66 protein-coding genes and 1 tRNA gene (1 of these 67 running past the window's edge) are annotated in these 56,953 nt (G+C 43.3%); 22 read left to right on the top strand and 45 right to left on the bottom strand.

Annotation, left to right across the window (positions count from 1 at the left end; translation table 11 throughout):
- The 31 genes from K358_RS0113080 to K358_RS0112930 all read right to left on the bottom strand — a co-directional run.
- On the bottom strand, window positions 1-137 hold the 5' end (the start) of the coding sequence (locus tag K358_RS0113080) for a hypothetical protein (protein WP_027697240.1). The gene continues 478 nt to the left of window position 1, outside the view; 137 of the gene's 615 nt are visible here — the first part of the coding sequence; its start codon is at window positions 135-137; its stop codon lies off the left edge, out of view.
- Window positions 138-278: 141 nt separating this feature from the next.
- Window positions 279-2,954, bottom strand: coding sequence for a M14 family metallopeptidase (locus K358_RS0113075; RefSeq protein WP_027697239.1), 2,676 nt, complete (start codon window positions 2,952-2,954; stop codon window positions 279-281).
- Window positions 2,947-4,974 carry a hypothetical protein gene (locus K358_RS0113070; RefSeq protein ID WP_027697238.1) on the bottom strand — a complete coding sequence of 676 codons (2,028 nt, stop codon included), beginning with the start codon at window positions 4,972-4,974 and terminating at the stop codon, window positions 2,947-2,949. Before K358_RS0113070 ends, K358_RS0113075 begins: the two co-directional genes overlap by 8 nt.
- A complete protein-coding gene (locus K358_RS18535; RefSeq protein WP_051241311.1) occupies window positions 4,974-5,417 on the bottom strand; it encodes a hypothetical protein in 444 nt (147 codons plus the stop codon). The genes K358_RS0113070 and K358_RS18535 overlap by 1 nt, the downstream gene beginning before the upstream one ends.
- Before the next feature lie 3 nt (window positions 5,418-5,420).
- Window positions 5,421-5,918: a hypothetical protein gene (locus K358_RS0113060; protein ID WP_027697237.1), complete on the bottom strand. Its 498-nt coding sequence runs from the start codon at window positions 5,916-5,918 to the stop codon at window positions 5,421-5,423.
- 98 nt (window positions 5,919-6,016) lie between these two features.
- Complete coding sequence (locus K358_RS0113055; RefSeq protein WP_027697236.1) at window positions 6,017-7,012, bottom strand: N4-gp56 family major capsid protein; 996 nt, start codon at window positions 7,010-7,012, stop codon at window positions 6,017-6,019.
- A gap of 25 nt (window positions 7,013-7,037) precedes the next feature.
- Window positions 7,038-7,886 (bottom strand): hypothetical protein, encoded by an 849-nt coding sequence (locus K358_RS0113050; protein WP_027697235.1) that lies wholly within the window; start codon window positions 7,884-7,886, stop codon window positions 7,038-7,040.
- Between the two features lie 124 nt (window positions 7,887-8,010).
- Window positions 8,011-8,181: a hypothetical protein gene (locus tag K358_RS19290; protein ID WP_156888734.1), complete on the bottom strand. Its 171-nt coding sequence runs from the start codon at window positions 8,179-8,181 to the stop codon at window positions 8,011-8,013.
- Window positions 8,172-8,375 (bottom strand): hypothetical protein, encoded by a 204-nt coding sequence (locus tag K358_RS0113040; RefSeq protein WP_027697234.1) that lies wholly within the window; start codon window positions 8,373-8,375, stop codon window positions 8,172-8,174. The genes K358_RS19290 and K358_RS0113040 overlap by 10 nt, the downstream gene beginning before the upstream one ends.
- Before the next feature lie 168 nt (window positions 8,376-8,543).
- Window positions 8,544-10,775, bottom strand: a complete 2,232-nt coding sequence (locus tag K358_RS0113035; RefSeq protein WP_051241310.1) for a portal protein — start codon at window positions 10,773-10,775, stop codon at window positions 8,544-8,546.
- Window position 10,776: 1 nt separating this feature from the next.
- Window positions 10,777-12,318: a hypothetical protein gene (locus K358_RS0113030; protein ID WP_027697232.1), complete on the bottom strand. Its 1,542-nt coding sequence runs from the start codon at window positions 12,316-12,318 to the stop codon at window positions 10,777-10,779.
- Window positions 12,319-12,320: 2 nt separating this feature from the next.
- Entirely contained in the window at window positions 12,321-12,488 is a 168-nt protein-coding gene (locus tag K358_RS19285) for a hypothetical protein (RefSeq protein ID WP_156888733.1), read from the bottom strand.
- The gene (locus tag K358_RS0113020) at window positions 12,472-13,164 is read right to left on the bottom strand and encodes a hypothetical protein (RefSeq protein WP_027697231.1); all 693 of its coding nucleotides are present in this window, start codon (window positions 13,162-13,164) and stop codon (window positions 12,472-12,474) included. Before K358_RS0113020 ends, K358_RS19285 begins: the two co-directional genes overlap by 17 nt.
- 30 nt (window positions 13,165-13,194) lie before the next feature.
- Window positions 13,195-13,554, bottom strand: a complete 360-nt coding sequence (locus K358_RS18845) for a hypothetical protein (RefSeq protein WP_051241309.1) — start codon at window positions 13,552-13,554, stop codon at window positions 13,195-13,197.
- Window positions 13,554-13,853: a Y16D family protein gene (locus K358_RS18525; protein WP_051241308.1), complete on the bottom strand. Its 300-nt coding sequence runs from the start codon at window positions 13,851-13,853 to the stop codon at window positions 13,554-13,556. Before K358_RS18525 ends, K358_RS18845 begins: the two co-directional genes overlap by 1 nt.
- Window positions 13,854-13,863: 10 nt before the next feature.
- Window positions 13,864-14,289 carry a M15 family metallopeptidase domain-containing protein gene (locus K358_RS0113005; RefSeq protein ID WP_027697230.1) on the bottom strand — a complete coding sequence of 142 codons (426 nt, stop codon included), beginning with the start codon at window positions 14,287-14,289 and terminating at the stop codon, window positions 13,864-13,866.
- A gap of 224 nt (window positions 14,290-14,513) precedes the next feature.
- On the bottom strand, window positions 14,514-14,816 hold the full coding sequence (locus K358_RS0113000; protein ID WP_027697229.1) for a hypothetical protein: 303 nt from the start codon (window positions 14,814-14,816) through the stop codon (window positions 14,514-14,516).
- A gap of 186 nt (window positions 14,817-15,002) precedes the next feature.
- A complete protein-coding gene (locus K358_RS19390; protein WP_051241307.1) occupies window positions 15,003-15,653 on the bottom strand; it encodes a crAss001_48 related protein in 651 nt (216 codons plus the stop codon).
- A complete protein-coding gene (locus tag K358_RS0112990; RefSeq protein ID WP_027697228.1) occupies window positions 15,650-16,453 on the bottom strand; it encodes a TIGR02642 family protein in 804 nt (267 codons plus the stop codon). Before K358_RS0112990 ends, K358_RS19390 begins: the two co-directional genes overlap by 4 nt.
- Window positions 16,446-16,862, bottom strand: a complete 417-nt coding sequence (locus K358_RS0112985; protein ID WP_244875256.1) for an endonuclease domain-containing protein — start codon at window positions 16,860-16,862, stop codon at window positions 16,446-16,448. Before K358_RS0112985 ends, K358_RS0112990 begins: the two co-directional genes overlap by 8 nt.
- A 117-nt stretch (window positions 16,863-16,979) precedes the next feature.
- Window positions 16,980-18,008 carry a DUF968 domain-containing protein gene (locus K358_RS0112980; RefSeq protein WP_027697226.1) on the bottom strand — a complete coding sequence of 343 codons (1,029 nt, stop codon included), beginning with the start codon at window positions 18,006-18,008 and terminating at the stop codon, window positions 16,980-16,982.
- Window positions 18,002-18,310: a DUF4406 domain-containing protein gene (locus K358_RS0112975; RefSeq protein ID WP_038150162.1), complete on the bottom strand. Its 309-nt coding sequence runs from the start codon at window positions 18,308-18,310 to the stop codon at window positions 18,002-18,004. The genes K358_RS0112980 and K358_RS0112975 overlap by 7 nt, the downstream gene beginning before the upstream one ends.
- Window positions 18,307-19,038 (bottom strand): Rha family transcriptional regulator, encoded by a 732-nt coding sequence (locus K358_RS18515; protein ID WP_038150160.1) that lies wholly within the window; start codon window positions 19,036-19,038, stop codon window positions 18,307-18,309. The genes K358_RS0112975 and K358_RS18515 overlap by 4 nt, the downstream gene beginning before the upstream one ends.
- The gene (locus K358_RS19355) at window positions 19,031-19,189 is read right to left on the bottom strand and encodes a hypothetical protein (protein WP_169716298.1); all 159 of its coding nucleotides are present in this window, start codon (window positions 19,187-19,189) and stop codon (window positions 19,031-19,033) included. Before K358_RS19355 ends, K358_RS18515 begins: the two co-directional genes overlap by 8 nt.
- Window position 19,190: 1 nt before the next feature.
- Window positions 19,191-19,847, bottom strand: a complete 657-nt coding sequence (locus K358_RS18835; RefSeq protein WP_027697224.1) for a replication protein P — start codon at window positions 19,845-19,847, stop codon at window positions 19,191-19,193.
- Window positions 19,844-20,710 (bottom strand): helix-turn-helix domain-containing protein, encoded by an 867-nt coding sequence (locus K358_RS19445; protein WP_244875255.1) that lies wholly within the window; start codon window positions 20,708-20,710, stop codon window positions 19,844-19,846. The genes K358_RS18835 and K358_RS19445 overlap by 4 nt, the downstream gene beginning before the upstream one ends.
- Window positions 20,711-20,712: 2 nt before the next feature.
- A complete protein-coding gene (locus K358_RS0112950; RefSeq protein WP_027697223.1) occupies window positions 20,713-21,291 on the bottom strand; it encodes an MT-A70 family methyltransferase in 579 nt (192 codons plus the stop codon).
- Window positions 21,291-21,437, bottom strand: coding sequence for a hypothetical protein (locus tag K358_RS18500; RefSeq protein ID WP_156888732.1), 147 nt, complete (start codon window positions 21,435-21,437; stop codon window positions 21,291-21,293). The genes K358_RS0112950 and K358_RS18500 overlap by 1 nt, the downstream gene beginning before the upstream one ends.
- Before the next feature lie 62 nt (window positions 21,438-21,499).
- Window positions 21,500-21,673 carry a hypothetical protein gene (locus tag K358_RS19280; RefSeq protein WP_156888731.1) on the bottom strand — a complete coding sequence of 58 codons (174 nt, stop codon included), beginning with the start codon at window positions 21,671-21,673 and terminating at the stop codon, window positions 21,500-21,502.
- Window positions 21,670-22,134, bottom strand: coding sequence for a YmfL family putative regulatory protein (locus K358_RS0112935; protein WP_027697222.1), 465 nt, complete (start codon window positions 22,132-22,134; stop codon window positions 21,670-21,672). The genes K358_RS19280 and K358_RS0112935 overlap by 4 nt, the downstream gene beginning before the upstream one ends.
- A gap of 47 nt (window positions 22,135-22,181) precedes the next feature.
- Window positions 22,182-22,406 (bottom strand): transcriptional regulator, encoded by a 225-nt coding sequence (locus tag K358_RS0112930; RefSeq protein WP_027697221.1) that lies wholly within the window; start codon window positions 22,404-22,406, stop codon window positions 22,182-22,184.
- A gap of 133 nt (window positions 22,407-22,539) precedes the next feature.
- Between K358_RS0112930 and K358_RS0112925 the strand changes: the two genes are divergently transcribed.
- The 19 genes from K358_RS0112925 (at window position 22,540) to K358_RS0112830 (ending at window position 36,231) form a co-directional block, all read left to right on the top strand.
- Window positions 22,540-23,250, top strand: a complete 711-nt coding sequence (locus tag K358_RS0112925) for an XRE family transcriptional regulator (RefSeq protein ID WP_244875254.1) — start codon at window positions 22,540-22,542, stop codon at window positions 23,248-23,250.
- A gap of 302 nt (window positions 23,251-23,552) precedes the next feature.
- Window positions 23,553-24,140, top strand: a complete 588-nt coding sequence (locus tag K358_RS18830; RefSeq protein ID WP_051241306.1) for a hypothetical protein — start codon at window positions 23,553-23,555, stop codon at window positions 24,138-24,140.
- A 261-nt stretch (window positions 24,141-24,401) separates the two neighbouring features.
- Window positions 24,402-25,547 (top strand): recombination-associated protein RdgC, encoded by a 1,146-nt coding sequence (gene rdgC, locus K358_RS19440; protein ID WP_156888730.1) that lies wholly within the window; start codon window positions 24,402-24,404, stop codon window positions 25,545-25,547.
- A 2-nt stretch (window positions 25,548-25,549) separates the two neighbouring features.
- Window positions 25,550-26,068, top strand: a complete 519-nt coding sequence (locus K358_RS0112910; protein ID WP_027697217.1) for a hypothetical protein — start codon at window positions 25,550-25,552, stop codon at window positions 26,066-26,068.
- A 29-nt stretch (window positions 26,069-26,097) separates the two neighbouring features.
- On the top strand, window positions 26,098-26,439 hold the full coding sequence (locus K358_RS0112905) for a helix-turn-helix transcriptional regulator (RefSeq protein WP_027697216.1): 342 nt from the start codon (window positions 26,098-26,100) through the stop codon (window positions 26,437-26,439).
- Window positions 26,440-26,514: 75 nt separating this feature from the next.
- Complete coding sequence (locus K358_RS0112900) at window positions 26,515-26,916, top strand: hypothetical protein (RefSeq protein ID WP_027697215.1); 402 nt, start codon at window positions 26,515-26,517, stop codon at window positions 26,914-26,916.
- Window positions 26,900-27,103, top strand: coding sequence for a hypothetical protein (locus K358_RS0112895; RefSeq protein WP_027697214.1), 204 nt, complete (start codon window positions 26,900-26,902; stop codon window positions 27,101-27,103). Before K358_RS0112900 ends, K358_RS0112895 begins: the two co-directional genes overlap by 17 nt.
- Before the next feature lie 63 nt (window positions 27,104-27,166).
- Complete coding sequence (locus K358_RS0112890; protein WP_027697213.1) at window positions 27,167-27,538, top strand: hypothetical protein; 372 nt, start codon at window positions 27,167-27,169, stop codon at window positions 27,536-27,538.
- Between the two features lie 2 nt (window positions 27,539-27,540).
- Window positions 27,541-27,993 carry a hypothetical protein gene (locus K358_RS0112885; protein ID WP_027697212.1) on the top strand — a complete coding sequence of 151 codons (453 nt, stop codon included), beginning with the start codon at window positions 27,541-27,543 and terminating at the stop codon, window positions 27,991-27,993.
- A gap of 165 nt (window positions 27,994-28,158) precedes the next feature.
- Complete coding sequence (locus tag K358_RS0112875) at window positions 28,159-28,521, top strand: DUF7694 domain-containing protein (RefSeq protein ID WP_027697210.1); 363 nt, start codon at window positions 28,159-28,161, stop codon at window positions 28,519-28,521.
- A 52-nt stretch (window positions 28,522-28,573) separates the two neighbouring features.
- Window positions 28,574-29,170 carry a hypothetical protein gene (locus K358_RS0112870; RefSeq protein ID WP_027697209.1) on the top strand — a complete coding sequence of 199 codons (597 nt, stop codon included), beginning with the start codon at window positions 28,574-28,576 and terminating at the stop codon, window positions 29,168-29,170.
- Entirely contained in the window at window positions 29,157-29,387 is a 231-nt protein-coding gene (locus tag K358_RS0112865) for a hypothetical protein (RefSeq protein ID WP_027697208.1), read from the top strand. Before K358_RS0112870 ends, K358_RS0112865 begins: the two co-directional genes overlap by 14 nt.
- A gap of 12 nt (window positions 29,388-29,399) precedes the next feature.
- Window positions 29,400-29,723: a hypothetical protein gene (locus tag K358_RS0112860; RefSeq protein ID WP_027697207.1), complete on the top strand. Its 324-nt coding sequence runs from the start codon at window positions 29,400-29,402 to the stop codon at window positions 29,721-29,723.
- Window positions 29,720-30,316, top strand: coding sequence for a 3'-5' exonuclease (locus tag K358_RS0112855; protein ID WP_027697206.1), 597 nt, complete (start codon window positions 29,720-29,722; stop codon window positions 30,314-30,316). Before K358_RS0112860 ends, K358_RS0112855 begins: the two co-directional genes overlap by 4 nt.
- Window positions 30,317-30,416: 100 nt before the next feature.
- Window positions 30,417-30,932 carry a single-stranded DNA-binding protein gene (locus K358_RS0112850; protein WP_027697205.1) on the top strand — a complete coding sequence of 172 codons (516 nt, stop codon included), beginning with the start codon at window positions 30,417-30,419 and terminating at the stop codon, window positions 30,930-30,932.
- 179 nt (window positions 30,933-31,111) lie between these two features.
- Window positions 31,112-31,366: an excisionase family protein gene (gene xisR / locus K358_RS0112845; protein ID WP_038150156.1), complete on the top strand. Its 255-nt coding sequence runs from the start codon at window positions 31,112-31,114 to the stop codon at window positions 31,364-31,366.
- Window positions 31,367-31,426: 60 nt separating this feature from the next.
- Window positions 31,427-32,569, top strand: coding sequence for a tyrosine-type recombinase/integrase (locus K358_RS18495; RefSeq protein ID WP_244875253.1), 1,143 nt, complete (start codon window positions 31,427-31,429; stop codon window positions 32,567-32,569).
- A 44-nt stretch (window positions 32,570-32,613) separates the two neighbouring features.
- The gene (locus K358_RS0112835) at window positions 32,614-34,938 is read left to right on the top strand and encodes a YgiQ family radical SAM protein (RefSeq protein WP_027697203.1); all 2,325 of its coding nucleotides are present in this window, start codon (window positions 32,614-32,616) and stop codon (window positions 34,936-34,938) included.
- Window positions 34,939-35,298: 360 nt separating this feature from the next.
- A complete protein-coding gene (locus K358_RS0112830; RefSeq protein ID WP_027697202.1) occupies window positions 35,299-36,231 on the top strand; it encodes a 1-aminocyclopropane-1-carboxylate deaminase/D-cysteine desulfhydrase in 933 nt (310 codons plus the stop codon).
- Window positions 36,232-36,350: 119 nt separating this feature from the next.
- On the opposite strand, the gene K358_RS0112825 is transcribed toward K358_RS0112830, so the two are convergent.
- From K358_RS0112825 to speA, 3 genes are all read right to left on the bottom strand, one after another.
- Window positions 36,351-37,190, bottom strand: a complete 840-nt coding sequence (locus K358_RS0112825; protein WP_027697201.1) for an isopenicillin N synthase family dioxygenase — start codon at window positions 37,188-37,190, stop codon at window positions 36,351-36,353.
- Between the two features lie 158 nt (window positions 37,191-37,348).
- Window positions 37,349-38,293, bottom strand: coding sequence for an agmatinase (gene speB / locus K358_RS0112820; protein WP_027697200.1), 945 nt, complete (start codon window positions 38,291-38,293; stop codon window positions 37,349-37,351).
- A gap of 2 nt (window positions 38,294-38,295) precedes the next feature.
- Window positions 38,296-40,245: a biosynthetic arginine decarboxylase gene (gene speA, locus K358_RS0112815; protein WP_051241305.1), complete on the bottom strand. Its 1,950-nt coding sequence runs from the start codon at window positions 40,243-40,245 to the stop codon at window positions 38,296-38,298.
- 270 nt (window positions 40,246-40,515) lie between these two features.
- Between speA and K358_RS0112810 the strand changes: the two genes are divergently transcribed.
- Entirely contained in the window at window positions 40,516-42,147 is a 1,632-nt protein-coding gene (locus K358_RS0112810; RefSeq protein WP_169716297.1) for a mechanosensitive ion channel family protein, read from the top strand.
- Window positions 42,148-42,425: 278 nt separating this feature from the next.
- Complete coding sequence (locus tag K358_RS18490) at window positions 42,426-43,919, top strand: diguanylate cyclase domain-containing protein (RefSeq protein ID WP_051241304.1); 1,494 nt, start codon at window positions 42,426-42,428, stop codon at window positions 43,917-43,919.
- 109 nt (window positions 43,920-44,028) lie between these two features.
- Here K358_RS18490 and K358_RS18485 read toward each other — a convergent pair whose 3' ends face one another.
- From K358_RS18485 to K358_RS0112750, 11 genes are all read right to left on the bottom strand, one after another.
- Window positions 44,029-44,862, bottom strand: a complete 834-nt coding sequence (locus K358_RS18485) for an alpha/beta hydrolase (RefSeq protein ID WP_051241303.1) — start codon at window positions 44,860-44,862, stop codon at window positions 44,029-44,031.
- 279 nt (window positions 44,863-45,141) lie between these two features.
- The gene (prpF, locus tag K358_RS0112795) at window positions 45,142-46,389 is read right to left on the bottom strand and encodes a 2-methylaconitate cis-trans isomerase PrpF (protein WP_051241302.1); all 1,248 of its coding nucleotides are present in this window, start codon (window positions 46,387-46,389) and stop codon (window positions 45,142-45,144) included.
- Between the two features lie 34 nt (window positions 46,390-46,423).
- On the bottom strand, window positions 46,424-49,015 hold the full coding sequence (gene acnD / locus K358_RS0112790) for a Fe/S-dependent 2-methylisocitrate dehydratase AcnD (protein ID WP_027697196.1): 2,592 nt from the start codon (window positions 49,013-49,015) through the stop codon (window positions 46,424-46,426).
- Window positions 49,016-49,039: 24 nt separating this feature from the next.
- A complete protein-coding gene (gene prpC, locus K358_RS0112785; RefSeq protein WP_027697195.1) occupies window positions 49,040-50,170 on the bottom strand; it encodes a bifunctional 2-methylcitrate synthase/citrate synthase in 1,131 nt (376 codons plus the stop codon).
- Between the two features lie 645 nt (window positions 50,171-50,815).
- On the bottom strand, window positions 50,816-51,730 hold the full coding sequence (gene prpB / locus K358_RS0112780) for a methylisocitrate lyase (protein ID WP_027697194.1): 915 nt from the start codon (window positions 51,728-51,730) through the stop codon (window positions 50,816-50,818).
- A 30-nt stretch (window positions 51,731-51,760) separates the two neighbouring features.
- A complete protein-coding gene (locus K358_RS0112775; protein WP_027697193.1) occupies window positions 51,761-52,450 on the bottom strand; it encodes a GntR family transcriptional regulator in 690 nt (229 codons plus the stop codon).
- 236 nt (window positions 52,451-52,686) lie between these two features.
- On the bottom strand, window positions 52,687-53,781 hold the full coding sequence (locus K358_RS0112770) for an HNH endonuclease (protein ID WP_027697192.1): 1,095 nt from the start codon (window positions 53,779-53,781) through the stop codon (window positions 52,687-52,689).
- Between the two features lie 7 nt (window positions 53,782-53,788).
- On the bottom strand, window positions 53,789-54,385 hold the full coding sequence (locus tag K358_RS0112765; RefSeq protein ID WP_027697191.1) for a class I SAM-dependent methyltransferase: 597 nt from the start codon (window positions 54,383-54,385) through the stop codon (window positions 53,789-53,791).
- Between the two features lie 359 nt (window positions 54,386-54,744).
- Window positions 54,745-55,059 (bottom strand): Fic family protein, encoded by a 315-nt coding sequence (locus tag K358_RS18480; protein WP_038150152.1) that lies wholly within the window; start codon window positions 55,057-55,059, stop codon window positions 54,745-54,747.
- A 36-nt stretch (window positions 55,060-55,095) separates the two neighbouring features.
- Window positions 55,096-55,183, bottom strand: a tRNA-Ser gene (locus K358_RS0112755).
- Window positions 55,184-55,324: 141 nt separating this feature from the next.
- Window positions 55,325-55,765, bottom strand: coding sequence for an L-alanine exporter AlaE (locus K358_RS0112750; RefSeq protein ID WP_027697190.1), 441 nt, complete (start codon window positions 55,763-55,765; stop codon window positions 55,325-55,327).
- 331 nt (window positions 55,766-56,096) lie between these two features.
- Between K358_RS0112750 and K358_RS0112745 the strand changes: the two genes are divergently transcribed.
- The gene (locus K358_RS0112745; RefSeq protein ID WP_027697189.1) at window positions 56,097-56,672 is read left to right on the top strand and encodes a UPF0149 family protein; all 576 of its coding nucleotides are present in this window, start codon (window positions 56,097-56,099) and stop codon (window positions 56,670-56,672) included.
- The last annotated feature ends 281 nt before the right edge of the window (window positions 56,673-56,953 follow it).

Below are 56,953 nucleotides of genomic sequence, written 5' to 3'. Positions count from 1 at the left end.
TGCGTGGGAATAGCCGACTGTAAATTAGTAGACGTTGCATTACTGGAAACCGCATTGGTTTTAGCCGCGTTCTCCGCTGTAGTGGCACCACCACTCACACCTGAAGTGGTTTTTAATCCGTTGAGTATTCCGGTCATAATGGCCTCTGAAATTTAGGTACAAAAAAACCAGCGCGAAGGCTGGTTAAGGTTATTGTTTACGCTTTGGCAGATAAGAAAAATATCAAGCAGGTTAATGAAAAGCACCCGGCCACATCGTTACCTCTGGGCATTTTTTTATTAATAGTACGGGACAACCCTTACCATTTCATCTTCCTCTGTCGCCAAATCAACTACAACTGTTTCATCGCCTAAACTGCTTGGGATAAAATCCCAGTTCATAGCATATCGCCAGATTGTAGCTTTACCGTTACTTACTCTCGCAGCTAATCCTAATGTAGCTGTTCCGGGAGAACTGCCGTCATTACCAATCTTCATAGTGGGAGAGACTGGAAATGTAGCACAGAATGGAATGGTTATTCGATCATTTAAGGTAGACACCGTAGAGAAAACCTCATTAAGATTTGTCCTGTATGTTATTCGCCAATATCCAGCATCCCCAAACGGGTCATTGTACCCAGCCTTACCTTGATAGTTTTGTCCATAAAAAGGCATAGCAATAAACTGTAAAGCTTCATCACCTGATACGGTTATAGTGCCATTTATGCGGATATAACCAGCCGTATCAATAGGGACCTTAACTGAAAATTCAGGTATTATTGTTGTGTCAGTTGCGCTAACAAATATACCATCTACAGGGTCATCTTTGGTCCAAGCTGCCATACCAGCCCTTGGCATGGACTTACCAGACTGAGTAGCATTACATGACACCTGAGAGAGGGCAAGTAGCAGATTTCCATAGTAACGGGTACAAGCTGTGTTACATTCCGGTCCGAATAATGAGCCGTAGTAGCCCGGGTCAAACTCTGGGTTAGCTGTGTACATACCGAAGTTTTTGTGACACCAAGTGTACATTGATGGGTTATACCCGCGCTTGATTCTGAGGTTGTTCCTGCCAAATTCACCATTATTCATTGCATCTATAGCTTTACCAAAGACATCCCAACCGTTCGCACCATCCCCCGGAATGTACAAAGGAAAACTCCCTCTAGTTCCTGTTGAACTAAAGTTATGGAAGTCAATATACGCGAGAGCTTCAGGGTGTGCCTCTACTAAATCTCGCATTATTCGAGCTTCTTTTTCCGACCATACAGCGTCACCTTTATAGTCAGCATGTCCCACACCTGCTTGATAGTAATCATCCCAATGGTAGTCGGCATTACGGTTAAGGTTTACAGTGTTGACATTACCACGAGAATTTGTGCTGTACCCATAGGGATTGAGGTTAGGTACAACTAACCACCTTACCGCATTTTTTGCGTAAGTAAACTGTGCTGATTCCTTCCAATTTTCTAGCATGTGACGGAAGAAGAACCAAGTGGCATACTGGCTTAACCGTTCACTGCCGTGAATATTACAAGATATAATGATTGTCTTATCATACTGCTTCGGTTTAAAGTCGTATAGATAGATAGGAAAGGTATCAGACTCGTCATTACCTAGAGATGTCTTAGTGATCCAGTCTGGCTCTTTCTCTAGTAATGAGTCCCATAATTCTGAGTAAGCAAGCATCGGGTCGTAGTTAAACCCATTAAAGATCGGGTCAGGTAAGTCAGTCCTCATGTTGTCCATTTCAGGGGTGTCCCAGTAAACATACCCGCCTGACACATATCGGAATTCAATTACTCTCTCTAGATTTATGTCATTCCCATCTACCGTAATGGTTGCATCATTATCTGTAACTTCGACAATATTTGTTACATCTCCAGTTACAGGAATTTTCGCAAAGTAAGTGTTTTGAGTGTTTACATCAAAAAAGTAACTTACTCCTGACAAAGTGCCAGTCTGTAGATAGGAAACTTCTGCGTAACCAACATTATTCGCAATAGCCACATGGTGGAGATCTGAATCATCAAATTTCAAAAACCATTCGTGCGAATCATCGGTTGGCGTAGCACCATCAATCACAAGTGGAAATGTATTGCTTGATGATGCCGCATACATGCAATCGTCAAATTCAAGTAACTGGTTAACTGAGCTGACTTCTTTCCCTACTGCCCATAAACCTAAAGACGTATCCCAACGACTGGCTGAAGCGAATGTCTCCGCAATAAGCTTAGTTTCATCACGCGCTTCCACAGTTTCTTGTTTTGCTTCTAGTGTTACATTTTTTGCATCAACCGTGGTTTGCGTATCTTGGCTAACTTGTTGTTGCTTTTGTGTGACATCATTTTGACGTTCAATGATATCTTGTTGACGCTGTTCAACATCTTGACGTGCGGTTAATGTTATCTGTGTATTTTCAGCGACATTTTGTTGCAGAGCGAGCAAGTCTAAAAGTAATGCATCTGGTACTAAACCCACATCCACCAAGATCTCATCATCTTCAACCAAGGCATCTGTAAATGTGATTATTCTTGTGTCACGGTCATAAGTAAAATCAACCGTTTGATACTTACGCAATCCGTTTTTGTGAATATATGCAATAGACTCAAACTGCGCAGGCACAATAATAGTGGTTTGTCCTTCAGTGGCTAGATAGCGAAGAGTTGCATAACGTTCGGAAAAATCCCCTACACCACCAACAAAGTTTTCCAAATTATCTAATCGGGCATCTTGCTCGTTGTTACGACCTTTTTCTACTTTTAGTTGCAAGTTCGTGGCTGGATGTTGGTCCTCGGTAGGCGTTAAAATCGTAAACGGTGAAGTAAAGCCTTTTGATTCGCCATCAAGCCTTGGCGTTGGTAACTTTTCAAATGCCGTTTGTACTGCGTCAAACTCCCCAGAAACTTCTTGTCCCCTTGCAACAGTATGAGGTGAGAATTCGTTAGTACGTTCAAAATAATCATTAGACACGGTAATGCCTCCGAGGAATGTAAGATAAGGTATAACCACTTATGTCGAAGTTCTTTTCATAAGTACTGATACCCGATAGAAATAAAGAAACGTTTTTACCATGACCATCTAAGTAGATAGCAGGCGTAACATAATCAGGACTTGACCAATAAAACTCATTCCATGCTGATTCATTCCATCGGCCACCGCCACCAGATGCAATGCCTACACTAGAACGAGACTGGGGAATATACTCACTGGAGTAATCAATAGTGTGTTGATGGCGAAGCTTTAATGAACCGTTAGATCCCAACTGTAATTCAACATCATTCCAGCTCTTTATTGTGGTGGGCGATCCACAATGGGTATATGCCAAGCGCAAACTCCACTCGATAGGTTCACCTGCAAAAGAGCACACCACATCGTTTAGGGAATAAATTCGGCCATCATCAAATGCTAAGTAAGTGTTGTTGTCGGTATTCCACACACCTTTTACTGGCTTGTGGTATTTAAAGAAGGTTGCACGCGTTGAACCATCACTTAATAGCTGAATAACGACGTGCTTTTTATTCTCATTCCTTTGATAAAAACGGATCTGGTTATTTTCATCATGTACGGAATGTGCAAAGAAATCGGTAAGCGCGAATTGAAAGGCCGCATCACCAAGTAATTGGTTTGCGCTGAGTTCTGAAGTAACGAAATCGCCATAGGCTTGAGTTTGATTAACGTTAATGAAACCGTTTTTAGAGTGGGCAACTGGTACAAAAGTGGATGTCATAGTACCAGCAGTTACACCTACGTTGGATAAAGGCACTTTAGTCCAATCATCACGAGTACTGCCTGCTAGTAACTGAATATTGTTAGCACAACCAATGAGCATGTAATCACCCACCAAAGATTGCAAACAAGTGATTTCATCGCCGGTACCAAACTGTTCTGCACCTAACAAAATTTCCCAGTTTAACGGTTCACCTACAACGCTATGACCAAATTGACCTCCGACAAATGACAAAAATAAATGATTTTTATGGACTTCAATATCCGTAATGTCTCGATCATCATTCACAACAATAGGGATGACTACGCCATCAGGACGAACCTCAACCACTTCTTTCCCATTAGTACCGTAAGCATAGCGAGTTGAACTACTTGCATAGAAATTGTGATAAATAAAAGTCCAGTTCAATCCAGCCGTTAATTCGGTTTTAATCCCGACCGTTGCCGTTTTAGCCACAACAGCAGAATCAATTAACACATCACTACCAACTTCAGCGATAACATCTGTATCTAAAATAACTCGACCAGTTTGTCCATTTGCTGAAAAAGCACTAGCTAAAATGATGTGGCTAATTGAATCTATGATTAGCGTTCCACCATCAATAAATAGATCCGGGCTTATCACGTCCGATAATTCAACAATGAAGGTGTCTTGAACGGTTTGCCATGCATGATCGGTAGTTGCTACGCTGACCTCGCAAACCTCACCAGAATCACGAAAACCAATTATCTGTCCATTAATCTCAGCCACACCGCGCAATTGGCCATCCCCATTTGGTGGGGTGACCATTTGCATTGCAACTGAATGAGCATCCGCAAGGTATTGTGCTTGCTCATCTGCAGTACTGCCAAACCCATAAGGAAATAATAAAATCACAGTAGATTCCGTTACACTCCCTCCACTGGTGATTGTGATGGGCGTGTCGGTTTCTGTTATTTCAAGGTTTACCGCAGCAACTCTGAGTGCATTTTCTTCAAGATCTACAGCCAGTATGGTGCCTACTTCACCATTCACATTTACGGTACCACCAACCCAAGACGTATCTAATGGATCGGCAATCTCAATGCGAAAGTAAATGAATTCATGAGCTAATGGCCCAAAGTCTATAGGCTCTAACCCTTCAATACGACCAAAGCCACCGCCCCATAACGGTTGCATATTATCAGCAATAATCGCATTACCAGGTTCTTTAGCAATAGGAGGTGTGACGAGATCAATGGTTCCATTCAAGGCAACATATTGTGTTTTGATTGGATTGGCCATTACCACCACCATTCCACATCTGGATCGATTTTCTTAGGCACTCCTAGCTCTTGCCCGAAATATCGATTACACAACTTTAATAGCTGCTCTTCGTACTTCTCCTGAGCTTTAGCTCGAAGTTCTGGTGCATTCAAACGAACCGAGTCCCCCATCATCGCCTTCCATACGATGATCAATTGGAATTGTTCTGGCACGAATGGCATTTCAAGGGAGGTTTTTAATATTTGTGGGTTGTCTTGAGTATAAAGTTCGCCAGTCTCGACATCTTTAACACCCCAAAACTCTGCATCCCAAGTGCGCTGTGTTTGAATATCCATCCATGCTTCACGAACGCTATCCACTACCTCTTGATATTTGCCTGTTTGTTTTTCGACCGAAGTCATGCCGACACCACTGTCGCGCATTTCACGGTGTAGGCGTTGACATAACTCCAAAAAGGTCATGGATTACACCACGCCAACAAATTCAATATTATAGCTAGGGAAAGAGATTTGCTTTAACGAGCCATCTTTCTCTTGCGTGTAACGTTTTTCTTTGGCTTGCTGAATCATCTTGATCACCGGAACCGGTAAATCAACTTGTTCACCAAACTTAATGGTGGCGCGCCATTCATTTAAACCAAAGAATTCCTGCGTACGACCTTTTGCATCGCCATTGACAGTAATAATGACGACTTTACGTTCATGTTTAGCAATGGGGATGTTTTTCGGTGAGGCGGGATTTAATGTTGCCGTTGCGCCAACGATTGCTGATGGCTTCATTGCTTCAGGCATAAGATCAATAGGGCGCTCAATACCGTTGTTTTCTTCAAATGTGATAATAGCTTCAATCAATTCAGCTTTAGAGTCTGAATCGGACATTTCGACACCGCAGTGATCTTTAAGGTGCTTAATAAGGGACGCTTTAACCTGCGCATCTAGATTTACAATTGGATATTGTGACATGGGATTTCTCCATACGTTGTCATGCTTAATATGTACAAACAAAAAACCCGACTTAATTGTCGGGTTTTATCTGTGTTGCTTAGGCTTCAACTGATTAATTACAATAAATCACTTGCTGCAGCTTCAATGCGAATCATCCATGCTTCGTTCAAGCGGATTCCAGCAAACCACATTTTCCAGCCAACTGAACCGGTTTGACCAAGTTCGTCACCTTTTTCTGGCTTGCCAGGATTGCGCACTAAAATATCCGCTGAATCTTTACCTTTCAGAGGGCAGTTCGCATACGCATCGGAACCAAATACGATGATTGGATACACATCGGCACTTGTACCAGTGGTAGACATCACACCTGTCGCGGCGCCACCTGCATCGGCAATGGGTTCAAGCAATGGGGTAGTAATGAAACGCACGTTCTCTACCGAACCAAATTCTTCAGCAACGATAGGCTTACGAGAACCATAATCCGCAACTGAGGTAAAGCCAGCCAAATCACGAATATCAGGCTCTAAATCAGTATGACAAACCGCAATGTATGCCGCTTCGATCGATTGAGTGCCGTATTCAACGCTAGATTTAACAATGCTAGTTTTCTTCTTGGCACGGTTAGTTGAAAGAGTTCGCACAGCCTGGCGTAACTTAGGTAGGCCTAACTTGGTGTTTACTTCATCACGCGCAGTACCATTTGCGTAAACTACCGATGTACCACCTTGTAGAACACCCCACAATAAGATCTCTGCGGTTTCACCCGCTTGCTCACCAGAAAGCATCATACCTTTTTGAAGTACTGGATCTTCGTGAGTGTCTTGAATTACATCGGTAATCTCAGACCACGCACCAAATTGTTGAAGGTTGGTTTCCACATCTTCAAACACAATCTTTTGGGATTCAGGGCGAACGCCTTCTGTTAGTGGTGTAGTCGCCGGTGCAAACGGAACCGCACGACGGAACTTAATGTTCTGGCCTTTATTTTTGGGTACAGGCTCAGTTTGACCAAGCTTGGTAAGAACAAGGATTGGCTCAGCGTGTTTTAAAAACTGAGCTTTGGCATAAATGCCAACACGAGGTGACACGTCACCATAAGTAGTAGTAGCCATAATTGAGGTTTCCTATAAAAACGAATTAACCATCTAGCTCTCTGGCTGCTTGCTTAAATAGCGCATCTTCATCATCTGCTGAGAACTCGGTATTTCGACTGCCACCACGACCGGACGGAAGCGCACCCATTGCACTCAATTGATTAGAACGACGCACCGCTGCTGCTTTACCAGGGTGCTGAGATTGGAATTGGCTAAGAATGTAAATGGCGTCTTGTGGATCGGTACTCTCAGAGGCTAGCTTTTGTAGTCCTGCCGGTTGCAATGCAAGCCAGCGATCATACGCAGGGTCATTCACCATCTTGGCTGCGTCAGGAAATGCTTCCAACACAGCACTTTGGTTTTCTTCTGCTTGAGCGGTTGAGATAGATTCAAGTTCACCGTTAATTACAGTACTTAGCGGATCAGTGATGGATTTCATGCGTTGCGAAACATTGCCCAGTGATCGAGCAAAGCTGTTCTTCATTGTTTCAGCTAGCTCTGGGTAATCTTCTGCAAAGTCAGCGTCAATCAAATCATCAATATCGGCACCCTGTTCGGCTGCGGAACGTGACTCTTCAAGTTGTTGCTGTGCTTTCTTCCATCGCGCTTCAGCTGCTTTCACTCGGCCTGTTTGTGATGCGACCTTGTGATTCAAACGCTGATTTTCTGATTGGAGCTGTTCAAACTCTTTACGAGCGTCATCAGGAATTGAATTCATCCAAGATGGCGAGTCAGTGTGATCAGCACTGTCCTCTTGTTGATTCACTTCCTCTTTGTGAGGCCCAGCTTCGGAGTTATCACTTCCACCAGTTAATTCGCCTTCAACCTCAGAAGCGGCGGCTTTAAAAGCGGCACCTTCATCAATCTCTTGGCGTTCTGTTTCATCTGTCATAAAGACATCTCCTGCGGCTCTCGCGGCAATGAGTTAGTGCGGTTACCTTCAATAGAAAGTAACGGCAATAAAAAAGCCCCAACACATAATGCGTTGAGGCTGGTTAATTTCCCTTTGAATGGGGTTAATCTTGGATCTCGGAAAGCAAATCTTTTAATGCTTCAATCTTTCCGCGAATTTTATCTGTTTGCTTGGCATCTATGTCACCACAAAGGATTTCTTTCTGGGTCTCAACTTCTTCCGTTAAGTACTTTTTCAGCACAACCTTAGCTTGCACATCGAGTTTTAATGACATATCTGCTGCTCTAATTGGTGAGTACCTTTAAACTTCAGAGCGACCGCCATCTTTGCCAATTGATAACGGCGTCCAATTTGATCTCGAATATCAGAACACTCGCTAAATGGATTAATGAAAATACCAAACTGCTGATACATAGCATAATCAATGCATGAAGCTAATGTAGTTTGATATGGCCCTGACTGACGCATAGATTATTCCTTAAACTAAAAAGCCCCGAGCACCCTCACCAGAAGGCAAAAATGCGCAGGGCCAGAAAGCAAAAAAGCCGACTCATAAAGTCAGCTTTCCATCTTGTATAAAATTTACCCCACTATTGGGATAAGTGCAAATGTTAGAAGTGAAAACTCTTCACTATATCAATCCATACCGAAGTTATTCTCTGCATACGGCATTGGCTGGGTCTTCATCTTCATTTCTGCTGCAAACTTCTCTGCGTCTAATCGTTGCTGAGATCTGAGCTTCTTGATTTCAGTGACAAGCTTTTCTGTGTTCCATTTATCTTTCTGCGCCAGTTCGTAGAGTTTCAATTCTGCTTGCTGTTGCAACTTCACCTGCTCAGCTTCAAAGCGCATCATCAACTCTTTGTTCTTCAGCTGTTGAGAGCTCATATTTACTTGTGCCTTCACTTGCTCAAGTTGCATATCGTTATTCGCCTTGAATTGCTCCATCTGCTTTTCATGCTCAAACTTCATTTGCTGCAGTTGCATGTCCATTTGTGCTTTCATGACAGACGGGTCTTGAGGCTGTTGCTGCGCTTGCTCTTGTTGCTGCTGAATGATCTGATCGTATTCCGACTTAGGCTTAAGCATGGTTTGAACGCCAAGGCTCATAGATTTAACCAAGCTTTCAAGCCCGTTGTACCAATCAAAAGCAGGCGCTAAATGCGGATGAGCGCTAAAGCGGTCCATCATTTCTATGATTTGGGCTGTCTGCATTTCCTTGACAAGCAAGGCGCTAGTGCCCCGAGCGACAATATTCATGTCACCTTTAATTTCACTACTGTCATTAAACTGCATGTTCCACGCATAGAATCGCTGAATAAGTGGCTTAGTAATGTCATCATCGAATTCTTTTACCTGGCGACGACGCACCGCATTAGCCGCATTCATCAGCATAGACATGCCGCCCAGTGTTGGCGTAACTTGCCCTTGCTCTCCTTGACTGATCATCGGCAAGCCCGACTCTTCATCCATGAAAGCTTTTGCCATGCCAATCATATTACTGAACTCAGTTTGTCTAGACTGAAAACTAAATACACCGAAAGCTTTATTAGCCTCAAAGTTTGCTGTTGCGCTCGATTTATCAAGCGTCTTCCAAACCTTGTTAGGTGCAAAGTCCCAACTACCATCAGCCGGCTGCAACACAGATTTATTCACAACAATCTGATCACCAATCGTTGTCACGCCATTATCAATCATACCGCGCCATGACATATTTAGGATGTCTTGAGCGTCGCGGCAAAGATAAGGAATACCGTAACCAAATAAGCAAGACACGTCAGGCTCACAGGTATAAATAGAATATGGCAGGTCTTGGGTATCGAATGGATTTAGGTTAACACTAATCACAGTACCATCACCTGCCATGACGATCACACCTTCAACCTCCATTCCGTAGTTATCGTCGTTTTCGTCCACAACGCCTGCTTCATAAAGCACATCGATAGGAACGGGACCATGATACGTCCATAACTCATAACGCTTTTCTTTATACGTTGGTTGTAAGCCAGTCATTGTGCGCAACTGGTTTACATATCCCATCACATCTGATTGCTGAGCATGGGTTGCCGTAGGCTCTCGCCTAATAAGCTTTTTAATATTTTCACGTTCTTTGGTTTCATCACGCAACATGCCAATCAGGTCTTTCTTGGTCACATAAGCACGCTCAAACGTGTACTCACTATCATCCAAACAAGTTGCCGACATGTCTGGAACGAAATCCCACGGCATAACACAGCGTGCAGCTGGAACCATCTTTTTAACTTGCGTTGCCGCCCAACCAATACCTTCTTGCTCCTCCCACTTGGACGATATGGAAACTTCAACAACAGGGCCACGAATAATACCTGTACCTAATACGCCAGCGTAATGCAGCATCCATCGTGCCTCACCCGAGTAATCACACTCCAATAGTTGATCATCAATTTGTGATTCCATTGCCCTAGCACGCTGCACCGCTTCATCCATAATTCTCTTGGCTTGCACCGCTTCATCTGTCTCCATTCCGGGATCAGAGTTAACAACCTTTTCGAGATCAGGGATTGGCGTCGGTTGAATGCCGTAGTTCTTATCATCAGCAGGGAAAAGCATATCGGTCATTTGAGCCACCCAAGCATCCGTCTTGCTTCGGGTATATCCAACATAAACAGAAGACTGGTGATTCTCTTTGGCCTTGGCGTACACATCAGCCTTATATTTGCTCATGTAGTTGCGCATATCCGTAACCCATCGCTCTTCAATTGGCCTGCGTTGGTCCATCTGGGTTCGCAATGTACCCAAAAGCGTCTGACCATAGTTTTCTATTGCAGACAGCAACGCATCACTATGCCCACTTTCAGTAGGAAGTGTTTCTTCATTCTTCGTTTGCATATTAATAACCTGTAGTTGAATTCAAAATGACGCGAGAACTGGACTCATCGATAAGTTGTTCACGGTTGTTTTCTGGCATGCATGCCAAACAAAAATACTGAAAGGCATCGTTTAAGTGGGAGTACATATTCTTATCTGGTTTGTCAGTGTATTTCTCTTGGCCTGATACGTTGACGCGCTTGTATTGGTACCCAGTTTCCATACCTTTGATTAACTGACGACAATGAGGACTTATCGTAATTGCAGGTTGACCACGACCAATTAAGCGGCGCAAGAAATAACGAACGGATTCAAGCCTTGCGGTAATATTGTTGGAATGAGCCGGTTGAGCATCGAGTCCTTTCTCTTCCATGATCTGAAAGCAAGTGGTTTCGTTACTTTGCGCACGAGCCACGCCAGCCGGATCACCAAAGTATTGAACGTCACATCCTCGATACTTGGCAGCAATCAACGGAGCGAGTTGTTCATCGATGAATCGTTCCATGCCCATCGATTCAGAAACCAGCTCATCCACGACTCGAACTTGCCCCATTGGTGAAATCTGCCCAATAGTTGCCGCAGGTGTTAGACCAAAATCGACACCAACATAGGTTGTCCAACCTTTCACGGGTAAAAGCTTTTGTTCGCTAACATGGAAGTCACGGTTGAACGAATCACCAAACACTGGCTTACCATCAGCAACCGTTGCAAAGACATTGCACATTCGAGAACGGATCCAGTTAAGGGATTGACCAGGTATTTTTTCAAGCCAATACCAAAAGCCTTTCTTATGGTTACTTACGTTCTCAGCGTCTGGGTTTGCCACAAAACGCTTACCTAGGTAATCCACTACTAATCCATTATCAACCATGGCTTTCATTGCATCACTCAATGCGTCGTAAGGAATATTGGTTATCTCAGTAATCCCACTAGGCTGCTCGACAAATTCCCATCCATCAGGGCAGAGTGATTCACCTGTTTCCTCATCCACCCCTTTTTCTAATTGATACCACCAATGATCATCATCTGGAGAGTTAGTGTCCATGATCATGCCGTACCACGTTGGTCCACCATCACGCATACTTGGGTAACGTCCGGCACGAGATAATGCTTCAAGCACAATTGATTTAGGTAAGAACTGCGCCTCGTTAATCCATACCCCAGTACACTCAAGCGACATGAGTTTTGAAATGTCTTTCGGCTTATCGAGTGAAAGAAAGAAGAACTCAGCTTCAATCTGTGTTTCACCATCAGGATGCTCCATTCTCATCGTGCCAGTGATCGGACTATCAAAAACAATTGGGCAAACAGAATGAGGAATCCAGTCTTGAAAGGTTTTAATCACCGTGCCTTTAAGCTCTGGATAAGTGTTACGAATACATACCCATCGAGACTTACGAATCCCCTCACTATTAGGCTCTTGCTCAAAGCTCACTTTCATCATGTGCATAACGCACCCAACAGATTTACCACTACCGATCGGGCCACGAATAGCAGTAACTAATGGACGAATCTTATGAACCTTAGCTTTGAATGTTGGTGATGCGTCATATTTGATATGCATTGTTAATACGTCCAACCAAATAAAGACATAACCCACACACTTCTTGGCTCGCCAAACACGGCAAGAATCCAAGTCACAACTAACGAAACAACCAAACCATAAACAACAGGCACAAAAAAACCGCCCGTAGGCGGCATGAGGTACTTAAACCAATTACCAATTAATTTCATAACTCACCTTGCCTTTACCGTCATTCTTCAAGTTCTTTCTCATCACTTCGGTCTGAACCTTGTCCTTATCACTAGAAGTCTGCAGTTTAAGCGCTTTGATCTGATCAAGTAGTGAAGCTGATTTCTGCTTCTCTATCGTATTCACCATTGCATTTAGTGTCATGCCTGTTCGAAGTATTGCTTCTTCAGCGCCAGCCTTATGATTGAGATACATACTAATAAGCTCTGGGTTCTTTTCCTCTGCGCTCATTAAATCTTTAATGGTTTCTTCAATTTCAATCACCGAATTCAACTGACTGGCAAACCTAGCTCTTAAAACAGCAATCTCATCTGCTAGTGAGTCTGCTGGTATATCACTAGTAACATCAACGAACTCAGGATCAAGGTACTTCTTGTAGCCTCCATGCTTAGTTAAAAAGTTGTTCCCTGCCACGAACGGAGTGGTGACACCATTAATACGCTCAACTGGGCTAGTGTTTTGACTTGGTGGCTTAGGTGGCTCAAACTCTTTGCCAGAAACCTTTGCCATTCTTGCAGCCGCACTAGTACCACTGTCAGACTTAATATGTTTTCTAGCTGTGTTGTGATTTAAACGCTTAGTCTTACACCACTCTTTAAGTGATAACTCTTGCTGTTCAAACTCTTCACGTAGCTTTGCCCAGTTATGCCTAGCCATAATACTTCTTAGCAATTAATGTTGGGCAGATTACTTCTTTGCTTTCATCTTGCCGATAAAGCCTTCAGTTGCTCCACCTGCAAAATAGAAAACCATGATCCAGAACACTGGCTCACCAAGCGTATCAACATTCCATTGAATAATTGTCTCCGCCGTTTCTTTCGGAACACCCAGCATGTAGCCGATTGCGCATATTGAAAAGACCGACACAAATGGGATGGCAAATGTTAGAGCGAGCAAGCGCTGAGCAAGCTTAAACGGTTCGTACAATTTCAAAAGATTGGCCTTGTTCTCTGCTTTTTCTTCATCGGTATAAAAAACCTTATCAATGGCTTTCATTGAATTATCTATCACACTATCACTGCCAAATATTTTTGCTAATAACCCCATTACCAAACTCCTTCGCTATAAAGTTCACTTCCATCCCCGCCATTTCTGTTTGGGTAAAATGGCTGTCCAGACTCTTTAACTAGAGCTAACGCCTCAACCCTATCTAAAAAGTTTCCTTTATTATCAATAAACCCTTGCACCACATCACCACGAGACTCAACCAGTTCGAGGCCACGCTGCGGCATTTGCTTTAATTGCCCATGCATTACTCCGTCATAATGCCTAACCCCAACAATAATGGTTTCCCCATACTTACAGGCGGCAGCTATAACCTTCCTTTCGACGCTTTCAAGCTCCACACTCACAACCCTATGCCTGAAGTAATTCAAAGTGAGGCCCGTCATACGAACCACGCTGATGCTCATCTTTGCTTGAGCCATTCTGATTCCAGTCGCCGCCCCATCGAATCTTAATCCCAAGAATACCGGCAGCTTTGAACATTGCATCAGAAACAACCTGGCACTTATCCCAAGCTGCTTGTCCACCAAGAAGGGGAATCAAATCGACTGCATGAGAAAAACCATCATCTTGAATTAGATGCTTACTATCCAATGTCCACGTCTTCTTCGGTGTTCCATAAAACAATTCATGTTGACGTTCTTTACTTCGAACCGTTTCACTCACACTGAAATCAATCTCAGTAAAAGTAATGGCCAGCGCAACGCAAGCAGCCATTGATGGATGCAGTTTATGCAACCGCCCCAAGCTACGACTTCCCAAATAATATTGAGTCATAACACTTTCCTTAACTTAATGTGGTGAGCATCGGCAAGCCAACCCACCAAACTACAGATATAAAAAAGGCCCACCAAAACGGTGAGCCGTACAATCGGGTGGCAAATTAACCCCCCCCAAAAACAGATCAAAAAAGAACATGATCCATTTCTTGTAACCTACTAACTTAAAAGGTTTTTCCGCTCCAACCGATCACCCAAAGATCAGTATTGCGCTAAAATCGGTCAGGATTCGCGTTGTTCTGTTCGGTTTTGTTCACTTTCTTTGCGCTTTGAGTTGATATAAACATAAACATCAAACGCCAACCTAAAGCCGACAAATATAAGCCCAACAATAGAAATAACATTAGCTGTGGTTAACGTAGCCTGAGCGCTAGGTAAATGCTCCGCTGCGACCTGAGCTTTTACCGATGATGTGGAGCTAACAATACTTATTCCGCCTCCACCGATATACGCAATCAACCTGCCCTTCCATTCACTCAACCTACGAAATACAACCTCTAACCAAATCATCACAACAGTTAGCATAAAACCCCACAACAAAACCCAGAGCGCAAAAACAAAAAAAGCCGACTCGTTAAAGTCAGCTTTCCATCTTTGGTTAAATTTACCCCACTATTAGATAACAGGCAAATAAACCACTAATATTTAACAAGGGTCGTCACGCAATATATCGCATGTGGTGCGCATAACCTTCCATCTTCCATATTGCATTCATGGCATCCGCTTCCGCACGTTCGCGCGCATATTTTTTCCAAGCTCTTGGTTGAAGTCTTCATCTTTCAAGCAGCCAGAAGCACCAGAGGCGATCACAAACTTACCATTCAGCACCGCAGAACAAACTGTTTCATTAGTACCAGGCGTCCTAGTGAATCGATACTCAAGTGAATCAAAGATACCTTTAATGCGCTCAAATGGAATTTTTTCAAGGCTAATAGTTCGTTTGATAGGTGTAAATTCAGGAGCCATTCTTTTTAAGAGCGCTTCTTGATAACTCGCCATTGCAGCAAACTGACTACGTAACAAAGGCAGCGCGCTCTCTGGAATCGCGTCCGTTTCAATAGCCTTTTGTAAGCTTACTAGCTTTTCACTTAACTCTTTTTCTTCTAAAGCAAGTCGGCTCTGATAATCGCTAACATCATGGTATCCGGCGTCAAATACACTTTTAGGCGACCATGAGATATAGCCCATGTGATCTGGATGATTGCGACCTGGCGAGCCAACATACTCAACCAGATAGCCTTCATCGCTTCCATCTTCATCGGATGGTAATTCCCACCCACGGTAATCGGTGTACTCTTGGCGACTCATAGGGCGAGCCAGCACTTTCTTATTACATTGAAATTCTTTCATTTTTTCACTCATGCCAGATCTCCTATCGCGTGGCTCTTTTCACGCTCAACACGTTTATTAATCGCATCAACAGCGTCATTTTCAGACTGACACGCAGTAGTTAGCAGCGCTTCGATGGCAGGCAGGTAATGCGAGTAAAATGCATCACCCTTAAGCCCTGCGCCAATGACTGCTTTGCGAATATCTTTCTCATCAGCAATAAACACACCCTTGCCAGAGCATGTTTTGCACTCGTTAGAATTAACCTCACCAACACCACGGCAACGAGGGCAAGCGATTGTGCTTTTAGCTTGAGCATCAGCATAACGCTCAAGATCTTGACGCTCTGCATTCAGCCTTTGTTCTGTCATTTCAATTTGAGACTCGACTCGGCTAATATCTGCCGCCGATTCTTTCTTGATTAAAGCGGCGCTTAATGAATTCAATGCTTGATTAAATTTTTGAATGGTTTTCTTTGAGCGGTTTCCGCGAGAACTATGACGCTTCCATGCAGAGGAAATAGTTCGATATTGAGAAGGCAAGGGTTTAACCATGATGATGCACATCACTATCTCAGTGATTGGTCTAATTTCCAGTTCACTCAAATGCGCCGCGGCCTGATAGGAAAGCATATTATAAGCCTTGGTTAAGGCTGTATGATCATCCAGATACTTAGCTCGAATCAAGTGAGAACCAAGCACGCTATCTTTCTCAGCCAACGCAACGGCACCGTTAAGCTCTTCAACACCAAGGTTAGATCGCCCACGAGCCGTCTCCCATCGGAATGACTTGGCGGAATGCAACATAGATAATAGTTCGATAGCTTTAGACATGGCCCACCTCTTTCAAAGATTTTTCAATAGTATTAATAGCCTCACCGCGCTTAATCATTGTCGAAGTGAAGCGATAGACCGACCAACCCAACAGGCTTGCCGCATTGTATTTCTCGCAATCCTTTTCATAGCCACTGCCGCGAGTATGGCGACCTCCGCTCCAAGTGCCACCCTCTACTTCAATGGCGACCTTGTGATTTGGATATGCAAAATCAAACCGCCACTTTCTCTCAGGGTGAAAACGAAACTCTTCAACTGGCATCGGTAGCTTTAATGCGCGTATATGGTTAATCATCTCAACCTCTAATGCGCTGCGTGAGGGCTTAGCTTTACTTGTGACAGTATCACGTTTACGTTTTCCGCCTTTCTTGGCAGTCAGCGCTAACGCATCCCGGACAGATAAACGCATAAACACCCCACGCAGATTATTAAAGACAAATCAACCACGATTGGTCACTACGAACCGTAGCAAGGCGGAAATTGGAAGGCAAAAAAATGGCGAAAAGTGCAACAAGCAAAATAACAGTCAAGTAATAGCCCCAACATCCAACGCTTTCTTAAGGGTCTGCTTCACAAAGAACAACTGAGATCCGTGCTTAGCCTCCCAAGCTTTCGGGTCGTGATGAAACTCTTGATGAACGCTCGCAAGCATGGGCATAACAAAGAAATCATGTGCTTTACCGCCCATCTTGCCTTCACCGTGGCCTATTAAATGATGAGCAACAACAGGATCAGAATCACTACCAACTCGCCCAGTCGCACAACACGGTAAAGATCGAACAAACTTTAGGTACTTCTCACTGCGCCAGGTTAATTGTTTTGGTCTTTTCATGTGCATAGCTGCAGGGCTATCATCAACAGCCAACTGTTTAACCGGCTTAACGTATTCGCGAAGCGTTTCTTTTGAATCAAAAACATCAGGACCACCCTCGCGGCGATGAGTTAAAACCTCAACTCTAGCTTTAGGCTTTACTCCAAACATTTGATCAACAATCGACTGAGGCAGGTATTCATACAAATTATTTTGCACCGCCCACCAGCACAATTCAGGAAGCGTTAAGCAGTGGTTTGAACCCAAACTAAGGCTACGAGCCACCGCGCCCACTCCCCAAACTAAAACATTACTCTTTGCTGTCACTCTGGTTTTCTCACTTAACTTTACTCTCTCTTGGTTATCATGATGCCAACACAGACGAACGGCACCATGCTTACAATCTAAAAACGTTAGGTTCTTATCGCAAAACTCACCGTCCGATAACTGGCAATGAGGAACACGCTCAAGCCAATGGTAGAAACTCCCTAATCGCTTTTGCACTTCGGCATGCAAAAAGAACTCGAGTAAGCGTTCATCATCCACCAGCGATTTGCTTGAACTATCTGGGATTACCGGATAGTTGATCTTACCGCTTGGCGTGTTTACCAACTCTTTAGGCAATGGAGCCACTAACAACCTATTACCCGCACTCATACGAGTGAGTTCATCAAGCAAAGATTTACCGGGCTTGAACATCACCAAACCCAGATCAGACTGAAAGAATGGCTTAAGCACTAGCATTCGTAGATCACCGACTTCCCTTGCGACAACGCTTCTTGATGCTCAATCACCGCGCCTTTAGAATCCGTCCAGCCTTTCAGCATATAAACCTCATCAGCAACCGATAACATAGGAATGCAGATATACATATACTCTTCCCAGCCCATACCATCAGGCAGCACGGCAGGGTTTAAAACAATATAACCCTCTTGTTCTAGCTCACTCGCTTTACTGATAAATGCAGGCTTATTGAATTCCGGCAAACCAGTCATTGGCCCAGCTACGTAAATCTTCTTTTTGGGTACACGATCAAATATATTCATGCCGCCTTATCCTCAAATACAACGTGATCAAATTTACCATCCCAATCCCTTTTCATTGGCAACTCATGAGCTAGGTAAAGCTTATACATCCACTTAGCACCCTTAAGCGTAAGAACCGGTTTGAATGACTGTTTCTTATCAGGGCAATTAACGATTTCTTGCTTGAAATACACATCACGGTAATGAGAAGAAACACGGTAGCCACGCTTCTCTTTAATGAATACGCCCTTTTTACATAGAACAGCACTCACTTGGTTCATGTTCACGCCATTAAACTGGGTACAAAAAGCAGGAGCGCTAACACCAGGAGTGAATTGAGCGGTGATCGTATTGCAAACACCTTGCAGGCGATCAACCTCCTTGTTGGCCACTTCTACTTGATTGTTTAGATCCTCAATAACAGTCAATGCTTGTGGGGAAAGGTTCTTTAACCAGTCAGGCTGATTTACTTTGTCTTCTAACTCATGCCAACGTTTGATCACCTTCAAGCGTGCCATGGCGCTATAACCCAACAATAAGCACTCTGTTAAGTCTCGGTTTAATTTAAACTCGATTTGCTTACGGTTCATCGAGTCAAAATAGATATGCTCAAATTTGAGCGCATCTAAATTCAACTCATCAAACATAACTCTGAGGTCACGAGTAACGTTCTTGTGCTCTTTACAGGTTAACTCTGCAATCTCGCGGCTACTCATTGTCATTTCGGTGTTTGTTGTTAACTCAAGCATGGCGACCACTCCCCTTATCATCTCCTGATAAAACCCCAACCAACTCACAAAGATCATTCATCTGCTCGATAAACTTGCGATCTTTTTCTCTACGAATAATTTTCCCTTCCGCTTTGGCGTCCTTTTTGCGCCCCTGCGTTCTTCCGCACATATCAACCTCCCTGACCTAGTTGGGCAATGCGAGCAAACACAGAGCCTTTACGAAACTGATTGGGATCTGGCTTTCCTGCTCGTTCCCTTGCGATATCCGTAGGCATAACAACCGAACGCGAAGGCAGAGCGGGTACTTCTTGGGGAATGTCGCCAGCAGAAAAACGCTTCACCCACTTATCAAAAATACGTTTGAAGGATCTTTCTGCGGCTTCCACAGGCTTGCTTTTAACATTGGCATGAACGGCATCGGTAAAAACCAGTCTTTCAAATTGACTCTTGGCTTTAGTCCCCGCCATGAATGCATCAAACACATTCTGTAAATCATCAGAACGACACCAAGAAATAAACTTACCCACGCTCGGGAAAAAATCATTTTCGCTTTGCCTAGCGTATCGAATACCAACCTGAATAACTGAAAGATCGGACAGACCCGCTTCAACCAACCCCTTGAGATAAGACTGCTTTAGCGCTTTAAGCTCAGCGGCATTTCTCTCAAATCGATGATTCCAACTAGGGCACGCACTCAGTAGTTCACGAAAGATATAATTCACATACTTCGCTGTTTCATCCGACTGAACCTCTGGCTGGTATTGATGCGACTGATGGTTAGAGCCCTTTTTGAGTAGCGAACTAGAAATATCCATCATGTTTTTCATATCGGCCCCCCTTGCATGTCCATGTCATGTATCCAGGCTGTGCTTTCGTTTGCGTCAGATAGGCTTTGAGGAACACTGCCCCCAAGCGAGCCCTCCTGAACCCTAATCATCACATCAGGCCGGATCACATAATCAAAACTTGCCTTCCATCCACGGTCGTTCACCCCTGAATAAAAATCCCCTGCGCCAGCGTTGAATGCATTGAAGTACTCCCTAGCAGCTTCGGGTGTTGGCTCGCAGAGCTCGTTCAAGAATTTCTTGATGGCGCGCTTTCGCTTGTCATTGAGCGCTTTGCAAAAAACAAATCGCTTACCCAAGATTTCGTTGTAAGCCTCCACAACAGAATCGTTAATGTTTGTATTTTTATTCGAGTGCTCTTGCTTGCAAGGCACAAGATCTTTACTTGGTGGTTCTATTGGTGGATCTATTGGTGGTTTATAGCCGGATTTCGCCCTACCCCCCGCCGAGATCTGGCTAACCCCCTCGGGTTGTTTCGTCTGTTCGAATTTCGAATGTTCGACTTTTGAACGGACGAAATTCGACTGTTCAAAATCCGTCTGTTCATCTGCCTTTTTCTTTAACAACATCACAGGAAGTTGATACTGATTATTTGAACGAACTAAACGCCCTGTATCAGCTTTCTTGAATTGATTTTTCTTAAATAACCATCCACCAGCTTCTAACTTCTTAAGCGTGGTTTTTACTGTGGTAGGAGAAACACCAGACTTACGAGCGATGGTATCGATAGACGGCCAGCAAATACCTTTATCATCGGCATGATCAGCAAGGCAAAGCATCACCAACTTGTCAGAGCCTTTGAATAAAGGGATATCCCACACGTAGCTCATTACTCTTACAGACATACCTACACCTCATTCCCAAACGCATCCCAGCCACTTGCTGTTTTACGTGCAAATAACTCAACTCGTGGCACATCACCGGCTAACTCTTCAATGAGATCACGAACCTGTTTAGGTTTTTCGCTGTGACGGCCTACTCTCGCTTCAAATTGAACTTGAGCCTCAGCATGGAAAACCGCACGAACGCTCTTACAAACAGGTTTAAACTTTCCTTTAGTCGCAATTATGCAAGACTCACTACCGGCACGAGTGTAAAAGCCCATACCAAAAAACGGCTTGTTCAGCTGGGTTAGCTTGTTCCATACAAAGCCATTCATATTGCGAAGCTCAAAACCCCAAGCCTCAAGCAATGCGATAGCCTCTTTAGGTTGAGAGCCTACCCACCACATAACCAACAGCGCATTGTCACTAGCCAATTCATTGACTGGTAAAGCTTTCATTTCATCTAGCGTCATTGTTGGGTATTGAGCTGCCGCACCCGATTTCATAGAGCCGCCAGTTTTAGCATTCGTAAACGCCCAAGGAGGATCAGCGTAAATAACGTCATAACGCTGAGGTGGATTGTTAATATCAATACTTGCCATCACACGGCCCCTTCAAATACTTGCTTTGCAAATGCACGACTAATACGAACAGGACTACCCATCACCACCATGTAATATTCAAACCGGTTGTTAATGTATTTGTTGTAGAGCTTTGACGTTAATTTTCGCTGTGCTATTCTGGACATGATTAAAAACCTCTGTACGTTTAGTCCGCGCCTTTGGTAGTTACCGCTACGCAAAGGCATTTTTATTTCTGACTATCTAAAACCGCCAAACCGCGCTCGCATTTCTTAATGATGTTTTTCAAAGCATCACGCTCAAGCTCCACGCTTTTCTGGTTTTGACTTTCGGCAACCTTGCAAGATGAACGAGTCATATCGATCATTTGCTCTATCGTGATTAAGAAGATGTTGGTTTTCATAAATCCTCCGCATATAACGCATCAAGCTTTAACATGAAGGCTTCGAAAGTGGCTTGATATTTCTGCTTTAGCTCTTTGATGTTCTTGCGCTCATTGGCATCAAACACACCATCAGCTTTAGCATCTTCAATCGCTTTATCTAGCATGCCCTTTATCGCATTAAGCTGTAGGTGGCAGTCGAACATATCAACGCTGTCTAGTTCGCCCACTTCTGGCATTGGCACAACAAGGTGATTGATTCGCTCTGCAAAATACTGCGCAATGTATGGGGTCTGACTGGTTACAGTCATCTCAACAAGCTCATCAAACTGAAAGAAGTTCATACCCTTCACTTGGCGCAAATGATTCGAGAACTTATTAAGGTTCATATTCAATAAAGCCGCTCCATCCGCTTGCTCGCCAATAGCGCCGCCTCGACCAAGGCGCTGAACCGTTTTGTTGATCATTTCTTTCTTATCCACTGTTAACTCCTCGCTAATGTGGTTACGTGGTTGATTTGGTTGTGAGATTATTTGGGCTGTGGACTAGAGAAGAGTTCTGCAATATCAGGACGCACTTCTTTAGCTAAAATCGCCGAGTGAGTCGCACGCTCAATCTTCATTGCGTTCTCAGCAGTAGGGCGACTCCCACCAGAAAGCCACTTATGGATTGACGCTTGAGAAACACCAATAGCTGTAGCCAGCTTTTGTTGGGTGCCGAAATGCTTTATAGCTTTTTGTATAATTTTACTCATTACTTATCACCTGCAAGTTAATAACAACCAAAGAATACAACCCAAGCTTTAATTAATCAATAGCTTTAGTTGTTTTACTTTTTATAACTGTGGTTGTAATTTGAATGAGTATGCTTTTTTGTTAGGAGTAATCGTGGATAACAATGATATACAGAGCACGCTGGCTTCTAGGTTGTCATCTAGTATGAAAAATGCAGGGATGACTCAGCAAGAACTTGCTCAAGCTGTAGGTGTGTCCCAAAATGCCATTCAAAAACTAGTGAACGGAAAATCAAAGTCATCTAGAAAAATCATCGAAATAGCAAAGGTGTTAAAGGTAGATCTTGATTGGCTATTAACAGGCAAACATGAAAAACCAGAATCCAATGCGGAGATACTAGGCTCATTTGATACATGGGATAGGAATACCCCATTAGGAGATGATGAAGTAGAGGTGCCTTTTTATATGAACGTAGAGCTATCAGCTGGCTCAGGCTTTCTTTGTGATGCAGCAGAAAGAACAGGTCTTAAGCTTCGTTTTGCCCGTTCTACACTTCGTAGATATAACGTTCAGCCAGAACTAGCAGCATGCGTAAAGGTTACCGGTAATAGCATGGAGCCGGTTTTACCAAGTGGTGCATCAGTTGGCATTAACAAAGCAGATGTAAATATTGATGATGGCAAGATGTATGCGATTAACCACTCTGGTGAATTAAGAATTAAGATTCTTTATAAACTGCCTGGTGGCGGTTTAAGGATTCGTAGTTTTAATGTTGATGAACATCCAGAAGAAATCTACTCAGCAGAAGAAGCAAAAGAGATTGTCGTTTTAGGAAAAATATTCTGGTACTCAGTTTTGATGTAAGTTCCTCTCAAACTCAATGAAACCGCCGCTTTTGGCGGTTTTTTTTCGCCTATACGAAAATTAACAACCAAATTAAAACCAAAAAATACAACTCAAGCTATTTACTTAATACAACTTAGGCTATATATTTATTTCCGAAGTCAACTGAAAGCGCCAAGAACAGCGCGGGCAGGTTAACCCAAGAAATAGGTTCGCCAAAGCTGGGCGAAGACCATTGCGGCAACGGATGGGAATACAGCTTATTTCAAAGCATCTTTACGAGGGTGCTTTGAAAAATAACCAATACAGCTCAAGGAGACATTATGATCTCGCTTAATAAATGGTTTCATGAGGTTAAACGCGGAGAGGAACACCACCAGTTTGGCAAGCATCACAAGAATTATATTGATGTGGTTGGCCAGAAGTTCGGAAAGCTGCTCGTTGTTGAGTGGCCACCTGGAAAAGGCGTTCATTGCGTATGTGATTGCGGCAGGAGTCATGTGGAAGAGAATAGCGTAAATCTAAGGAACGGTCGTAGAAAGTCGTGCGGTAAATGCACCAATCGAAGTTCACCTAATTTTTCGCATGAAGAAGACGCACTAATAAAAAAACTAGCGGGAACCTGCTCGCCAGAACAGATAGCAAATGAATTAAATAAGATTGGTCGTCGGGTTGCCACTGTTCCGACAGTTAAAAATCGAGCAAAGCGACTATCTATCTCATTAAGGAGAAATGGTGATTTGTATCCCCACACTAAAAACAAAGATCACGATGTCGAGTTGTGCCGGCAATTAAAAGACGCTGGATTAACAAATAAAGAGATAGCCGAAAAAATGGAAATGCCACTTGGTTCAGTTTCTGTTTACACCAGTTTTATTCGTCGCCACCAATACTCGCCTAATTATAAGTAACAGAATCAACTATCCATTGATAACCCTAGCGGAACTTGGGGCCAATAAAGTCCGAACCTGAGATCTGCCCCTCCATGCTTCCAGCAGAAAACGCGCAGAAGTGACAGGCAGTGAGAACAACATGATCACTACATCATGCTCACGGGATAGCCTCTTTCCCCCGATAAGAGGTAAACCTAAAGCATCTACCCTGCTCTTTTATATTCTTTGCTGGTGGATGTTTTAGGTTTAAAGCCAATCAAACCACAAGCGGAGTCCACCATGTCTATTGCAAAAATAAACAACGCCTTAATTTATAATGTTGATCTTCCACCAGCTGAACAGCTTGAAGAAAAACTTAAAGAAGCCCCTTTCAGCGATTTAACTGAAGTTCAAATAACCTCGCTGGGCTTTGTTGAATCTCCTCAAACCGAAGAGCTAGTAACAAAAATTCAAGGTGGATTCGCTATCAACCTAAGACTGGATGAGAAAATCATTCCTACTGCAGCTGTACAGCGTGAACTCAATCAACGAATTAAAAATCGTCAATCACCCTTCCCGGTGAAGAAAGCTGAAAAACAACAAATGAAAGAGGCTATCTACTCTGAATTTGCCAAATCAGCATTAAGCACCACGAAATTAATAACCGCTTATTACTACGAAGAAAGTAAGCGATTGTTTGTTTCCGCAGTATCAGAAAAGCATGCTCAATATGTTCTTAGCTTATTGCTAAAAGTGTGCGGATCAATCAAAAGCTCAACCTTGCACGTATCAAGCTTTAAGCTCGGACTTACCACTCAACTAAAAAGCTTTTTAGATGGTGATAATCAAGCATTTGGAACGCTCGGTGCCTGTAATGACTGCAAGTTAATACGCAGACTAGAGCGTAAAGAGACCATTAACTTCACCAATATGGATGACTTCAGTAATACCGATATCCGCCAAAAGCTTGATGAGCATTATGAGGTTGAACATCTAGGGTTAAGCTTTGGTGATACCACTTTCAAACTAACCAGTGATTTTAAAATCAAAAGCATTTCATGGGAAGACACAGACGAACAGACGCAAAACGATGAGTCTGAAGCTCAAGTTTGGAAAGAAGATGCTGCAATGAAGATCTTCTCGCTAAACAAATTCACCGACACGTTGCTAAGCATCTTATCTGCAGATGAACAGCCAGAAGTAAAGCCAGAGACAAAACCAAAGAAAGCCGTTCCTGATGAATATTCAGATTTCTTGTATGGCGACGTGGTTACTCATGTGACTGAGACGCGTCGTTGCAGCGTGTCCAATATTCAGCGCAAATTTAAAATTGGTTATAACCGTGCTGCCCGAATTGTAGAGCTCATGGAAGATAACGGCATTGTTTCATCACATGTGTCCAATGGAACTCGCGAAGTTCTTGCGCCAACCCAAGGTCAGGAGTGAGCATGACAACCCAACTATTCGACAAAAACAACAAACCAGTTCCACCACGACCAAGCATGAGTGATGAGTCAGTGAAAAAACTCGTCATTCAAAATGCGGTTGAATCTTTGTTTAGTGGTAAGTGGTGCCCCTTTGATGAGGGTGAGCGAGACGATCTACTTTCTACCCTCTTAGATAAATATTCACACCACGATGATGAATACGAACTTGCTAAAAAGTTTGAAAATGACGGATGGGATGTAGACCGAGACTTTGTAAGCAACTTGGAATGCGTCACAGGTGAAATCAATAGCGAATTCAGTAAGTCGATAAAAGCTTGGTTTGACGCCTACCAGCCTCTTGCACCGCTTGAAATGGGCGCGGTGATAGAGGTTCGTGGGTTCCACGGGAAAGAAAAAGGAACCATCGACTCTATCTATGAGTATGGCCCTGCAACCTACACCGTGAAAATGGAAGATCAGGAAGAAAGCAACACTTCACGCCGATTAATCAAATTTGAAGATGCTGTATTAGCCAGTTAAACCCACCATCAACCACGACGGGGTACACCATGAAATTTAACCCACACAGCGGATACGGACGCCTATATAAGTTATTAAACGAAACCAACGGCCCCGTCACTCGCGATCAAATAATCGAAAAATGCTTTATTCCTGTTGGTAGCGTTCGTTACTCCATTATGCGTTTACGTGAGCACGGGCTAACCATTCACGTTGAGCGTAGCAACCAACCGAACATAGGCGGAGCTAAGTACACCTTAGATCCTAAAGATAAAAACAAATATAACTTTGAGCCACCAAGAAGTAGCTCGCCACTTCACTTTGTCCGCAAAGCTAACGTGATCATGCCTCAAAGCACTTGGTTTGGGCTCCACCAGCAAATCGGAGCGTAGATGGGCTCGCTAATACTCTACGCCCTGCTATGTGGGGCGTTTTATCTACTGTATTTGAAATTTAAGTGAGGTCACATGCTGTGGACTGAACAAGAAGAGCTGATGTTAGAGCAATGTGCCGGTGTTAAATCTGTTGATTATATTTCCACAGCAATCGGCAGACCTAGAGGCGCTATAACCCAAAAAGCTAGCAACATGGGCATTAGTTTGTCTTTGAAAAATAGCGGAGTAAATCGCGGGCCAAAAAACAAGATACCTCAGAAAGTGATAGATGAAGTCAAAGCTTTGCTGGGTAAGGGCCTTTCATATAAAAAAATATCAGCCATTACCGGAGTATCAAAACCTTATGTAGCCCAAATAAAGCACGGTAAAGGGGCTAGGTTTAAGTCGGATAAAAACACCACTCAAAGTCGAACAGCTGATTTTAACAAGGCATTCTCGCTAATGTCGGGAGGTTCCCATGAAAACCGAATATGACACCAAATATGGACTGGTTACCGTAAGTAGGCCGAAATCAATAAGCGGCAAAGTCGTAACCCTTACATTGGTGAAGCCGGAAAACGCGAGTAATGGTTGGGGCGTATCAAGAACGCTAAAAATCGACAAAGAAGTTACTCAGCGCATCGCAGATGATTTCGCCAAGAACGCAAGCGAAATGGTCTAGCTAGAAACTTAACCTATAAAGCCAAAAGCATCGTCAAGTACGGTGCTTTTTGTTGGAGTGATTATGGATTACGAACACCAAATAATTCATCGTGACCATGGCATTGCAGAAAAGTGCCTCGAAGTAATGGAGCGCTATATTGGCCGCGCTACTGATGATTTAGATCTTATCTTTCAGGCAAGACTTGGAATGATAAAGCGCGATCTTAATGTGCCTGATAATGAGGCTTTTCTAGCGTCAGGAAGAAAGAAGTTTCTCATTAACGCTTTCAATTCATTCAATCGCCAGCTTAACGAATATGGCGAGGGTGAGCATCGGCTCTTTGCAATGGCGAGCTTTCGAATATTCGCCTTTCATGTTGAGGGCCTTGGATGGGCGAAAGTGTTTGACTTGGTGAATGAAACCTTGCCAGAAAATAAACAGATTGAGGTGTGATAATGGAAAAACCCCTATCAATAAAACTTCACAAGCTCTTACTCAGTGAGTTTCCCAATTCATCACAAAACTTAGCCAAGTTTGCTCGCAGTGGAAAGTATTTGAGATTGAAAAAGCACTATCGAATCTACAGAGATGCGAACGATGATTTACACATAGGCTTTTGTGATGACATTTTTCTAAACGGTAGAAATTTATTATCAATTGCTTGCGGTGACTTTCAAACATTTGCGTACAGTAATTGCCAGATGCAGGACGTAACCGAATGGTTTATGCGTGAGTACAAAGAAAAAGGAATGTGCGCTTATACCGATATGCGTCATGAGTGGGACATGAACGAGCCAGACGAAGATATAGGCGCAGGCTCTACGCGAGTTTGTATCTATTGCGGCAAGAAAGAAATGATGAAAGCAACGGTGGTGCGTAAAACTTGGTGGGAGGAATCGAAGTTATGAAAATAACCCACCGACCTAGCGGTTCAATGTGTCAAGTTTGTCGCTTTAGGTATCAGCCAAAGTACACGGAAGGCCATTGCCCGAAACCTGACCGATTCAAAGCTATGAAGCAAATCAAAACCGACAAAGACGGCGTTATCGTTGTTAAGTGCGAGAGGTTTGAACGTGAAAGTAAAGCCCTTTAAAGAAGTTCATCAATCAAATTTCCCACCATCTCGGGGCCGAAGACAACCTCTTTACGTTTATCAAAGCAGTGAATACTTAGTGCAGGTATTCATTGAAAGCGAAAACCTTACTCGTATCACTGTGAACAGTGTTAAGCGCAGGGGTAATAACTGGAAAGATGGCATTACTTTTGATGAGCTCCAAGCAATTAAATCAGCCGTTGGTTATGGCGCTAAATGCGCTGTCGAGGTCTACCCAGAAGATAGCGAGCTTATTAATGATGCAAACATGCGTCACTTATGGGTTTTAAATGAACGTCCTGATTTTGCATGGACTCGCCATAAAAATGCGAGGGCGGATTAATGAAAAATAAACAACTACCGCATTCACGTTGGTGGTTAAAGAGGTATATGCGATGAACAAAAAACAAGTTAAAGAATTAGTGGAGATACCAGATTTTCTAATTGAAATGTCAAATCAAATTAACACTCAAAGTAATCGGATGACGGCAGATCCTTTGTTTGAAGTTCGATACAAAACGAGCCTAATAACAGAAGAAGGTTATAACGAAAGCCACTTTGAAATAGTAGATTGTGAAGATGGAATCACGCTTTATCATTCAAAAAGTTCGGATAACTATAACGCCCTTGCGGAGCACTTATTAGAAAGCCATGAAAAGTGGTGTATGGAGTGGTGCGATGAAGAAGCTGGCATCGAGTTTTCAGGGAATTCATTCATTGCCGACTTTAATGATAACTACGACTGCCATGGGTGGATGGATCTACCGGAAGGTATTAAGAAGCTCCATATGCAAGAAATAGAAGTCACTGTCAATTCGCATTTTACCGAAGCAGCAGCTCAAGCGTTTATTGATCGAAAGCAGCATGATTACCCGAAATTATATATTTATGCGATCAGTATGTGTTTCTGCTATCCAATGATTGAGCTTAGAAACTGGATCAAATCACTAACCGCCAACCAGTTGAAAGGCATCAACAATGAAACTACATAAAACAGAAGACTATCACGAGGATTATGGATACTGCCTGTTTTTCTCGTTCAGTTGGCATGATGGGAAAATATTAGGCGAGCCACCAGAGATTTGCTTTTCTCATGGTTATATTGAGTGCGGGTTCGATGACAGTAAATGGACGCACTTTACTAAAGATTTCGACATTAACACCGTGTTTGAGCAAGCCGATCCTATTCAATTCCCACCAAACAGTTAAAAAGGCGTATGAATGAAGCTCTACGTAACCAAAAAGAAATTGGCGGAAATGTGCCTGCGTGAATATATCGTCACGTTCCACCCAATTACAGGTGAACGATGCTTAGCCATGATCTCATCAATGGGTAGTCGATATATCAAAATCTTAATATTCGACCCTTTTGTTCATGGAACCGAGTTAACCCTAAACGCCGATCAATATAAAAGCAGTACCGTTTATAAAGTGGTAAACCATAGCCAGTGGATTAGCTCTGTTCCGTTTAGCCGGCATGTTGACTCGAAAATACCAAAGCCGACCATCTTATCGAATTCCTATCAGCTAAAGGTTTTAAAATGAAATACCAAAATGCAACCATCGACCTAGAAACACTCGACACTGAAACCACCGCAAAGATCCTAAGTATTGGCGTCGTGCCCTTTAACTTCGGCGAGCAAGTCACATTTGAAGAACTGTGTAACCGCCCTTCTAGTTTGTATGTCAAAATTGAGATGAGCAGCTACTTAATTGGAGGGCTAATGTTTAGCACTTCGGCAGGCACTCAAGAGTGGTGGGAACAACAAGGTGAAGATGCGCGTCACGTTCTACAAGAAAGCGAGCACGATATTAAAATTCGTGATGCGCTCGAAATGATCAAGAGACACTTATCCGAACACGTTGAACCACTCAAAAAAGACCAAGGGCAAATCTTCTGCCGTGGTTATGACTTTGATGGTGGCATTCTCGATCATGCCTTTCAACAATGCGGTATCACTCAACCTTGGCGATACAATCGCTTTCGTTGCGTTCGTACCGTTATCGATACATTAGCCGGCACTCGTAACGGTTATGTAAAAGAAGAACATCCCGAGGGATTCATTCACCACCATGCTTTGCACGATGCAGCGAAAGATACGCTAAGCATGATCACGTTAGAAATGGGGAGGCGATGAAAAATGCCCAAAAGATACCCTCACCTACAAGCGCATATTCATTGGGGTATGCGCTCTATCGATTTTGAAAAAGCATACTATTTAGTTAAGGAGTGCTTTCATGGCTAGCAAAGGCATAAACAAAGTAATCCTAGTAGGTAACTTAGGAAATGATCCTGAAATTCGATACCTACCTAGTGGTGGTGCGGTCGCAACTCTCACTGTAGCCACCAGCGAATCATGGCGTGATAAAGCCACTGGTGAGCAGCGCGAGAAAACAGAGTGGCATCGTGTTGCCCTGTTCGGCAAGTTGGCAGAAGTTGCCGGGGAATATCTAAAGAAAGGTTCTCAGGTTTATATCGAGGGCCAATTAGAAACACGCAAGTGGCAAGATCAAAGCGGTCAAGATCGTTACACCACTCAAGTTGTCGTTAAAGGCTTTAATGGCAGCATGCAAATGTTAGGCGGTAAACGTGATCAAGCTTGGGGCCAACCACAACAGCCATCAAGCAACGGTCAAGCAAATCCACCAGCAAAGAATAATGATCAACATCGGTATCCACCCAATAATGAAAACAACAGCGCTCCGCAGTACAACGAGCCACCAATGGATTTTGATGATGATATTCCGTTTTGAGGATTATCTGAGATCTAGTTTTGTAAAGAATTGCTCTATCAGCCTAACAAAGCTCATCACTCGATGGGCTTTTTTATACCCATTCAAGTATAGCGCTGCATAGCGTATTTTCTTTAACTTGTCACCTACCAGATTGGTTTCGATTTGGTGGGTGATTTTTGTTTCGTAAGGAGTTATATATGGCCGGAAAATCCGTTGAGTCATATCAACCACCAGTATCAATCCCTCTGCCTAAGTGGGTTGGCGAGGCGGTTATCATGCAAATCTTTTCAATGACTAAAACCGAGCTGAACAACTACCGCCAAGCTCAATGGTCCGAGAAGAAACACTATCGCAAAGTCGGAACGTCAGGCCAGTACAGTCACGGCAAGGCAAAAATACTTTATAACATTAATGAAATTACACGCTGGGTGGATGAGTACCCTGTAATGTGAGGGCTTATGAAGCTAGCGACAGGAGTTGAGATTCACAGTGGAAAGCTGCGGATCTGGTTTATGTATAAAGGAAAGCGAGTTCGTGAGTCTATTAGCTTGGAACCTACCCCGAAAAATATCAAGCAAGCAGCTCAGCGGAGAGCGTCTGTTTGCTATGCGATAAAATCAGGTAACTTTGTTTATTCTGAATGGTTTCCCGAATCAAAACGAGCGAGACTTGAGAATCAAGAAGCTGAAATGACACTCGAAACCCTCTTTAATAAGTGGATTGAGGTTAAGTCATTTGAGATAACCCCTGCCACTTTAACGAACTACAAAAACCGAATATCACAAACCTTTCTATTTTGGGATAAGAACAGGCCAGTAAGAAGCCTTAAGCAGCAAGACTTACTTGAGATCCGAGCTTTCTTTTTATCGACTTGCTCACCTGGAACAACAAATACCTACATGAGAACCATAAAAGGCGCTTTAGGTTTTGCAGCTAATAATGGTTATTGTGACGAGGCAATATTGCGAGGAGTTCGAGAGCTAAAGATAGATAAAAAGAAGCCAGCTCCATTCAGTAAATCTGAGTTTGAAAAATTTATATCTTCTTGCCGTCATCGTCAGGATGCGAATTTCTGGACTCTCGCGGTTTACACAGGAATGAGGCATGGCGAATTAGCATCATTAGCATGGGAGGATATAGACCTTAAAAAAGGCACTATAACGGTGAATAGAAATATCACCCTAAAGGGGCTGTTTAAGTTGCCCAAAACCAAATCAGGTGAAAGGGAAATAAATTTACTTGAACCGGCTAAGCGAGCATTACTTGATCAGTTCGAGTTAACGTCAACATACAAACCTGTCTTAATAGAGAAGCACTTACGCTCTTATGGTTCAAAAATAAATGAAAACATAAGGCCAGTGTTCACACCAAAGCTCACCGCTCGGCATCACGGCCACATGACAGATTTTTATTTCTTCTCTAGCATTAACGAGAAGTTTAAGATATGTTGCGCGCGATCGGGCGTTAAAGATAGAAACCCATACCAAACGAGACACACTTTCGCCTGCTGGATGTTATCAGCAGGAGCGAACCCAACGTTTATCGCTAAACAGATGGGCCACGCATCCGCGAAAGAAGTGTATAATACGTATGGTGACTGGGTTGGTGATTTCACTCAAGGGCAAGTTGATCTTCTTAATCAAATTTACAGCTAATGTCCCCTATATGCCCCCAAAAGAGAACATAATAAGGTAACATTTTGATTTCAAATAAGATTAACGAATACCCAAAATTCTGGGCCGAGTGTTTTGGTCCTGCGCCATTCCTACCGACCAGTCGAAAAGAAATGGATGCACTTGGCTGGGATAGCTGTGACATTATTATTGTAACGGGCGATGCTTATGTCGATCATCCAAGTTTTGGGATGGCGATCATCGGTCGATTACTGGAAGCGCAAGGCTTTCGTGTCGGCATTATTGCGCAACCAAAATGGGAAAATAAAAACGACTTCATGAAGCTCGGTCAACCGAATCTATTTTTCGGAATTACCGCTGGCAACATGGATTCAATGATCAACCGTTACACCTCTGATAGAAAACTTCGTCACGATGACGCCTACACGCCAAATAACGAAGGTGGTAAACGCCCTGACCGTGCTACGTTAGTGTACTCACAACGTTGTCGTGAAGCATACAAAGAAACTCCAATTGTTCTAGGCGGCATTGAGGCAAGCTTACGCCGTATCGCTCACTACGATTACTGGTCAGATAAAGTTCGCCGTTCAGTCTTATTTGATGCCAAAGCTGACATTCTTCTATTTGGTAACGCCGAACGAGCCTTGGTTGAAGTGGCGCATCGCCTTGCCAACCAAGAATCAATCAGCGAAATGACCCACATTCGTGGCACTGCGGTTAACTTACCAGCGGTTCCAGAAGGCTACACAGTAATTGATTCTTCACGTATTGAAAAGCCAAGCAAAGCGGTCTTCGTACCAATTAACCCGTATGAAGTAGAAAGCAACTGCGATACCCAATCTAAAGATCAGCAAGCGGAAGATGCCCAAAAAGCTCAAGCCCAGCCGATTGAAATTCAGCCGCAGCAAATAAAGTTAGATCGCAAACCGCGTCATGATTCAAAAAGCACCGCGGTTCGCTTACCGCCGTTTGAAAAATTAAATAACGACCGAATTCTATACGCGCACGCTAGCCGCATTATGCATTTGGAAACCAACCCATACTCGGGTCGCGCTTTAATTCAAAAGCATGGCGACCGTGAATTATGGGTAAACCAAGCCCCTATCCCGCTTTCAACAGAAGAAATGGATTTTGTGTTTGGTCTACCGTATGCACGCCGCCCACATCCGATGTATGGCAAGGCAAAAATCCCAGCTTACGACATGATTAAAACCTCTGTAAATATCATGCGTGGTTGCTTTGGCGGTTGTTCATTCTGCTCTATCACAGAACACGAAGGTCGTATTATTCAAAACCGCTCGCAAGAGTCTATTCTGAATGAAATGGAAGACATTCGCGACAAAGTACCCGGCTTTACTGGCACAATTTCAGATCTCGGTGGTCCAACGGCCAACATGTACCGTTTAGGTTGTTCCGATCCAAAAGCCGAAGCTAACTGCCGCCGTCCATCTTGTGTGTTCCCGGGTATCTGTAACAAGCTGAATACCGATCACCAACACACCATTGATTTATACCGCGCTGCGCGTAAAGTGCCGGGTATCAAGAAAGTGATGGTCGCATCAGGCGTTCGTTATGACTTAGCAATTGAATCACCTGAATACGTGAAAGAACTGGTTACCCATCACGTTGGCGGTTACTTAAAAATTGCGCCTGAACATACTGAAAATGGCCCATTAAATAAAATGATGAAGCCGGGTATGGGCACTTACGATACCTTCAAGCAAATGTTTGAAAAATACAGTGCAGAAGCAGGTAAAAAACAATATCTGATCCCTTACTTTATTTCGGCTCACCCGGGTACCGAAGATGAAGACATGCTGAACTTAGCGTTGTGGCTCAAGAGCAATAACTTTGAGTGTGATCAGGTACAGAACTTCTACCCATCGCCAATGTGTAATGCAACCTCAATGTATTACTCAGAAACCAACCCATTGAAGCGTGTTAAATACAAACAACGTGAAAACGTGACGGTTGCTAAAGGTGAACGTCAGCGTCGCTTACATAAAGGATTACTGCGTTATCACGACCCAGCTAACTGGCCTATGATCCGTGAAGCGTTAATTAACATGGGTAAAAAGCATTTAATTGGTGATAAGCCGAGCTGTCTAGTACCCGCTGAAGATGCAGTCGATACTCTAACGCCAGCACAACGTCGTAAATCAGGTCGTCATGGCGCTAACCGTTTTGCGACTAAACACACTGGATCTAAAGGTCAGCCGGGGTTAGGTGGTGAACGTCCACAAGGTAATGGCAACGGTAAATCGACTGGTAATAAAAAGCCAGCAGGTGTTAACCGTAAACCAGCGGGACAAAACAAACCAAATCAAGGTAAAAGCACTGGGTTTAAAGGTAAGCCAAAGGGTAAACCTGCAGGTAGTCGCGCGAGATAGTCTTAGAGCGTAACTCGTATTTCGAGCGCTACGCTTCTCGTTACTTGAAAAAGCAAAGCGTCGTTCGAGTAACAAGCCACGAGAAACGAAAAATCCACTAAACTGCGTCATCCTGAAAAGCGACGAAGGAGCGCAGTTCAGGATCTCCTACGATACGTTACTCACTCAATTGAGTCTCAACGCGTTGTAAGTAGATTCCTGCTCTCGCTGAGACTCGGCTGGAATGACGAAATTATATGTCGTTGCTGCTCTGCTCGTTTCTTGAGAAAGCTGAATATTGAAATAAAGCCTGATTCGAGTTACGAGAAACGAAGTGCCCGAGCAACCTATATACTAGGAACTATAATCTCGCCATTGAGTATGAAACTAGCCGATACCCCCATCACCCACCACACCTTCAACGGTCATCCTTTTTATTTAAAACGGGATGACCTGCTTCACCCAGAATTTTCAGGTAATAAAGCCCGTAAATTTATGGCGCTACTGGAAGATGACTACCCAAAAGTCACCACGCTTATTGGCTATGGTTCACCCCAAGCGAATTCGTTATACAGCTTGGCTGCACTGGCGAAACTCAAAGGCTGGCAGTTAGAGTTTTATGTTGACCATATTCCTAACTGGTTAAAACAAAACCCCATTGGTAATTATCAAGCAGCATTAGCATTAGGCGCAAAACTCATCGAAGTGAGTGCCCTTTCTTCCGATCTTCATCCTAGTGATTACATTAAGCAAATTCGTCAGCCTGACGAGCAATGTTTATTTGTTGAAGAAGGAGGGAGAAGCCCGATTGCTGAACGCGGCATTAAGCAGTTAGCACAAGAAATTATTGATTGGAAAAGCTCGCAAGGCATTAGCGCCTTAACTGTTGCGCTACCATCTGGCACAGGAACCACTGCGCTATATTTGACCAAGCACCTCACGCCACAAAATATTCTTACACCAAATAATATTGATGTGATCACCTGTGCCTGCGTTGGCGGCAAAGCGTACTTAACCCAGCAATTTGATAGTTTAAATGAGCCTTTGCACCCGACTATTCTCACAACAAGTCTCACAACAGATGGAAAAGCAAAGCACCAATTTGGTAAGTTATATGCGCAAGACTACCAAATATGGCAGCAATTAAAGCAGCAAACCAATATTGAATTTGACCTACTCTACGACCCATACATGTGGCAATGTTTGCAGCACTGGCAAAAAGCAAACCCAAACAAACCACTGCTGTATATTCATCAAGGCGGCTTGTTGGGTAATATCAGTATGGAAAAACGTTATCAACGGAAGTTTATCTAGGGCGACGTTTGTTGATCTAAAACGACCAATATCCAAATAATAAAAACCCCATGACTTCCTCCTTTCAGATTCCATCATAGGTTTTAAAGGTATATACCCAAGTAACTTTAAGGTGTGAGTTAAATTACCCCTAATTCTCGTAAACGTTCCATCAAATAACTATGTGCGGTATAACGCTCAGAAAGCACTACATCCGGTTTTGCGTGTAAGAACAGCGGCAGCGAAATACGTGACTTTTCTTGACGCTCACCAGTTGGATTAATCACTCGGTGGGTGGTCGATGGGAAATAGCCTCCCGATGCTTCTTGCAGCATATCACCAATATTAATAATTAGATTCCCAAAGTCACAAGGCACATCTAACCATTCACCTTCTAACGTTTTTACTTGTAGTCCAGGTTCGTTAGCTGCCGGAAGAATAGTTAATAAATTGATATCTTCATGAGCTGCCGCACGAATAGCGCCAGGCTCTTCATTACCCGTCATTGGTGGGTAATGAAGAATACGCAATAACGTCTTATCGCTATCTTTGATCATCTCAGACAAAGCAATAGAAAACTTCTCTTGCACTTCTTGTGGCGCATACTGCTCTACCCAGCTTAGTAACTCTTGTGCGAACGAATCTGCACGTTGATAGTAATCTAAAACCTGAGCTTTCAGTTGCTCAGGTATTTGCCCCCAAGGGTACACATGAAAGTATTCTTTAATGTCTTTAACGCTGTGGCCTTTTGCCGTCTCAGAAACAAACGGTGGAAAATAACCATCTTGTGTTTCAGCATTAAAGTGAAAATCATTCTTTTGTTCTGATAAAAAAAACTGTTGCCAATTTTCATAAATCGACTCGACCAACTCTTTAGGAATTGGGTGATTTTTCAGTACACCAAAGCCAGTATCTCGCAGAGATTTGACAAATAACTCAGCAGCATTATCAGCTAGGTAATCGACGGTTTCTAATTTCATTACAATTTCATTCTATCAATAAGAGAAGATGGCCGAATTCTAAGCAGCGACTCACACAAAAGCAATCGATTGGTAACAAAAGACAAACAAAAATGCACAACCGTGTAAAAGTTGTGCATTTCATCTTTTGGCAACTTAGAATATGAAAGTTCAGTGTCTCAATTAAGCGCTTGATTGAGTCTCTGCTGAGTCCACAAATACAGCAAATCTAACGCGATCGTTGCACCAGCCAAGGCAGTAATATCACTTTGATCATAAGCCGGTGACACTTCAACCACATCCATTCCGACCAAATTGATTCCTTGCAAGTTGCGCAGAATTTTCAGTACTTTATCCGATGTCATGCCACCACATACCGGCGTGCCAGTACCCGGTGCAAATGCAGGATCTAAGCAATCAATATCAAAGGTCAAATAGACAGGTTTATCCCCTACTATCGCTTTGATTTTCTGGACAATTTCTGCCGCAGATAAATCGTTCGCTTCCATTGCGTTGATCACATTAAAACCATGACCTTGCTGCTTATATTCCGTGCGAATGCCAATTTGTACCGAATGCTCACGTGAAATCAGCCCTTCTTTCGGCGCATGATAAAACATGGTGCCGTGATCATAACGGCTGCCATTGCTGTAAGTATCAGTGTGAGCATCGAAATGAATCAATGCCATCTCACCATATTGTTTTGCATGAGCACGTAATAAAGGCAAAGTGATGAAGTGATCACCACCTAAGCTTAATAACGTTTTTCCACTCGCAATGATTTCAGTCGCAGCCGCTTCTAAACGCTGCGTTAAATCTTCTGCGTCACCGCAATCAAACACCAAATCACCGGCATCAACCACATTGGTATATTTGAATAAATTAAAATCCCACGGAAACTTTTTACTTTCCCATGCAAGATTGACGGAAGCACGACGAATCGCATCCGGCCCCATACGAGCGCCAGAACGTCCGGAGGTTGCCATATCAAACGGCACACCTAATACCACCACATCGGCCTCTGCTTCGACTGGGCTTTGCACCATAGGTCTGCGTACAAAACTCATTGAGTTGGAATACAGTGAGTAATCTGGTTTATTAAACAAATCATCAAACTTATTCATTGTTATATATCTTCCAAATAAGTGTATCCAGATAGCCCTTGCTCTAATTCCGCAAGGATCTGCTGTTGCTCTGAAGCATCAACACGGCTTGCCACCAGTTCGTGGTAGTTACGACGAATATCATCAACATCAATGTGCACGTAACGCAGCATGTCTTCTACCGTGTCACCTTCATTAATTGAAACGATTTCAGGTTCACCTTGCTCATTTACATTCACCACTACCGAATGGCTATCACCAAATAGGTTGTGCATATCGCCCAAAATCTCTTGGTACGCGCCCACTAAGAAGAAGCCCATCAAATACGGTGTATCTTTATCCCAACGTGGTACTGGCAAGGTGGTTTCAATGCCCTGACCATCGACGTATTGGTCAATCACGCCATCCGAGTCACAAGTAATATCCAACATCACTGCGCGCGTTTGTTCTACTTGATTCAAATTAGTCAGCGGCATTACAGGGAAAACTTGGTCGATCCCCCATGCATCTGGCAAAGATTGAAACAAGGAAAAGTTCACGAAAAACTTATCCGCTAAACGCTCATTTAGCTCATCCATAATTGGGCGGTGAAAGCGGTTGTTATTACTCAATTGACTACGCAACTCATAACAAATACGCAAACACACTTGCTCCGCCCAAGCGCGATGCTGCAAGTTAATTACACCCGTAGCAAATTGATTATGCGCTTCAGCTAAATCGCTTTGAGTATCGTTGTATATTTCAATTAACGCTCTATCGTCAGTACCTTGAGATAAAATTTCCCAGTTACGCCACATGTTATGTAATAGCGTTGGTGCTTCGGTTTCGGGTGCGAATATATCCTCGGGTTTATAGCTTTCGGTACCAATAACATTGGTGATCAAAACGGCATGATGCGCAGTTAATGAACGTCCAGATTCTGAGATAATCGTCGGCTCTGGCTGGTTATAAAGCTGACAAATATCACCAATGGTTGACACGATATTGCGCGCGTATTCCGCCAAACCGTAGTTCATCGAACTGTGTGATTGACTACGCGTACCATCGTAATCCACCGCCAAACCGCCACCGACATCTATATAATCTAATTGAGCACCGATATCACGTAGCTCACAATAGAAACGCGCCGCTTCACTGACACCATTACGCACATCGCGAATATTGGCCATTTGTGAACCTAGGTGAAAATGCACCAATTGCAACGTATCAAGTTGTGCTTCTGCTTTTAAGCGATTGATCACCGTTAGCACTTGGCTCGCCGATAAACCAAATTTCGATTTCTCACCGCCGCTTGATTGCCATTTACCGGCACCTTGAGAAGCTAAGCGAATGCGTAAGCCCATACGAGGCGTAACCCCTAACGATTTTGCTTCCGACAGCACTAAATCAAGTTCTGATAATTTTTCTAAAACAATAAACACTTTATGGCCAAGTTTTTCACCAATTAAAGCAAGTCGAATGTATTCGCGGTCTTTGTAGCCGTTACACACGATCACCGAGCTAGCTTGTTGAGCTAATGCCAATACAGCCAAAAGCTCAGGCTTGCTGCCCGCTTCTAAACCCAATTGTTTATGTTCAAGCTCGGCCTGGCTGGCTAAAATCTCATCCACCACTTCTTTTTGTTGGTTTACTTTAATTGGGTACACCAATAAATAGCGGTTACTGTAGTCATATTCTTCAATAGCTTGATTAAAGGCATTACACACATTGTGTACACGTTGATGCAAAATTTGCGGAAAACGAACCAAAGCTGGCAGCGTTAAGTTTTTCGCTTCCATCTGTTTCACTATAGTACTTAATGGCACTTGTAAGTGTTCTTCACCCGCTCTAGCCGATACCGTCATCTCACCAGCATCATTAATTCCATAAAAGCCTTGGCTCCAATGGCGTACATTGTAGTTAGCGCGAATTTGCTCAAGGTTCAAAGAGTTTTCCACATCATTACCTTCCGTTTGTGTTAAATGTTTTTTCATAATTAATTAGCAAGTTAGCACGCCAATATAATGAGAAGCGTGCGCAAGTTCACGCGCATTAACTTATAAAACATAAAGTCAGTCCAATGAGAAAATTTTGTCGTTAAAACAAGAAAATTGAATGATTTCACTTAGAAATAACCATAAATAATCTAAGCTTGTTGCGTTTGATTTCAAGTCAGTAATAATAGCGATAATAAACAACATTAAGATGGTTTACCCATGCGCTATTATTTAAATCTTTTCCTGATTCTTTTAATGACATTTTCAGTGTCTTCATTCGCCCAACAAAATGAAGATGTGTTGAGCAAAAGTGAAATTACTCAAATCACTAACACCATGAAAGACTTGGCCGATAAGGCTAAAACTTTAAAAGGTGAACGCTTATCTATTGTTCAATTAGAAATTTACAATATGAACGAGAGATTGCGTCAAGAACTCAGTAATGCGATGGATCGTACTGACCATGATACAAAGTTTTTAACCGAACAAATTCAGCTACAAACCAAGTACTACGATTTCTACCTGAAATATGTAGAGAAAAAATTAGACTCGCTACAAGATGATATTGAGCAATCAAGCAAAGAAGATCGCCTACTAAAACAAATTCCTTTAAATGAAATGCGCGTGGCACAAGCAGTATTATATTCAGAGCAATATCAAAATTACGCTTGGCTACAGAAACTTGATGTTAATATCGATGATGCGATTAAACCCTTTGCCCATCGCTTAGAGGAGCTTGCTCACTACACTTCGGCTGCTCTCAATTATTCACTAAAGCATAAAAAGTTGCTCCAAAGCCAATTAAAAGGCCTGCCGACGGGGCAAACAGACCAAATTAATCTAGAAGTTTCTTATCTACAACGTGATATTGATACTTACAGTAAAGCCTTGTCCTTATTAGTCGAGACCGGCGACTCGCTTAATGTTAATACCGTAGAACTCAGATATGAACTCTTTGTCGCAACGGGTGATATCACTCATGATTTACTCAGCTGGGCAGTGTTGAAATCAACGGTAATAAGCTGGGCAAGCCAGTTCAGCAGTTGGTTTATCTCCAATAGCCCAAACATGATTTTGAATGTCTTTATGTTCATTTTGATCATGGTTATTGCCAGAATCCTTGCCCAATTTGCCCAGAAGGTTTTAAAGAAAGCCGTTAGAGCGCCACATTTAAAACTGAGTAATTTAATGCAGCAATTTATTGTATCAATGTCAGTCAAGATGATCTTCTGTGTGGCGCTTTTAATCGCGCTAGCTCAAGTGGGACTTGACCTTACCCCCGTCATTGCAGGCTTAGGGGTCGCCAGTATTATCATTGGGTTTGCACTGCAAGATACTCTATCTAACTTTGCTTCTGGCATGATGCTTCTTATCTATCGTCCATTTGATGAAGGTGATTGGATTAATGCTGCTGGTGTTGAAGGGACTGTTAGCAATGTAAGCTTAGTGAACACTACAATACGAACCTTTGATAACGAAGTGCTATTGGTACCAAACTCAAAAATTTGGATGGAGGTGATCATCAACCGTACTTATGAAAAAGTGCGCCGTGTCGATATGGTTTTTGGTATCGGCTACAAAGACTCTATTCCAAAGGCTGAAAAAATCTTTGAAGAAATTCTTGCTGCGGATGAACGTGTATTAAAAACACCGGCCCCTATCATTAAAGTGAATACATTAAATGAATCATCGGTGGATTTTGTTGTTCGCCCTTGGGTAAGGACTGAAGACTATGTGGACGTGATGCGCGATTGTACCCGGGAAGTAAAAATGCGTTTTGATGAAGCGGGAATCAACATTCCATTCCCACAACGAGATGTTCACTTGCACATTAGCAACCCTGAAGCACTTATTGCGGTAAAACAGACTACCTCAGAAAATAGCAACCGCGACGCTTAATTCATTCAGCAAAAGCAGATTATCTGAGCCCTTATTTCGCCTAGTTATCAGTGGGCGATGAGGGCTTAAATTTATCCACTTTTCTTGTTTTATATCATCGATAATCTTGATCTAAATAGCTTATCAATCACCAATTTCTGATGTGATCTTTCTCACACTTTTTCGCTTACTGGCCCTCCCTTTATTAATAAAAAAAGTTCATCGCTAATAATTCAATACTAAAGACAAAAAGTGGTATTATCTCATTTTACTCAGACAGTCTATAGGCACCGTACGGCATGAATAAAAAGCCAATGATCATTACGTTGATCTTCGTATTATCAACTCTTATATGTTCATCCATTGGTTACACTGTCGTACAGTTCTACAATGTAGAAAAACGCCTGACTCGCACCACGCAACATGTCTTTCATCAAACCGTTAAAGCTACTTATGACATCATTGATACGACGGTTAATGAAGCGATGGAGAACTATCTACGCGGTGTTGCCTTTACCGTTAAGGACGTAGTGACGGTTACACAAAATAAATCTTTGCATTTTAAAGACCAAAACATCGAGTATGCTCTTGATGCATTAATCAATCAGATTCATGTTGGAAAAAGTGGCTATGTTTCTATTCTCAGTCCTAGTGGTATTTATCTCTCTCACCCTTACTTTAAAAATACCGATGTTTCACACTTTACCTTTATTCAAAAGCAACTATCCCAAAGCTCTTCATTTTTAGAATATGAATGGAAAAATCCAGGTGATGAAAAGCCACGCCTTAAAGTCGCATTCTCAGTCAAACTACCCAATGGTAATGTTGTTTCCGCCTCCGTCTACAAAAGCGAGATGCTGTCATTAGTCGATCGTGATTTTTTAAAGCAAAAACTGCGTGAATATAACTATGGAAAAACCGGTTATGTTTATGTCATGAATAGTCATGGACAACTGATATTGCACCCTACTAATGAAGGGCAACCCATTAGTACCTTGATTGGCAATAGCGCCAACCGCTTTATGGCACAAGCACTAAGCGATCATCAAGGTACGTTTACTTATTTACTACACTCTCCGAATGGCCAAGAAGTCACCAAAACCGTTGCCTACATATATTACCCATTTTTAGATTGGATCATCGCAGCCGGGATTTCTACTGCAGAATTGACCCACTCGACGACCTTATTATCTCATGGCCTATTAATGGCTGGAGTGAGCTTATTCCTAGTGATTGGCGCTTTAGTTGTTACCTTAACTTATCGCCATAAACGCCAACTTAGAGCCGAGAAAAAAGACTTCTTAACTGGGTTACATAATCGTCGTAGCTTTATGCAATACGCGAACTCTAAACGCACTAAACTGGATAATGGTTACTCAGTGATCATCCTCGATATAGACTACTTTAAAGCCATTAATGACACCTATGGCCACAATGAAGGTGACAATGCGATTAGAGAAACCGCCAATATTTTGAAGCAATATCAATCAAGACGAATCCTCGCCTCTCGACATGGTGGTGAAGAGTTTGTACTTCTTTTACAAAATATGAATCTACATCAAGCCTATTTACTGGCTGAACTTATTCGCTCACAAGTCGCCGCCATTGATTGCCTACCAACTCAATTTACGATCAGTGCTGGTATCTATGAAAGTACAAAAGCTGGCACTCCTGTGAGCGAAGCCATCTCTTATGCAGATCATGCGTTATACCAAGCTAAACAGACTGGCCGTAATAAGGTTGTAAGCTATCAACCTGAGTTTGATGAAATGACTCACGGTAATAAAAACTAGTCACGGTTAAGCTAGAGTAAATTAAATAGATAGGATTCCTGAGTCTGAATATCTTTAACCATCAAGAATGCTTTAACATCTAGTTCTAGAGTTAGTTTCTAGGTTAGATTTATCGATTATGTTCAAACAAACGGTCTAACCAGGCTGAACATAAATCTCCCCAGCACTGTACTTCTGGCTCAATTTTCAGCCCTGTTCCATCATCGGTTAATGCATTGGCTCGCGAAATCCCATGTGGCCCACGTTGAAAAATATGCAACTCATAAGGCACGCCTTGATCATCTAGTGCGCTAGCAAATTTCAAACTATCAGAAGCCGGTACTGATTGGTCTTCGGTCGTGTGGAAAAGAAAGGTCGGAGGCGTGTGCGGCCCAACATTGTGATGGCAAGTAACCGTCGAAATCATCTGCGGATCATCAAATTTCTCACGCAGAATATTCTTCAAATTGGCTTCAATATTTAACTTCATCCAATCTGTGGTGATCACTGGATACGCCAAAACTAGCGCGTTAGGTTTATGCTCTTGCCCTTCTACGCCAGCCAATTGCTGATACTCTTCACGGTTCCACAGAGTGCCAACGCTCGCCGCTAAATGCCCACCAGCTGAGAAACCAAGCAAGGCAATTTTATCAGGGTGAATATTGTAGTGCTGATGCTGCTGACGAACATGAGCAATCGCTTTAAAAGCATCGAGCATAGGTTGAGGAAATGCTGCGTGTTCTTGAATCGAATAGCGCAGAATAAACACGTTATAACCCTTGGCTAACCAAGAAAATGCCACCGGATCAGATTCCCTTTCTGATAGCACTTTATAGCCGCCACCGGGGAAGATAATCACTGCTGGCAATGCCGTTTGATTTGGTAGTTCACTGCGTTTAGGCTGGATATAAGAGGTTAAACTGACACGTTGATCATCTGAAAAATACACGACATCTTGCTGCATGTTTTATCCTTAAACAAAAAGAGTTAATATCAAGTGAGTTCACCATTTTGAAACTACTTGAGTATTATACTCAAAGTAATTGGAGTTGCAGTGAGGCGACAAGTGAATGAGGCCCCATGAGCATAGCTCGCCTATGTGATTGAGGCGAAAGAACGCCGTCAACAAAGCTGCAGCTTCAAGTACGAAGAGTATAGATAGTAACAAAAGACATCGTGTAACCTAGTGATTTATCTAGTAGCTGTGAACCTGATAAAAAATTCCGCTATTAAAATTCCTTTATTAAAACTGATCGGGCACGCGAACCCAGCCTTCCATTAATATCCGCGCACTGCGGCTCATGCTGGCTTTTTCTATCTTCCAATCTCGCTCACCATTTTCAAGCAAAGTATAGCTAGCCTTAGCACCAATTTTTAAGCTGCCAGATGGGTGGCCAAACACCACAGATTCGCGCTCGCCACCACCCGCGGCAAGATTCACAATTGTACCCGGCACACTAGCCGCGGAACCAATTGCCACCGCCGCGGTGCCCATCATGGCATGGTGCAATTTCCCCATTGATAAGGCGCGGACTAACACATCAATATCACCGGCATTCACCGACTGCTCGCTAGACGTCACATAGCTTTTGGGCGAGCTAACAAAAGCAATTTTAGGTGTGTGCTGCCGCTGCTTAGCTTGGTCAACATGTTCAATTAAACCCATTTTAACTGCGCCGTAAGCACGAATGGTTTCAAACATGGCTAACGCTTTTTCATCATTATTGATGTGATCTTGCAATTCAGTGCCTTGATAACCGAGTGCTTGCGCATCAATAAACATGGTTGGAATACCAGAATTAATAAAGGTCGTTTGAAAACAGCCTATTCCCGGAACTTCAAGCTCATCGACCACATTACCAGTTGGAAACATCGAACCTTTACCATCGGCAGCTTCACCATCAGCAGGTTCACTATCAGAAGGATCCAGAAAATCCACTTGAATTTCCGCCGCAGGAAAGGTCACGCCATCGAGCTCGAAACCCCCGAGTTCTTGCACCTGACCATGCTTAATCGGCACGTGCGTGACTATGGTTTTGTTAATGTTCACTTGGCGAATTCGAACTGCTAACCGCCCTTGTTCTGGGATTTTACTCTCATCTATTAACCCCATATGCAGCGCCATGGCACCGACGCCAGAAGACAAATTACCGCAGTTACCACTCCAATCAACAAAAGGGCTATCGATAGACACTTGGCCAAACAGGTAATCGACATCGTACTCTGGGCTATCGCTTTTGGATAAAATCACCACTTTGCTGGTACTTGAAGTTGCGCCGCCCATGCCATCAATTTGTTTGCCGTACGGATCTGGACTACCAATCACCCGCAGCAAAAAGTGGTCGCGGCTTTCTCCGGCTTGTTGAACGCTTTCAGGTAGTTCCGCCAAGTTGAAAAACACACCTTTACTGGTTCCGGCGCGCATGTAGGTTGCTGGAACTTTTATTTGTCGCGCGCCAGACATTTGTGACACCGTCACCGATTGATTCATATTTAAAACCCTCTATATCCTGCATCTACACCAGTTAATGCGCCAAAAAGTCTTGTGCGAAACGCTGTAATACGCCACCCGCTTGATACACCGACACTTCATCAGCGGTATCTAAACGGCAAGTGACTTCAACTTCGACTATTTCGCCTTTTTGATCTCCATTTACCCGAGTAATCACTAATACCAAATCACAACCTGGGGTAATGTCCCCTTTCACGTCATATAACTCGGTGCCATCGAGTGCCAAAGTATGTCGATTAGTCCCTTGTTTAAATTGCAACGGTAGTACGCCCATGCCAACTAGGTTAGTACGGTGAATACGTTCAAAGCCTTCTGCCACAATCGCCTCAACGCCAGCTAAGCGAACGCCTTTAGCTGCCCAATCGCGTGATGAACCTTGGCCATAGTCAGCACCTGCAACAATAATCAACGGCTGCTTACGCTGCATGTAGGTTTCAATGGCTTCCCACATACGAGTGACTTGGCCTTCTGGTTCAACTCTCGCCCAAGAGCCTTGTTTGACTTCGCCATTTTCCACCACCATTTCATTAAACAGTTTCGGGTTAGCAAAGGTCGCACGTTGCGCAGTTAGGTGATCGCCTCGATGGGTCGCATACGAGTTAAAATCTTGTTCTGGCAGCCCCATTTGGGCTAGGTATTCCCCTGCCGCACTGGAAGCTAAAATCGCATTAGATGGTGATAAATGATCGGTAGTAATGTTATCGCCGAGAATCACCAGCGGCCGCATGCCTTTTAAAGTACATTCTCTGGCCAGCGCGCCTTCCCAATACGGCGGGCGGCGAATATAGGTACTCATTTTACGCCAGTCATACAGCGGCTTGGTTTGATAAATGTTGCTATCTTTTTCAAACATCTTCACATAAATTTGCTGAAATTGTTCCGGCTTCACATGCTCATTGACTACCTGATCAATTTCTTCATCCGTTGGCCATAAGTCATTTAGATAGATTGGATTACCTTGCCCATCATGACCTAACGCATCTTGCTCAATATCAAAACGAATGGTTCCCGCAAGCGCATAAGCCACGACCAATGGCGGAGAAGCTAAGAACGCTTGTTTGGCATAAGGGTGAATGCGACCATCAAAATTACGATTGCCCGATAACACCGCGGTGGTGTAAACATCACGCTCAATAATTTCTTGCTGAATCGCCGGATCAAGCGCGCCGCTCATACCATTACAAGTGGTGCAGGCATAGCCGACAATGCCAAAGCCTAGTTGCTCTAATTCGGATAATAAACCCGCTTCTTCAAGATATAACTTGGCGACTTTAGATCCCGGTGCAAAAGAGGTTTTCACCCAAGGCTGACGCACTAAACCAAGTTGATTGGCTTTTTTCGCCACCAGCCCTGCCGCAACTACATTACGAGGATTACTAGTATTGGTGCATGAGGTAATGGCAGCAATGATCACTGCGCCATCTGGCAATTCACCTTCTTTCTTTTGCCACGCGCTGGCTATACCGCGTTCTGTTAATTGATTGGTAGGCAAACGACGATGGGGATTGGACGGCCCAGCCATATTGCGCTGCACACTAGAAAGATCGAATTCCAGTACTCGTTCATAATCCACATTAGCTAAATCATCAGCCCATAAACCGGTTTGTTTGGCGTATTGTTCAACCAAAGCAACTTGCTTCTCATCACGCCCAGTCAGTTTTAAGTATTGAATGGTTTGTTCATCGATATAAAACATGCCCGCGGACGCGCCGTATTCAGGGGTCATATTAGAAATGGTCGCGCGATCGCCAATGGTTAAATCACGCGCTCCTTCGCCGAAGAACTCTAGGTAGGCAGACACGACTTTTTGATTGCGCAGAAACTCGGTTATTGCCAGCACAATATCGGTCGCGGTAATACCCGGTTGACGCTTACCGGCCAGCTTTACGCCTACAATATCTGGCAAGCGCATCATCGACGGACGCCCAAGCATCACGGTCTCGGCTTCTAGTCCACCAACGCCAATCGCAATCACGCCTAATGCATCCACATGCGGCGTATGGCTATCGGTTCCCACGCAAGTATCGGGAAAGGCAATCCCCTGTTTGGCTTGAATAACCGGAGACATTTTCTCTAAGTTAATTTGATGCATAATCCCATTACCGGCTGGGATCACGCTGACATTTTCAAAGGCGGTTTTACACCACTCGATAAAATGAAAGCGGTCTTCATTGCGTCTATCTTCTATGGCGCGATTTTTATCAAATGCATCGCCTTCAAAGCCAGCATGTTCTACCGCCAATGAGTGATCGACAATCAATTGAGTTTCAACGACCGGATTCACTTTGGCCGGATCGCCACCTTGTTCGGCAATCGCATCACGCAAGCCCGCTAAATCAACCAACGCCGTTTGACCTAAAATGTCATGACACACGACCCGCGCCGGATACCAGGGAAAATCCAAGTCTCGTTTACGCTCTATAAGCTGGCGCAGCGACGCTTGTAAATGTTCAGGCTCGCAACGACGCACTAAATTTTCTGCCAACACGCGTGAGGTATAAGGCAAACCTTGATAAGCCCCAGCTTGAATGTCTTCTACCGCCGCGCGCGCATCGAAATACTCCAGCCCGGTATCGGGTAATACTTTTCGATATTGATTGTTCATCATTTTCTCCAAACCTTGATTTGATCATGCTCGTTGCGAGATCGGCAGCCACTCTTGATGCTCTGGCCCTTCATAATCCGCACTAGGACGGATAATTCGATTATTGGCTCGCTGCTCAAACACATGCGCTGACCAACCAGTGAGTCGACTCATCACAAATATTGGCGTGAATAACTTGGTGGGAATATCCATAAAGTGATAAGCCGAAGCATGGAAGAAATCGGCATTGCAGAACAAATCTTTTTCACGTTTCATTACGGCTTCGACACGCTCTGAAACCGCATAAAGTTGTGTATCACCTACCGCTTCAGAAAGCTTTTTCGACCATTGTTTAATCAGTGCATTACGAGGATCGCTTTCCCGATAAATCGCATGCCCAAAGCCCATGATCTTGTCATTGTTGGCTAGCATTTTCAGAATATTGGCTTCCGCTTCATCTGGCGTTTGCCAATCTTGGATCATTTCCATCGCCGCTTCATTAGCACCGCCATGCAACGGCCCACGCAGACTACCAATGGCCGCAGTAATACAAGAATGAATATCAGACAAGGTTGAAGCGCACACCCGCGCAGTAAAGGTTGAGGCATTAAATTCATGCTCAGCGTATAAAATCAATGAACAATGCATCACTTGTTTATGCAGTTCACTCGGAGCTTTATCGGTGAGTAGTTTGAGAAAATAACCGCCGATGGAATCTTCACTTTGATCGAAAGTATCGACTCGCACGCCATCATGACTAAAGCGATACCAGTAACAAATAATAGCCGGAAACAACGCTAACATACGTTCTGTCGCCACTTGCTGTTGGGTAAAGTCGGTTTCTTGTTCTAGATTGCCAAGCACAGAACAACCTGTACGCATCACATCCATTGGATGAGCATCTGCCGGGATCAGTTCCAATGTTTGTTTAAGCGCATCCGGCAGCCCACGCAGCGCAATTAAACGGGTTTTATAAGCATCTAGTTCGGTTTGATTCGGCAAATGCCCGACTAGTAGTAGATGTGCCACTTCTTCAAATTGGGCGTGATGGGCTAAGTCGGTAATATCATAGCCGCGGTAAGTTAATCCGGTACCTGATTTACCGACAGTACACAACGAAGTCGTGCCTGCACTTTGTCCACGTAAACCGGCTCCAGCTAAAGTTTTGTTTGTCATTTGAACTCCTTTTCTATATCACCGCGTTCGCTCTATTGGCATCGTGCTTAGTGCACTTGGTGGGCAGTGATATGGTTTTCACGTTATTGGTTTATCGAATATCGGGAGCTTCGCTTCTCGTTTCTCGTAGCTCGAAAAAAGCACCGTCATTTCTGTCACATTCTTTTAAGTCGTCATTCCTGAGGAGCCGAAAGGCGACATCAGAAATCTCCTACCGCATGTGACTCAGTCAATTACTGTGGGAGATCCTGAACTGCGCTCCTACGTCGCTTTTCAGGATGACGCTTCTGCTCTTACACGTAGCGAAGCGTTCACTCCACACGCAACCCGAAACAGAAAACACCGTCATTCCTGCCGAGCCTAGGCGAGAGCGGGAATCTAATCACCACACCTTATATACCTAGATCCTCGATGTCGCTGAGGCTCCTCAAGGATGACGACTTGGTTGGCTAATACTCTCTGGGCTACAATTTAAGCCTTTCTACGACGCTCACAACACGAAACAGAAAACACCGTCATTCCTGCCGAGCCTAGGCGAGAGCGGGAATCTAATCACCACACCTTGTATACCTAGATCCTCGATGTCGCCTAGGCTCCTCAAGGATGACGACTTGGTTAATTCGCGCTCTTCCAGCTCAGCTCTTACTATTCTTCCGAAAACAACTGATCCAGCTTATCCTCATAATCATGATATTTAAGATGCTGATACAACTCCGCCCTAGTCTGCATTTGATCAAGCAACGCTTCTTGATTGCCCTCAACCAATAAATGCTTATAGACATTTTCTGCCGCGCGGTTCATTGCCCGAAATGCGCTTAATGGGTAAAGCACCATATCCACTTTAGCTTTGGCTAATTGCTCACCGTTAAATAATGGCGTTTGGCCGAACTCAGTAATGTTGGCCAGAATCGGCACATGACGCCCAACTGCAGACTGCAATGCTTCAGAAAACTGCACATATTGCTCTAACTGGTTCATCGCTTCTGGGAAGATCATATCCGCGCCGGCTTCGACACAAGCAATCGCACGTTCAATGGCTTTATCAATACCTTCAATCGCTAGTGCATCGGTACGTGCCATCACCACAAAGCTTTCATCGCTGCGAGCATCTACCGCGGCTTTTACTCGGTCGACCATTTCTTGTTGGCTCACAATCGCTTTATTAGGACGATGACCACAACGCTTCTGCGCCACTTGGTCTTCCATGTGAACCGCCGCTGCGCCAGCTTTTTCCATTGCCTTAATGGTGCGCGCAATATTAAACGCGCCACCAAATCCGGTATCGATATCCACTAGCAAAGGCAGATCACACGCATTGGTAATCCGCTCAACATCCACCAGCACATCATTAAGAGTTGTAATGCCGAGATCGGGCAAACCATAAGACGCATTGGCAATACCACCACCAGAAAGGTAAATCGCCTGATGACCAATATTCTTTGCCATCATGGCGCAATAAGGGTTTATCGTACCGACGATTTGCAGCGGATCATTTTGCTCTACCGCGAGCCGAAACTTTTGTCCTTGAGTCAATTGTTGCCTCTGGCTTAATGTCACCATTGTCGTTCTCCTTAACTTGAATATGTTTATCTAACCGATTTGCTGCTCGATTAACTTGCGACTACCTGAAATGTGTCGACGCATCAGCATTTCCGCCAATTCTTCATCACGATTCTTAATAGCCTGAAAAATAAATAGATGTTCGTTGAGCGCATCAACCGGACGGGAATGCGAACGTGGGGATTGATAACGATACATGCGTAATAAGTGATACAGCTCATCACACAACAAAGTAATCAATTGAGCATTACGGCTGGCTTTAATAATGCAGTAGTGGAAATCAAAATCGCCGTGCTGATGAAAATAAGACTGACCATCCGATTGATTGATATGCTCAGAATGTGTCGACAATACCTGTTCTAATGCATCGATTTCATCATCGGTCATACAACGCGCCGCCAAGCGAGCGGCCATGCCTTCCAATGCTTCACGCACCGCATATAAATCAATAAGCTTTTGCTGCGAGAACGTCGTTACCCTCGCCCCAACATGTGGAATACGCTCAATTAAACCCAAAGCTTCTACCCGCATAATCGCTTCACGCAACGGCCCACGGCTGACCGAGAAACACTTAGCCAGCTCAGGCTCAGAGATTTTACTCCCCGGCTCAAGCTCACCATTCACAATCGCTTCAATTAAATACTCGGTCAGGCTTTCTGATTTAGTATGCTCTTTAACATCAGAAATATTGTTTACCACGCTGTCTGCCACACTCGCCATTTACACTCACTCCAACACCAAAGTGTCAACAATCTATATTTAATGGTGATAAATTAAGCGACAAAGGAGGCGTGTGTCAAAGAGATTGTCGACAATTTGGGTTTTATTGATAGAAAAGAAAGTAAGAATGTGAGCGTGGTGGCAAAAGTGCTAGTAGGAAAAGTGTAGAGATGGAAAAAATGATAGGGAAAATAACAATAAAAGGAACAATGGAAAATATAAGCTAGATTTTTCAACTATTCATATTTTGCAGGTTTTTCAGCCACTAGACCTAGCGGTTGGCTATATTGCAATGGCTGACTTACCGCTAACTCAAAGCTATCTTTTGCTAGCCAAAGTTTTGCACCATTACTGTTTGCGACTTGGTAGGCCCAATTACTTACCGCGCGAGACTTATCTGCATCGCAGTGAAAATAGGCGCTCAACTCAGATTCAATCGTCGCTTTAAACTGGACGAGGTTTTGATCTTCCCAATTCTCTCTATGCTTCTGCCCTGCTAAAAAATCACGTTTATTGTTATTACAAGCTCGATGGGCAGCGACAAAGTTATGGCCTAGGTCATTGGCATAACGAGCAAAAGGAATAAAGTGATCCACTTCTGTATTTCCATTTAACGGCTTTTGGCAGTAAAAACACAGACCATGTTGTAATTCTTCGAGTATCGGCTTTGCTTTGCCTAGTGCATTGCGGTCTAAACCAAATAGAAAATCATGCAACTGACTTTGTGGGCCAATCAAACTTTGATTATGTTTAATACTTTGAATTTTTTGTAGCCATGAGTTTTTGGCTAAATAGACAACCAGATCGTAAAAACGTCTAAAGCAAGAAGCAATGCCTGGCTTTAACGTAATGTACGATTGGCCTTTACTATGGGGATAAAGAAAGCACTCTTCTTGTTTAGCAAGAATTTGTAGACGCCAAAGAGGCCCATCTTTTAAGGTTTGCATGGCGGCTTTAAAAACACTTGGCCAATGTTCACTTTGCTTTAACGCCCGTAAACTGCGGATGTTATTTTGCTGGCATTCGTAAAGCACCGAAATGACTTTAGATTGCCCGCCACTATTCTGTTTAAGTAGCGCCATTTCACCCGTATGTTCTGATGAAAATGGTACAGCATGATGCCAATACAAAATAATCAGCTTTTCAGCTAACAGATCTAAAGGAATATTCAGGTCGCTGTTTTCATATACAAATGGTTGTTCGACACAGACATCAGCCAGCGCATGCAATAAAGCAAACTTATACGTTGCCGTAAAATCACCTTCAACAAGCAAACGTTGAATGTAGGCAATAAAATCTAGTTGCTGCTGTTGGTGATGAATTGGTGTCATATTCACTCTAATTTTGTTGGCTTAATACAACCGTTTCCCAAATCACTGAGTTACGCTGCAATACATCATCGGAATCGGATTGTTGGCATATCACCAAACCTACTTGATTGGCCAAGCTTTCAATTTCTTTAATAGACACATCGTAGCCTTCTCGCCCATCATCAAAGTCACCATGACGCAGTGTAATAACGATCTTACCTTGAGCATTTAATTGTTCAGCTAAAGCTTTTAATGAAGCAGGACGTAGCTCAACTGGAATATGCATCCAAACCGCAGATAATAAGATCAAATCAAATTGACGAGCCAATGCCTCAACACCGACTAAATCTGGTAGGTAGTCTCCAAACCATTGAATCGAATCTGGTGAGTTTTGTTGCCCTAGTTGACGTAGATTATCGCAAGGCTCTACTGCCACGACAGAACAACCTTGATTCACAAACCAACGCGAGTCACGCCCAGAGCCAGCACCAATATCTAAAACATTAGATCCAGATTGAGGCCAATATTCTTGCCAGGACTGATGAACCGATTCAAAGGTAACGGAATCATATTGCTCAACAAATTGAGCTGCATTTTCGTTATAGATAGCAATTGTTTGGGACATAAGAAAACCAGAGGTAAGTCATTTTTTTATAATGATATATGGCTCAGTTAGATATGGCGATGAGAGATAAAGAAAATATAGAGGCCTGTAGGCTAAAAAAGCCCCCAACAATCTGCTAGGGCCTCAAGAATGTGGCGGAGTGAGGCCTACGACTTAAGATTGTAAACAACTGTTATTACCTAACGTATTACTTATCAGATATGCTCATTCTAACAATCAACTTTACCATCGCAGTAAAGCTCTAAACCTTTCCTAGGAGATGACATTTCTGCTATGAGACGCTAGAATCAAAAGAACTATTTAGCTAATCATCAATTATACAACGGGAGGATTTATGAGCTATGAAACGAAATTTAACATCATTGTCCCGTCTGCACCGTAATAAACTTTTGTTTTGGGCTGGTTGGTTTATCGGGAATAGTTAAAGCCAATTTACTAGCGTCAATCAAAGGTTTTAAAATATTTTTTATAAAGTATTCACGGTTTTTCAAACCTAAGTGCTGTTGAATCTGTTCTCTATTTTTGGGCGTCATGCAATAAGATAATACCGCACTCTCATAGTTATTAGCTTCCGGGGTAGCTTGTTTTAATGTCTCTTGAGATTCAATAATAGAGCAACCGTTATGGTCAGATAAAAAATTGCCCTTATTGGTTTTGGTGATCTTCAGGCACAAAAAAAAGACGTCCTAGGACGTCTTTTTTCAAGAATGTGGCGGTGAGTGAGAGATTCGAACTCTCGGTACGTTGCCGTACACACACTTTCCAGGCGTGCTCCTTCAGCCACTCGGACAACTCACCGAATTTTGTTGTTAAGGCTTTGCTTAACGAGGCGCTAATTTAATGATTATGCTGAGTAAGGTCAAGCGCTTTGGGGCTTTTTCCAGTGTTTTGTGGTTAAGTGGTCAATATTTAACTTATTTCGTTATCTCACCACTGGCCTTATGTGTACATCGGTACTCTAAACCACTTACGACACGCATCTAAGAACACGCCATACACTACGCCCATTCCACCTGCGACGACGGCGTTGCTGATCACTGCGGTTAAGATTTGATTTGGGGTTGCGCCGACGACTAATAAAATCAGGGCATAAACTGGCGACTGAAATGTCACATAAGCAAACATATCGGCTAATTTTTTTACCCAGCGACTCATAGAGATATGTTGGCTTTTACGTAGTATCCAATCTCTAAATAAACCGTATGGAATGGCGATAATAATGTTTACTGGAATCGATAGTGTTCTTGAGGCTAGTGATTGGTGAAAAGACATGCCTGATACGAAGATCTCTATCGCCATGCCGGCAATAAAGCTAAACACTACCATTGCAAACATATCGGCTGCGGCTTGGCGAAAGCGGGCTGAACCTGAAAACGACATTTGCTAACCTACCTATCAAGAATAAAAAACTAATAAAATTGATGAGTTAAGTCGTGATTCACTACCCTTCTCACTTTAGGCAGATTATATTCCTATTGCACCAACCAAATCAAAGTATTAAAAACCATTTAATTTAAATATAGTGGTTTTTACAGTTACATTTTCAAAGTAAACCCAGTTTATAAATCTGTATATTTAATTTAAAGCAAATGGATTCACTAGTCTTTCAATTGGGCATTTGTTCAAAGAGTTTTAAACTTTTCTAATAACGGTATGTTCTCACCTATGAGCTTGCTATCATTACCTCATCATTTGTGAATAGGTAAATACCGTGACGTTAGATGAACTACTAAGCCAACCTGAGCTTGAAAACAAATTATTGAATGCCGCGCAAACACAAGGCTTTATCACTGCTATGGCAGCTGCACCACATTTGCTTGATCCTTCTGAATGGCTTCCGTTCTTATGGGGTGGTGAAGAGACGGCTCCTTTTGAAACTGCTGAACAGTTTGAGCAATATGCTGAACTTGTTATTGCAGAATGGAACCGTATTCACCCTGCTTTGCTTGAAGGCACCTGGAGCTGGCCTGAAGGCTACGCGTTGGATGAAGAAGAAGTGGTAACTGAATCGGTTCGTGACTTTGCTGAAGGCTTATTACAAGGCTGGCAGCTTAGCCGTGATGATTGGGAAAACTTGATGCCTGAAGATAGTGAAGATAACGCATTACTAGGTGGCGTATTGCTGTCTGTTAGTATGCTTTATGATCCAGAAACGGCAATTATGACGCTATCTGACCAAGGGTTAACGGGTTTGGATGAGTTTGCTGAGATCTACAACGCGATGCCTGTCATGCTGTGTGGTTTAACGCTGCGTGGTAATCAGTTAGCACAAGATACGAATCATTAATATTGCGAGGCTCGAGTCTCGGGCGCTTCGCTTCTCGTGGCTCGGATAGAAGAAGATTGTTGCGAGAGCCGAGAACGCTTCGCTTCGGGTTACGTGTTAGAGCAAAAAAAAAGAAAGGCCGATATATTGGATTATATCGGCCTTATTTGTGTGCGTTATAATGTTATAGGGAAAACGTTAGGAGATCCTGAACTGCGCTCCTACGTCGCTTTTCAGGATGACGGTTGATTAGTTTTAGCTTTTACACTTAGCGAAGCGCTCACGCTACACACCACTCAAAA

This window comes from Vibrio litoralis DSM 17657 (assembly GCF_000426765.1).
Classification (GTDB): Bacteria; Pseudomonadota; Gammaproteobacteria; order Enterobacterales; family Vibrionaceae; genus Vibrio; species Vibrio litoralis.
Note: the sequence above shows the minus strand (reverse complement) of the source record. Positions and strands in the feature narration are given on the sequence as shown.

What these genes read in the sequence shown, in the direction of transcription:
- K358_RS0113050 (WP_027697235.1), bottom strand. Translation starts at nt 7,886, where the DNA reads ATGACAGATGAAACAGAACGCCAAGAGATTGATGAAGGTGCCGCTTTT.
- K358_RS0112825 (WP_027697201.1), bottom strand. Translation starts at nt 37,190, where the DNA reads ATGAAATTAGAAACCGTCGATTACCTAGCTGATAATGCTGCTGAGTTA.
- K358_RS0112870 (WP_027697209.1), top strand. Translation starts at nt 28,574, where the DNA reads ATGAACAAAAAACAAGTTAAAGAATTAGTGGAGATACCAGATTTTCTA.
- K358_RS0113070 (WP_027697238.1), bottom strand. Translation starts at nt 4,974, where the DNA reads ATGGCCAATCCAATCAAAACACAATATGTTGCCTTGAATGGAACCATT.
- K358_RS18845 (WP_051241309.1), bottom strand. Translation starts at nt 13,554, where the DNA reads ATGGGGTTATTAGCAAAAATATTTGGCAGTGATAGTGTGATAGATAAT.
- K358_RS0113060 (WP_027697237.1), bottom strand. Translation starts at nt 5,918, where the DNA reads ATGTCACAATATCCAATTGTAAATCTAGATGCGCAGGTTAAAGCGTCC.
- K358_RS0112990 (WP_027697228.1), bottom strand. Translation starts at nt 16,453, where the DNA reads ATGTCTAAAGCTATCGAACTATTATCTATGTTGCATTCCGCCAAGTCA.
- K358_RS0113000 (WP_027697229.1), bottom strand. Translation starts at nt 14,816, where the DNA reads ATGCTAACTGTTGTGATGATTTGGTTAGAGGTTGTATTTCGTAGGTTG.
- acnD (WP_027697196.1), bottom strand. Translation starts at nt 49,015, where the DNA reads ATGAACAATCAATATCGAAAAGTATTACCCGATACCGGGCTGGAGTAT.
- K358_RS18835 (WP_027697224.1), bottom strand. Translation starts at nt 19,847, where the DNA reads ATGAAAAACATGATGGATATTTCTAGTTCGCTACTCAAAAAGGGCTCT.
- K358_RS0112860 (WP_027697207.1), top strand. Translation starts at nt 29,400, where the DNA reads ATGAAGCTCTACGTAACCAAAAAGAAATTGGCGGAAATGTGCCTGCGT.
- speB (WP_027697200.1), bottom strand. Translation starts at nt 38,293, where the DNA reads ATGAATAAGTTTGATGATTTGTTTAATAAACCAGATTACTCACTGTAT.
- K358_RS0112950 (WP_027697223.1), bottom strand. Translation starts at nt 21,291, where the DNA reads ATGGCAAGTATTGATATTAACAATCCACCTCAGCGTTATGACGTTATT.
- rdgC (WP_156888730.1), top strand. Translation starts at nt 24,402, where the DNA reads ATGTCTATTGCAAAAATAAACAACGCCTTAATTTATAATGTTGATCTT.
- K358_RS0112890 (WP_027697213.1), top strand. Translation starts at nt 27,167, where the DNA reads ATGGATTACGAACACCAAATAATTCATCGTGACCATGGCATTGCAGAA.
- K358_RS0112770 (WP_027697192.1), bottom strand. Translation starts at nt 53,781, where the DNA reads ATGACACCAATTCATCACCAACAGCAGCAACTAGATTTTATTGCCTAC.
- K358_RS0112910 (WP_027697217.1), top strand. Translation starts at nt 25,550, where the DNA reads ATGACAACCCAACTATTCGACAAAAACAACAAACCAGTTCCACCACGA.
- K358_RS0112830 (WP_027697202.1), top strand. Translation starts at nt 35,299, where the DNA reads ATGAAACTAGCCGATACCCCCATCACCCACCACACCTTCAACGGTCAT.
- prpB (WP_027697194.1), bottom strand. Translation starts at nt 51,730, where the DNA reads ATGGTGACATTAAGCCAGAGGCAACAATTGACTCAAGGACAAAAGTTT.
- K358_RS18515 (WP_038150160.1), bottom strand. Translation starts at nt 19,038, where the DNA reads ATGCTTGAGTTAACAACAAACACCGAAATGACAATGAGTAGCCGCGAG.
- K358_RS18500 (WP_156888732.1), bottom strand. Translation starts at nt 21,437, where the DNA reads ATGTCCAGAATAGCACAGCGAAAATTAACGTCAAAGCTCTACAACAAA.
- K358_RS0112985 (WP_244875256.1), bottom strand. Translation starts at nt 16,862, where the DNA reads ATGCGTTTATCTGTCCGGGATGCGTTAGCGCTGACTGCCAAGAAAGGC.
- prpF (WP_051241302.1), bottom strand. Translation starts at nt 46,389, where the DNA reads ATGAATCAATCGGTGACGGTGTCACAAATGTCTGGCGCGCGACAAATA.
- K358_RS0112855 (WP_027697206.1), top strand. Translation starts at nt 29,720, where the DNA reads ATGAAATACCAAAATGCAACCATCGACCTAGAAACACTCGACACTGAA.
- K358_RS19445 (WP_244875255.1), bottom strand. Translation starts at nt 20,710, where the DNA reads ATGTCTGTAAGAGTAATGAGCTACGTGTGGGATATCCCTTTATTCAAA.
- K358_RS0113030 (WP_027697232.1), bottom strand. Translation starts at nt 12,318, where the DNA reads ATGCATATCAAATATGACGCATCACCAACATTCAAAGCTAAGGTTCAT.
- K358_RS18830 (WP_051241306.1), top strand. Translation starts at nt 23,553, where the DNA reads ATGATCTCGCTTAATAAATGGTTTCATGAGGTTAAACGCGGAGAGGAA.
- speA (WP_051241305.1), bottom strand. Translation starts at nt 40,245, where the DNA reads ATGAAAAAACATTTAACACAAACGGAAGGTAATGATGTGGAAAACTCT.
- K358_RS0112885 (WP_027697212.1), top strand. Translation starts at nt 27,541, where the DNA reads ATGGAAAAACCCCTATCAATAAAACTTCACAAGCTCTTACTCAGTGAG.
- K358_RS0112900 (WP_027697215.1), top strand. Translation starts at nt 26,515, where the DNA reads ATGCTGTGGACTGAACAAGAAGAGCTGATGTTAGAGCAATGTGCCGGT.
- K358_RS0112865 (WP_027697208.1), top strand. Translation starts at nt 29,157, where the DNA reads ATGAAACTACATAAAACAGAAGACTATCACGAGGATTATGGATACTGC.
- K358_RS0113040 (WP_027697234.1), bottom strand. Translation starts at nt 8,375, where the DNA reads ATGCGTCAGTCAGGGCCATATCAAACTACATTAGCTTCATGCATTGAT.
- K358_RS19390 (WP_051241307.1), bottom strand. Translation starts at nt 15,653, where the DNA reads ATGAGTGAAAAAATGAAAGAATTTCAATGTAATAAGAAAGTGCTGGCT.
- K358_RS0112980 (WP_027697226.1), bottom strand. Translation starts at nt 18,008, where the DNA reads ATGCTAGTGCTTAAGCCATTCTTTCAGTCTGATCTGGGTTTGGTGATG.
- K358_RS0112905 (WP_027697216.1), top strand. Translation starts at nt 26,098, where the DNA reads ATGAAATTTAACCCACACAGCGGATACGGACGCCTATATAAGTTATTA.
- K358_RS0112975 (WP_038150162.1), bottom strand. Translation starts at nt 18,310, where the DNA reads ATGAATATATTTGATCGTGTACCCAAAAAGAAGATTTACGTAGCTGGG.
- K358_RS0112765 (WP_027697191.1), bottom strand. Translation starts at nt 54,385, where the DNA reads ATGTCCCAAACAATTGCTATCTATAACGAAAATGCAGCTCAATTTGTT.
- K358_RS0113055 (WP_027697236.1), bottom strand. Translation starts at nt 7,012, where the DNA reads ATGGCTACTACTACTTATGGTGACGTGTCACCTCGTGTTGGCATTTAT.
- K358_RS19280 (WP_156888731.1), bottom strand. Translation starts at nt 21,673, where the DNA reads ATGAAAACCAACATCTTCTTAATCACGATAGAGCAAATGATCGATATG.
- K358_RS19290 (WP_156888734.1), bottom strand. Translation starts at nt 8,181, where the DNA reads ATGTCATTAAAACTCGATGTGCAAGCTAAGGTTGTGCTGAAAAAGTAC.
- prpC (WP_027697195.1), bottom strand. Translation starts at nt 50,170, where the DNA reads ATGACAAACAAAACTTTAGCTGGAGCCGGTTTACGTGGACAAAGTGCA.
- K358_RS0112895 (WP_027697214.1), top strand. Translation starts at nt 26,900, where the DNA reads ATGAAAACCGAATATGACACCAAATATGGACTGGTTACCGTAAGTAGG.
- K358_RS0113005 (WP_027697230.1), bottom strand. Translation starts at nt 14,289, where the DNA reads ATGACTCAATATTATTTGGGAAGTCGTAGCTTGGGGCGGTTGCATAAA.
- K358_RS0112750 (WP_027697190.1), bottom strand. Translation starts at nt 55,765, where the DNA reads ATGTCGTTTTCAGGTTCAGCCCGCTTTCGCCAAGCCGCAGCCGATATG.
- xisR (WP_038150156.1), top strand. Translation starts at nt 31,112, where the DNA reads ATGGCCGGAAAATCCGTTGAGTCATATCAACCACCAGTATCAATCCCT.
- K358_RS18495 (WP_244875253.1), top strand. Translation starts at nt 31,427, where the DNA reads ATGTATAAAGGAAAGCGAGTTCGTGAGTCTATTAGCTTGGAACCTACC.
- K358_RS18485 (WP_051241303.1), bottom strand. Translation starts at nt 44,862, where the DNA reads ATGCAGCAAGATGTCGTGTATTTTTCAGATGATCAACGTGTCAGTTTA.
- K358_RS0112930 (WP_027697221.1), bottom strand. Translation starts at nt 22,406, where the DNA reads ATGAGTAAAATTATACAAAAAGCTATAAAGCATTTCGGCACCCAACAA.
- K358_RS18490 (WP_051241304.1), top strand. Translation starts at nt 42,426, where the DNA reads ATGAATAAAAAGCCAATGATCATTACGTTGATCTTCGTATTATCAACT.
- K358_RS0112850 (WP_027697205.1), top strand. Translation starts at nt 30,417, where the DNA reads ATGGCTAGCAAAGGCATAAACAAAGTAATCCTAGTAGGTAACTTAGGA.
- K358_RS0113035 (WP_051241310.1), bottom strand. Translation starts at nt 10,775, where the DNA reads ATGCAAACGAAGAATGAAGAAACACTTCCTACTGAAAGTGGGCATAGT.
- K358_RS0113020 (WP_027697231.1), bottom strand. Translation starts at nt 13,164, where the DNA reads ATGGCTAGGCATAACTGGGCAAAGCTACGTGAAGAGTTTGAACAGCAA.
- K358_RS0112775 (WP_027697193.1), bottom strand. Translation starts at nt 52,450, where the DNA reads ATGGCGAGTGTGGCAGACAGCGTGGTAAACAATATTTCTGATGTTAAA.
- K358_RS19285 (WP_156888733.1), bottom strand. Translation starts at nt 12,488, where the DNA reads ATGAAATTAATTGGTAATTGGTTTAAGTACCTCATGCCGCCTACGGGC.
- K358_RS19355 (WP_169716298.1), bottom strand. Translation starts at nt 19,189, where the DNA reads ATGTGCGGAAGAACGCAGGGGCGCAAAAAGGACGCCAAAGCGGAAGGG.
- K358_RS18535 (WP_051241311.1), bottom strand. Translation starts at nt 5,417, where the DNA reads ATGACCTTTTTGGAGTTATGTCAACGCCTACACCGTGAAATGCGCGAC.